The sequence below is a fragment of the Amycolatopsis sp. NPDC024027 genome, assembly GCF_040638975.1.
Classification (GTDB): domain Bacteria; phylum Actinomycetota; class Actinomycetes; order Mycobacteriales; family Pseudonocardiaceae; genus Amycolatopsis.
On the sequence record NZ_JBEZYY010000004.1, the window covers coordinates 318,910 to 375,059 of the forward strand.

56 protein-coding genes and 1 riboswitch (1 of these 57 running past the window's edge) are annotated in these 56,150 nt (G+C 71.8%); of the genes, 38 read left to right on the plus strand and 18 right to left on the minus strand.

What is annotated here, in order from left to right:
• Positions 1-141 precede the first annotated feature (141 nt).
• The 8 genes from AB0F52_RS13385 to AB0F52_RS13420 all read left to right on the plus strand — a co-directional run bounded on the left by AB0F52_RS13385 (position 142) and on the right by AB0F52_RS13420 (position 6,658).
• Positions 142-735: a YceD family protein gene (locus AB0F52_RS13385; RefSeq protein WP_360169078.1), complete on the plus strand. Its 594-nt coding sequence runs from the start codon at positions 142-144 to the stop codon at positions 733-735.
• Positions 736-815: 80 nt separating this feature from the next.
• Positions 816-998 (plus strand): 50S ribosomal protein L32, encoded by a 183-nt coding sequence (rpmF, locus tag AB0F52_RS13390; RefSeq protein ID WP_013223689.1) that lies wholly within the window; start codon positions 816-818, stop codon positions 996-998.
• A gap of 13 nt (positions 999-1,011) precedes the next feature.
• Positions 1,012-1,761 carry a ribonuclease III gene (gene rnc / locus AB0F52_RS13395; protein WP_199191749.1) on the plus strand — a complete coding sequence of 250 codons (750 nt, stop codon included), beginning with the start codon at positions 1,012-1,014 and terminating at the stop codon, positions 1,759-1,761.
• 87 nt (positions 1,762-1,848) lie between these two features.
• Positions 1,849-3,204, plus strand: coding sequence for a polysaccharide lyase 6 family protein (locus tag AB0F52_RS13400; RefSeq protein ID WP_360169082.1), 1,356 nt, complete (start codon positions 1,849-1,851; stop codon positions 3,202-3,204).
• A 42-nt stretch (positions 3,205-3,246) separates the two neighbouring features.
• Positions 3,247-4,119: a bifunctional DNA-formamidopyrimidine glycosylase/DNA-(apurinic or apyrimidinic site) lyase gene (gene mutM / locus AB0F52_RS13405; protein ID WP_360169085.1), complete on the plus strand. Its 873-nt coding sequence runs from the start codon at positions 3,247-3,249 to the stop codon at positions 4,117-4,119.
• A gap of 55 nt (positions 4,120-4,174) precedes the next feature.
• The gene (locus AB0F52_RS13410; RefSeq protein ID WP_013223693.1) at positions 4,175-4,609 is read left to right on the plus strand and encodes a helix-turn-helix domain-containing protein; all 435 of its coding nucleotides are present in this window, start codon (positions 4,175-4,177) and stop codon (positions 4,607-4,609) included.
• A gap of 316 nt (positions 4,610-4,925) precedes the next feature.
• The gene (locus AB0F52_RS13415) at positions 4,926-5,483 is read left to right on the plus strand and encodes a hypothetical protein (protein ID WP_360169088.1); all 558 of its coding nucleotides are present in this window, start codon (positions 4,926-4,928) and stop codon (positions 5,481-5,483) included.
• A complete protein-coding gene (locus AB0F52_RS13420; protein ID WP_360169091.1) occupies positions 5,480-6,658 on the plus strand; it encodes an MAB_1171c family putative transporter in 1,179 nt (392 codons plus the stop codon). The genes AB0F52_RS13415 and AB0F52_RS13420 overlap by 4 nt, the downstream gene beginning before the upstream one ends.
• 155 nt (positions 6,659-6,813) lie before the next feature.
• Here AB0F52_RS13420 and AB0F52_RS13425 read toward each other — a convergent pair whose 3' ends face one another.
• On the minus strand, positions 6,814-7,716 hold the full coding sequence (locus AB0F52_RS13425) for an SMP-30/gluconolactonase/LRE family protein (protein WP_360169094.1): 903 nt from the start codon (positions 7,714-7,716) through the stop codon (positions 6,814-6,816).
• Positions 7,717-7,827: 111 nt separating this feature from the next.
• On the opposite strand from AB0F52_RS13425, the gene AB0F52_RS13430 reads away from it, so the two are divergent.
• The 3 genes from AB0F52_RS13430 to AB0F52_RS13440 all read left to right on the plus strand — a co-directional run bounded on the left by AB0F52_RS13430 (position 7,828) and on the right by AB0F52_RS13440 (position 10,403).
• Positions 7,828-8,151: a PadR family transcriptional regulator gene (locus AB0F52_RS13430; RefSeq protein ID WP_360169097.1), complete on the plus strand. Its 324-nt coding sequence runs from the start codon at positions 7,828-7,830 to the stop codon at positions 8,149-8,151.
• On the plus strand, positions 8,148-9,359 hold the full coding sequence (locus AB0F52_RS13435; protein WP_360169100.1) for a hypothetical protein: 1,212 nt from the start codon (positions 8,148-8,150) through the stop codon (positions 9,357-9,359). Before AB0F52_RS13430 ends, AB0F52_RS13435 begins: the two co-directional genes overlap by 4 nt.
• Positions 9,360-9,440: 81 nt before the next feature.
• Positions 9,441-10,403, plus strand: coding sequence for an alpha/beta hydrolase (locus AB0F52_RS13440; RefSeq protein WP_360169103.1), 963 nt, complete (start codon positions 9,441-9,443; stop codon positions 10,401-10,403).
• A 353-nt stretch (positions 10,404-10,756) separates the two neighbouring features.
• On the opposite strand, the gene AB0F52_RS13445 is transcribed toward AB0F52_RS13440, so the two are convergent.
• A complete protein-coding gene (locus tag AB0F52_RS13445) occupies positions 10,757-11,281 on the minus strand; it encodes a general stress protein (protein WP_103343549.1) in 525 nt (174 codons plus the stop codon).
• A gap of 229 nt (positions 11,282-11,510) precedes the next feature.
• Between AB0F52_RS13445 and AB0F52_RS13450 the strand changes: the two genes are divergently transcribed.
• Genes AB0F52_RS13450 through AB0F52_RS13465 form a run of 4 tightly spaced genes read left to right on the plus strand, consistent with a single transcriptional unit; the run spans position 11,511 to position 15,679 of the window.
• Positions 11,511-12,857, plus strand: coding sequence for a glutamine synthetase family protein (locus AB0F52_RS13450; RefSeq protein WP_360169591.1), 1,347 nt, complete (start codon positions 11,511-11,513; stop codon positions 12,855-12,857).
• On the plus strand, positions 12,838-13,548 hold the full coding sequence (locus AB0F52_RS13455; RefSeq protein WP_360169106.1) for a gamma-glutamyl-gamma-aminobutyrate hydrolase family protein: 711 nt from the start codon (positions 12,838-12,840) through the stop codon (positions 13,546-13,548). The genes AB0F52_RS13450 and AB0F52_RS13455 overlap by 20 nt, the downstream gene beginning before the upstream one ends.
• A complete protein-coding gene (locus AB0F52_RS13460; protein WP_360169109.1) occupies positions 13,545-14,912 on the plus strand; it encodes an aldehyde dehydrogenase family protein in 1,368 nt (455 codons plus the stop codon). Before AB0F52_RS13455 ends, AB0F52_RS13460 begins: the two co-directional genes overlap by 4 nt.
• Positions 14,912-15,679, plus strand: coding sequence for a 3-oxoacyl-ACP reductase (locus AB0F52_RS13465; protein ID WP_360169112.1), 768 nt, complete (start codon positions 14,912-14,914; stop codon positions 15,677-15,679). The genes AB0F52_RS13460 and AB0F52_RS13465 overlap by 1 nt, the downstream gene beginning before the upstream one ends.
• Here AB0F52_RS13465 and AB0F52_RS13470 read toward each other — a convergent pair.
• A complete protein-coding gene (locus tag AB0F52_RS13470) occupies positions 15,676-15,873 on the minus strand; it encodes a hypothetical protein (RefSeq protein ID WP_360169115.1) in 198 nt (65 codons plus the stop codon). The genes AB0F52_RS13465 and AB0F52_RS13470 overlap by 4 nt on opposite strands.
• A 72-nt stretch (positions 15,874-15,945) precedes the next feature.
• Here AB0F52_RS13470 and AB0F52_RS13475 point away from each other — a divergent pair, with 72 nt between their 5' ends.
• The 7 genes from AB0F52_RS13475 (at position 15,946) to AB0F52_RS13505 (ending at position 25,619) form a co-directional block, all read left to right on the plus strand.
• Positions 15,946-17,238, plus strand: a complete 1,293-nt coding sequence (locus AB0F52_RS13475; protein ID WP_360169117.1) for a helix-turn-helix transcriptional regulator — start codon at positions 15,946-15,948, stop codon at positions 17,236-17,238.
• 159 nt (positions 17,239-17,397) lie between these two features.
• A riboswitch (glycine riboswitch) is annotated at positions 17,398-17,491 on the plus strand.
• 153 nt (positions 17,492-17,644) lie between these two features.
• Positions 17,645-20,476 (plus strand): aminomethyl-transferring glycine dehydrogenase, encoded by a 2,832-nt coding sequence (gene gcvP, locus AB0F52_RS13480; RefSeq protein ID WP_360169594.1) that lies wholly within the window; start codon positions 17,645-17,647, stop codon positions 20,474-20,476.
• A 6-nt stretch (positions 20,477-20,482) separates the two neighbouring features.
• Entirely contained in the window at positions 20,483-21,574 is a 1,092-nt protein-coding gene (gene gcvT, locus AB0F52_RS13485; protein ID WP_360169120.1) for a glycine cleavage system aminomethyltransferase GcvT, read from the plus strand.
• 13 nt (positions 21,575-21,587) lie between these two features.
• Positions 21,588-21,965: a glycine cleavage system protein GcvH gene (gene gcvH, locus AB0F52_RS13490; RefSeq protein WP_360169123.1), complete on the plus strand. Its 378-nt coding sequence runs from the start codon at positions 21,588-21,590 to the stop codon at positions 21,963-21,965.
• Positions 21,965-23,239 (plus strand): serine hydroxymethyltransferase, encoded by a 1,275-nt coding sequence (gene glyA / locus AB0F52_RS13495; RefSeq protein ID WP_360169126.1) that lies wholly within the window; start codon positions 21,965-21,967, stop codon positions 23,237-23,239. The genes gcvH and glyA overlap by 1 nt, the downstream gene beginning before the upstream one ends.
• Positions 23,236-24,237: a lipoyl synthase gene (lipA, locus tag AB0F52_RS13500; protein ID WP_360169129.1), complete on the plus strand. Its 1,002-nt coding sequence runs from the start codon at positions 23,236-23,238 to the stop codon at positions 24,235-24,237. Before glyA ends, lipA begins: the two co-directional genes overlap by 4 nt.
• Before the next feature lie 14 nt (positions 24,238-24,251).
• The gene (locus AB0F52_RS13505) at positions 24,252-25,619 is read left to right on the plus strand and encodes an L-serine ammonia-lyase (RefSeq protein WP_360169132.1); all 1,368 of its coding nucleotides are present in this window, start codon (positions 24,252-24,254) and stop codon (positions 25,617-25,619) included.
• A gap of 24 nt (positions 25,620-25,643) precedes the next feature.
• Here AB0F52_RS13505 and AB0F52_RS13510 read toward each other — a convergent pair whose 3' ends face one another.
• Positions 25,644-25,874: a hypothetical protein gene (locus AB0F52_RS13510; RefSeq protein ID WP_360169135.1), complete on the minus strand. Its 231-nt coding sequence runs from the start codon at positions 25,872-25,874 to the stop codon at positions 25,644-25,646.
• A gap of 116 nt (positions 25,875-25,990) precedes the next feature.
• On the opposite strand from AB0F52_RS13510, the gene AB0F52_RS13515 reads away from it, so the two are divergent.
• Together AB0F52_RS13515 and AB0F52_RS13520 are read left to right on the plus strand one after the other, a co-directional pair.
• A complete protein-coding gene (locus AB0F52_RS13515) occupies positions 25,991-26,710 on the plus strand; it encodes an FCD domain-containing protein (protein WP_360169138.1) in 720 nt (239 codons plus the stop codon).
• 72 nt (positions 26,711-26,782) lie between these two features.
• On the plus strand, positions 26,783-28,693 hold the full coding sequence (locus AB0F52_RS13520; protein ID WP_360169141.1) for a transglycosylase domain-containing protein: 1,911 nt from the start codon (positions 26,783-26,785) through the stop codon (positions 28,691-28,693).
• Between the two features lies 1 nt (position 28,694).
• Here AB0F52_RS13520 and AB0F52_RS13525 read toward each other — a convergent pair whose 3' ends face one another.
• Positions 28,695-29,351 carry an O-methyltransferase gene (locus AB0F52_RS13525; RefSeq protein WP_103337405.1) on the minus strand — a complete coding sequence of 219 codons (657 nt, stop codon included), beginning with the start codon at positions 29,349-29,351 and terminating at the stop codon, positions 28,695-28,697.
• Positions 29,352-29,422: 71 nt separating this feature from the next.
• Here AB0F52_RS13525 and AB0F52_RS13530 point away from each other — a divergent pair, with 71 nt between their 5' ends.
• Both AB0F52_RS13530 and AB0F52_RS13535 read left to right on the plus strand, forming a co-directional pair.
• Positions 29,423-30,745, plus strand: coding sequence for a PLP-dependent aminotransferase family protein (locus AB0F52_RS13530; RefSeq protein ID WP_360169597.1), 1,323 nt, complete (start codon positions 29,423-29,425; stop codon positions 30,743-30,745).
• Between the two features lie 95 nt (positions 30,746-30,840).
• Positions 30,841-31,974: an NAD(P)/FAD-dependent oxidoreductase gene (locus AB0F52_RS13535; protein ID WP_360169144.1), complete on the plus strand. Its 1,134-nt coding sequence runs from the start codon at positions 30,841-30,843 to the stop codon at positions 31,972-31,974.
• 1 nt (position 31,975) lies between these two features.
• Here the strand turns inward: AB0F52_RS13535 and AB0F52_RS13540 are convergent, their stop codons facing one another.
• The 3 genes from AB0F52_RS13540 to AB0F52_RS13550 all read right to left on the minus strand — a co-directional run bounded on the left by AB0F52_RS13540 (position 31,976) and on the right by AB0F52_RS13550 (position 36,554).
• A complete protein-coding gene (locus AB0F52_RS13540; protein ID WP_360169147.1) occupies positions 31,976-33,769 on the minus strand; it encodes a hypothetical protein in 1,794 nt (597 codons plus the stop codon).
• 517 nt (positions 33,770-34,286) lie between these two features.
• The gene (locus tag AB0F52_RS13545; protein WP_360169150.1) at positions 34,287-36,269 is read right to left on the minus strand and encodes an SDR family oxidoreductase; all 1,983 of its coding nucleotides are present in this window, start codon (positions 36,267-36,269) and stop codon (positions 34,287-34,289) included.
• 84 nt (positions 36,270-36,353) lie between these two features.
• Positions 36,354-36,554 (minus strand): hypothetical protein, encoded by a 201-nt coding sequence (locus AB0F52_RS13550; RefSeq protein ID WP_013223722.1) that lies wholly within the window; start codon positions 36,552-36,554, stop codon positions 36,354-36,356.
• Positions 36,555-36,759: 205 nt separating this feature from the next.
• On the opposite strand from AB0F52_RS13550, the gene AB0F52_RS13555 reads away from it, so the two are divergent.
• Positions 36,760-37,983 (plus strand): FAD-dependent oxidoreductase, encoded by a 1,224-nt coding sequence (locus AB0F52_RS13555; RefSeq protein ID WP_360169153.1) that lies wholly within the window; start codon positions 36,760-36,762, stop codon positions 37,981-37,983.
• On the opposite strand, the gene AB0F52_RS13560 is transcribed toward AB0F52_RS13555, so the two are convergent.
• A complete protein-coding gene (locus AB0F52_RS13560; RefSeq protein WP_360169156.1) occupies positions 37,976-38,695 on the minus strand; it encodes a MerR family transcriptional regulator in 720 nt (239 codons plus the stop codon). The two genes, AB0F52_RS13555 and AB0F52_RS13560, sit on opposite strands and share 8 nt — an antisense overlap.
• Positions 38,696-38,749: 54 nt before the next feature.
• Here AB0F52_RS13560 and AB0F52_RS13565 point away from each other — a divergent pair, with 54 nt between their 5' ends.
• Positions 38,750-39,004 (plus strand): hypothetical protein, encoded by a 255-nt coding sequence (locus tag AB0F52_RS13565; RefSeq protein ID WP_285989124.1) that lies wholly within the window; start codon positions 38,750-38,752, stop codon positions 39,002-39,004.
• Here AB0F52_RS13565 and AB0F52_RS13570 read toward each other — a convergent pair.
• The gene (locus tag AB0F52_RS13570) at positions 38,994-40,229 is read right to left on the minus strand and encodes a multidrug effflux MFS transporter (protein ID WP_360169159.1); all 1,236 of its coding nucleotides are present in this window, start codon (positions 40,227-40,229) and stop codon (positions 38,994-38,996) included. The two genes, AB0F52_RS13565 and AB0F52_RS13570, sit on opposite strands and share 11 nt — an antisense overlap.
• A 206-nt stretch (positions 40,230-40,435) precedes the next feature.
• Between AB0F52_RS13570 and AB0F52_RS13575 the strand changes: the two genes are divergently transcribed.
• From AB0F52_RS13575 to AB0F52_RS13600, 6 genes are all read left to right on the plus strand, one after another.
• A complete protein-coding gene (locus AB0F52_RS13575) occupies positions 40,436-41,287 on the plus strand; it encodes a fumarylacetoacetate hydrolase family protein (protein ID WP_360169162.1) in 852 nt (283 codons plus the stop codon).
• Between the two features lie 2 nt (positions 41,288-41,289).
• Positions 41,290-42,594 (plus strand): enolase C-terminal domain-like protein, encoded by a 1,305-nt coding sequence (locus AB0F52_RS13580; RefSeq protein WP_360169165.1) that lies wholly within the window; start codon positions 41,290-41,292, stop codon positions 42,592-42,594.
• Entirely contained in the window at positions 42,587-43,333 is a 747-nt protein-coding gene (locus AB0F52_RS13585) for an SDR family oxidoreductase (protein ID WP_360169168.1), read from the plus strand. The genes AB0F52_RS13580 and AB0F52_RS13585 overlap by 8 nt, the downstream gene beginning before the upstream one ends.
• A gap of 63 nt (positions 43,334-43,396) precedes the next feature.
• On the plus strand, positions 43,397-44,428 hold the full coding sequence (locus AB0F52_RS13590; RefSeq protein WP_360169600.1) for a sugar ABC transporter substrate-binding protein: 1,032 nt from the start codon (positions 43,397-43,399) through the stop codon (positions 44,426-44,428).
• Positions 44,425-45,948: a sugar ABC transporter ATP-binding protein gene (locus AB0F52_RS13595; RefSeq protein ID WP_360169171.1), complete on the plus strand. Its 1,524-nt coding sequence runs from the start codon at positions 44,425-44,427 to the stop codon at positions 45,946-45,948. The genes AB0F52_RS13590 and AB0F52_RS13595 overlap by 4 nt, the downstream gene beginning before the upstream one ends.
• Positions 45,945-46,958, plus strand: a complete 1,014-nt coding sequence (locus AB0F52_RS13600) for an ABC transporter permease (RefSeq protein WP_360169174.1) — start codon at positions 45,945-45,947, stop codon at positions 46,956-46,958. The genes AB0F52_RS13595 and AB0F52_RS13600 overlap by 4 nt, the downstream gene beginning before the upstream one ends.
• Positions 46,959-47,079: 121 nt before the next feature.
• Here AB0F52_RS13600 and AB0F52_RS13605 read toward each other — a convergent pair whose 3' ends face one another.
• On the minus strand, positions 47,080-47,802 hold the full coding sequence (locus AB0F52_RS13605; RefSeq protein WP_360169177.1) for a FadR/GntR family transcriptional regulator: 723 nt from the start codon (positions 47,800-47,802) through the stop codon (positions 47,080-47,082).
• Between the two features lie 251 nt (positions 47,803-48,053).
• Here AB0F52_RS13605 and AB0F52_RS13610 point away from each other — a divergent pair, with 251 nt between their 5' ends.
• Positions 48,054-49,022 (plus strand): aldo/keto reductase, encoded by a 969-nt coding sequence (locus AB0F52_RS13610; protein ID WP_360169180.1) that lies wholly within the window; start codon positions 48,054-48,056, stop codon positions 49,020-49,022.
• Positions 49,019-49,870, plus strand: coding sequence for an amidohydrolase family protein (locus AB0F52_RS13615; RefSeq protein WP_360169183.1), 852 nt, complete (start codon positions 49,019-49,021; stop codon positions 49,868-49,870). The genes AB0F52_RS13610 and AB0F52_RS13615 overlap by 4 nt, the downstream gene beginning before the upstream one ends.
• Positions 49,871-49,904: 34 nt before the next feature.
• On the opposite strand, the gene shbA is transcribed toward AB0F52_RS13615, so the two are convergent.
• The 4 genes from shbA to AB0F52_RS13635 all read right to left on the minus strand — a co-directional run bounded on the left by shbA (position 49,905) and on the right by AB0F52_RS13635 (position 52,128).
• Positions 49,905-50,492 carry an RNA polymerase sigma factor ShbA gene (gene shbA / locus AB0F52_RS13620; protein ID WP_360169186.1) on the minus strand — a complete coding sequence of 196 codons (588 nt, stop codon included), beginning with the start codon at positions 50,490-50,492 and terminating at the stop codon, positions 49,905-49,907.
• Positions 50,493-50,815: 323 nt separating this feature from the next.
• Positions 50,816-51,112, minus strand: coding sequence for a DUF202 domain-containing protein (locus tag AB0F52_RS13625; RefSeq protein ID WP_360169189.1), 297 nt, complete (start codon positions 51,110-51,112; stop codon positions 50,816-50,818).
• A 171-nt stretch (positions 51,113-51,283) separates the two neighbouring features.
• A complete protein-coding gene (locus tag AB0F52_RS13630) occupies positions 51,284-51,637 on the minus strand; it encodes a DUF202 domain-containing protein (RefSeq protein WP_360169192.1) in 354 nt (117 codons plus the stop codon).
• Positions 51,638-51,648: 11 nt separating this feature from the next.
• Positions 51,649-52,128 (minus strand): GtrA family protein, encoded by a 480-nt coding sequence (locus AB0F52_RS13635; protein WP_360169195.1) that lies wholly within the window; start codon positions 52,126-52,128, stop codon positions 51,649-51,651.
• A 148-nt stretch (positions 52,129-52,276) separates the two neighbouring features.
• Here AB0F52_RS13635 and AB0F52_RS13640 point away from each other — a divergent pair, with 148 nt between their 5' ends.
• Positions 52,277-52,687: a hypothetical protein gene (locus AB0F52_RS13640; protein WP_103337425.1), complete on the plus strand. Its 411-nt coding sequence runs from the start codon at positions 52,277-52,279 to the stop codon at positions 52,685-52,687.
• 81 nt (positions 52,688-52,768) lie between these two features.
• A complete protein-coding gene (locus tag AB0F52_RS13645; RefSeq protein ID WP_360169199.1) occupies positions 52,769-53,062 on the plus strand; it encodes an iron-sulfur cluster biosynthesis family protein in 294 nt (97 codons plus the stop codon).
• A 118-nt stretch (positions 53,063-53,180) separates the two neighbouring features.
• On the opposite strand, the gene AB0F52_RS13650 is transcribed toward AB0F52_RS13645, so the two are convergent.
• From AB0F52_RS13650 to AB0F52_RS13660, 3 genes are all read right to left on the minus strand, one after another.
• The gene (locus tag AB0F52_RS13650; RefSeq protein ID WP_360169202.1) at positions 53,181-54,302 is read right to left on the minus strand and encodes a glycerate kinase; all 1,122 of its coding nucleotides are present in this window, start codon (positions 54,300-54,302) and stop codon (positions 53,181-53,183) included.
• Positions 54,299-55,243 (minus strand): D-glycerate dehydrogenase, encoded by a 945-nt coding sequence (locus tag AB0F52_RS13655; RefSeq protein WP_360169205.1) that lies wholly within the window; start codon positions 55,241-55,243, stop codon positions 54,299-54,301. The genes AB0F52_RS13650 and AB0F52_RS13655 overlap by 4 nt, the downstream gene beginning before the upstream one ends.
• 92 nt (positions 55,244-55,335) lie before the next feature.
• Positions 55,336-56,150 carry the end of an alpha-galactosidase gene (locus tag AB0F52_RS13660; protein ID WP_360169208.1) on the minus strand. The gene runs 1,282 nt beyond the window's last position, so 815 of the gene's 2,097 nt are visible here — the last part of the coding sequence; the start codon falls outside the window, past its right edge; its stop codon occupies positions 55,336-55,338.

The following is a 56,150-nucleotide window of genomic DNA, read 5'->3' on the forward strand; positions in this document are numbered from 1 at the left end:
GCGAATGACTCATTCGGGACGTCCGAGGTCCCGAATGAGTCATTCGCGACCCTCCAGGGGCGACCCCCGGACCCGTCACCCGGCCTCGGGTACGCCGTCCCAGCTCAAAGGAGGTGGCGGCCCGTGCGTACCCTGGACTGGATGTCCGAGAACAAGACCCCCCAGCTCGACGACCGCAGCCCGTGGGTGATCGACACCCGTGAGCTCGGCCGTCACGCCGGCCTCAGCCGCGCTCTCACGCGCAGCGTGCCGGTGGAGACGCCGCTCGGCGTCCCCGATGTCATCACCATCGAAGCCGGCTCCGCGCTGGAACTCGACCTGCTCCTCGAGTCCGTCGTCGAAGGTGTCCTCGTCAGCGGCACCGCGAAAGCACTGGCGAAGGGCACCTGCGCCCGCTGCCTCGACCCGCTGACCGAAGAGGTCGAGGTCGAGGTCCAGGAGCTGTTCGCGTACCCGGGGTCGGCCACCGAGGAGACCACGGACGAGGACGAGATCCCCCGGCTGATCGACGACCGGATCGACCTCGAACCCATCGTCCGCGACGCCGTCGTGCTGGCCCTGCCGCTGGCACCGCTGTGCACGGAAGACTGCGCCGGGCTCTGCATCGAGTGCGGCGTCAAGTGGGCCGATCTCGAGCCCGGACACGGGCATGAGAAGATAGACCCTCGGTGGGCCGCACTGGTCGAGCGCTTCGACGAGAACGCGGGCGAAAAGCCTGCGCAAGGGCCCAGCTGAGCAAGCCTGACGAGCGTCCAGCTCGTTCCGGAGGAAAGTTCGCTCGCACCGCGAGCAGACCGTCATAAGGAGATCTACTCGTGGCCGTCCCGAAGCGGAAGATGTCGCGATCCAACACGCGCTCCCGCCGCAGCCAGTGGAAGGCGGCTCCGGTGCAGCTGGTGCCCTGCTCCAACCGCGCCTGCAAGCAGCCGAAGCTCCAGCACATCGCGTGCCCGTCGTGCGGCCAGCACAACGGCCGCCAGGTCGTCGAGCCCGCCTGATCGGGTAGCCGATATGGGGGGCAAGACGCCCGGGGGACCACCAGCCGATCCGGCGCCGTTGCTCGAAGCGCTCGGGGTCGTTCTCGACCCCGAGCTGCTCCGGCTGTCGCTGACCCACCGTTCGTACGCGTACGAAAACGGGGGGCTGCCGCCGAACGAGCGGCTGGAATTCCTCGGTGACGCCGTGCTCGGCCTCGTCGTCACCGATCACCTTTACAACACGCATCCCGATCTGCCCGAAGGTCAGCTCGCGAAGCTCCGCGCCAGCGTCGTCAACATGCACGCACTGGCGCGGGTGGCGCGCGGGCTCGGCGAGGGCGGGCTAGGGGCGCACCTGCTGCTCGGCAAGGGCGAAGAGCTCACCGGCGGACGGGACAAAGCGAGCATCCTCGCCGACGGGCTGGAAGCCGTGATCGGGGCCGTGTACCTCGAACACGGCATCGAGATCGCACGCAAGCTCGTCCACCACCTCTTCGACGGCCTGCTCGCCGAAGCGCCCTTGCGCGGGGCCGGGCTCGACTGGAAGACGAGCCTGCAGGAGCTGACCGCGTCGGCCGGCCTCGGCGTGCCCGAGTACAAGGTCGAGGACACCGGGCCGGACCACCGCAAGGAGTTCACGGCCACGGTGCTCGTCGCGGGCCGTCCCCTCGGCAACGGCGCCGGCTCGACGAAGAAGGAAGCCGAGCAGAAGGCCGCCGAGACGGCCTGGCGCTCGCTGTCCGCCGAACTCGAGGCGCAGAAGAAGGCCGAACCGGAGTCCTGATCAGCGGGAACTCCTGTTGACGCTTTCCCGGAACGCTCAGTAGCGTGTGGACATCCGCCGCCCGCAGCTCACTGAGAGGTTTGGCGGATGCGTCTGCTCTTCGTACCCTTGATCGCCGCGGCCCTCGTCGTCGTGCCCGGACCGGCGGCCTCGGCCGCGCAGGTCCGGGTCACCTCGCTGGCGGCGCTGCAGTCCGCAATGGACAAGGCGAACCCCGGCGACACGATCGCGCTCGCCGACGGGAGTTACCCGGCGGGCTCGACGCTGTCGATCAAGCGGTCCGGCACCGCCTCGGCACCCGTGACGATCGCCGCGGAGCACACCGGACAGGCCACCATCACCGGCTCGAAGACCTTCTCCTTCGCGAGCGGCGTCTCCAACGTGGTGCTCCGGGGGTTCAAGTTCCGGGGCAGCGCGAAGCTGGGCGTCCCGGCCGGCGCGTCGGGCAACCGCCTGACCCGCAACGACTTCCAGCTCACCACCGACGGCAACTGGGTGACGGTCAGCGGCGACGACACCGTCGTCGACCGCAACGTCTTCCAGAACCGCACCAGCCAAGGCGTGTTCCTGCAGATCCTCGGGCCGTCCGGCGCGATGGCGAAGCGCGTTCACGTGCACCACAACTACTTCTACAACCACCAGTTCAGCGGTTCGAACGGTGGTGAGTCGATCAGGCTGGGCCTCAGCGACCACCAGTCGTACACGGCCAACGCGCTGATCGAGAACAACCTGTTCGAGAAGGCCGACGGCGACAGCGAGGCGATCTCGGTCAAGTCGTCGGACAACGTGGTGCGGTACAACACGATCCGCGACAGCAAGGGCTACGTCGTCCTGCGCCACGGCAACCGCAGCACCGTCGAGGGCAATGTGCTCTTCGGTTCGGGTATCCGGTTCCACGGCAACGACCACAAGATCGTCGGCAACTACGTGGCGAATTCCGGCGGCCGGGCGATCGTGTTCGGCTCCGGCAACGAGGCCGACAGCGGGCCGACGAGCAAGCTCCACGACCGCCCGGACCGCGTGACGGTGGCGTACAACACGGTGCTGGGTTCGAACAGCGTCATCGACGGGGACGGCGGCGACTTCAAGCCGAAGGACTGCGTGGTCGCGAACAACATCGTCAAGGGCACGTCGGGGACGCTCGTGACGCTGCCGAGCGGATCGACGGTCAAGTACGAGGGCAACATCACCTTCGGTGGCACGGCAGGCGTTCCGTCGCGCAACGTCGACCCGAAGCTGGTCAAGGACGCGGCCGGGCTGTACCGGCTGGCTTCGGGCAGCCCGGCGATCGACGCGGGCACCGGCTCGTACCCGTACGCCGCGAAGGACTTCGACCTGCAGGCCCGCACGGGCGCGTTCGACGTCGGCGCAGACGAGTACTTCGCCTCCGGGACGACCCGGGTCCCGCTGACCAAGGCGGACGTCGGGCCCACCGCTCCGTAGCGCCGGGCAAAAACTGTCGTACCCGCCGGGCACAATGGCCGTATGCCCGAACTTCCCGAGGTCGAAGTCGTCCGCCTGGGCCTGCAGGCGCACGTCGCGGGGCGGACCATCCGCGAGGCGGAGGTCCTGCACCCGCGCGCCATCCGCCGGCACGCCCTGGGTGCGGAGGACTTCGCGCAGCGGCTCGCCGGCACCCGCGTCGAGGCGGCGCGGCGCCGGGGCAAGTACCTGTGGCTGGAGCTGTCCGACAAGGAGGCGCTGCTGGCCCACCTCGGCATGAGCGGGCAGATGCTCGTCCAGCCGGAGGGCACGCCGGACGAGAAGCACCTGCGGGTCCGCCTGCGCTTCGACGACGACGGGCCGGAGCTGCGGTTCGTCGACCAGCGGACGTTCGGTGGCCTGGCGCTCGACGACCTCAGTGACATCGGCAGCGACGTCCTGCTCCCGGACACGATCGCGCACATCGCCCGCGACCCGATGGACCCGGAGTTCGACCTCGACGCGGCGGTGCGCGCGCTGCGGTCGCGGCGCACCGAGGTCAAGCGGGCGCTGCTCGACCAGACGCTCGTGTCGGGCATCGGCAACATCTACGCGGACGAAGCCCTGTGGCGCGCTCGCCTGCACTGGGCTCGTCCGACCGAAAAGCTGACCCTCGCGAAGGGCCGGGAGCTGCTGTCCGCGGCGTCGGACGTGATGAACGCGGCGCTGGGTGCGGGCGGCACGTCGTTCGACGCGCTGTACGTGAACGTCAACGGGCAATCGGGGTACTTCGACCGGTCGCTGGACGCGTACGGCCAGGAGGGGATGCCGTGCCACCGGTGCGGCACGGCGATCCGGCGGGAGCCGTTCATGAACCGTTCGTCGTTCTCGTGCCCGCGGTGCCAGCCGCGGCCGAGGGCGAACTCGGGTAGATAAAGGGGGTTCGCCTTTCAGCTAGGATGAATGTGCCTGGTAGCTGAGGGAGTGCATCGTGGTCAAGGAGCCCGGAAAGTCGACGCTGGCCGACAAGATCGACCGGCTGTTCCACGTGGTCCGCAGGCCCGATCGGGAGCCGTACAGCAACGAAGAGGTCGCCAAGGCCTGCCGCGAAGCGACGGGCGAGAGCTTTTCGACCACGTACTTGTGGCAGCTGCGCACGGGCCGCCGCGACAACCCGACCAAGCGGCACCTCGAGGCCCTGGCGCAGTTCTTCGGAGTCCCCCCGGCGTACTTCTTCGACGACGAGCAGAGCAGGAAGATCGCGGAGGAGCTGGCCCTGCTGGGCGCCCTGCGTGACGCGGGGGTCCGGGATTTGGCGTTGCGGGCGGTGACGTTGTCTTCCGACGGCCTGGACACGATCAGCGACATGATCGACGCGATCGCCCGGCGGGAGGCCGGTCGCGGCGGCCCGAAGAAGGAGAGCTGAGGGGGAGGAACTCGCCATCGGGGGAGCTGCCGGGCGTTGTCGCGAAGCGCTGGTGCGGGTGGGGATTCGCCTGCGGAGAACCGCGCCGGCGTCTGCCCGTGGGTGCTTGCGGACCATCGCCGTGGGTTCGGGACTTGCCTCACCTCCGTGGGCCGTCGCCCGGTATCGTCGCGAATCGTCGTTCCGGCCGCCGAGCCGCCCGCGGGGCACCGTCTTCCGCGTCCGCGCGTCGGATTTTCGACGGCCGCGCAACCACGGGGGCTCTGCCGCGTTGATCCGGCTGGAACCGTCCGCGGCGTGGTGAAGGAGGGCTGAGGTGGCGCGACCATGGTGGCGGCGGCGACCGGCCCGTTCGCTGTGGCGGCGGGCCCGCCAGGTCGCCGACGGCGTCAGCCTGCCCGAACCGTTCGATGACGAGGACTTCGTCGCGGGCCTCGCCGCCGAGCGCGGGCGCCCCATCGAACTCATGCCGGTCAGCGCTCCCGAAGGCGCGCCGTGCGGGTTGCTGATGAGCACCGAACGCGCCGACTACATCCTCTACCCGACCAACACGACCGCGCTGCACCGGCGGCACATCCTGCTCCACGAGGTCGGGCACCTGCTGTGCGGTCACGTCGGCTCCGACGCAGGCGCCGACGGCGTCGCCATCGATGCCGCCGCCGGACGGCAGCTCATGCCGAACCTTTCGCCGGAGCTCGTCCGGCGCGTGCTCGGGCGCACCACCTACTCGGAGGTCGAGGAGCGCGAAGCGGAACTAGTCGCGAGCCTGCTCGCCCAGCGCGTCGTCCGGCCCGCGGAACCGCGCGAACCCGCGCCCGGCGTCCCGGAAGGCGTGCGGCGCTTCGATTCCTTGTTCGGCCGCCGCACGCCGTGATCGAAACCCTCGCCTACTACCTCTGCACGGCGGGCTTCGCCGGGTTCGGGTACAAGCTGATCGAGGCACGCCGCAGCCAGCCGGTGCGCACGATGTGGTTCCTCGCCGGCTTCGGCACCTGCATCGCCGCCGGCATCCTCGTGCTGACGCCGGCGATGTCGGCCCTCGCCGGCCCGGGCCCGGTGGCCGAGTGGGTGCTGAGCCTGGCCGGCGACGAGCTGAAGCTGGGCGCGATCGGGTTCGCGGTCGCCTTCACACAGTCGGTGTGGCGCGGCGACGGCGCCCGGCTCACCCCGCACGCGCTGTTCACCGCGGCGACGATGGTGCTGCTCGCGGCGTGCTTCGCGCTTTCCGAACCGCGGCGCGTGGGCGACGACACGATCTTTTCGGACGCCGCCCGGCCGTTCGCCATCGGCGACAAGGTGCTGTTCCTGGTGTACAGCCTGATCAGCCTCGGCCTGCTGTTCGCGGTGTTCGTCCGCAGCGCGTGGCACGCGGAGCCGGGACCGCTGCGCGCCGGCCTGTGGCTGCTGGTCGTCGGCGTGGGCGCGGCGGCGGCGTGGACGTTCTGGGATGTGGACGATGTCGTGCAGCTGGCGCGGACGGGGCGGATCGGCGCCCGCGAGGACGTCCCGTCTTCGGTGCTCGCGGCCGTGACGATCGGTTTCGTGACGGCGGGAGCAACGCTCAGCGCGTGGTCACCGGCGGTGTCGTCGCTGGTCGGCCGGGTCCGCGCGTACCGGGCGTACCGCCGCATCGAGCCGCTGTGGACGGCGTTGCGCACGGCGGTCCCGGGCATCGCCCTGGACCCGGGCCGCAAACTGGCGGGTGGCGCGGAGTTCGCGCTGTACCGCAGGGTCATCGAAATCCGCGACGGCCACCTGGCGCTCCGGGCCCACTTCGACCCGGACCTCCCGGCCCGCGCGGAGGCGGCGGCGCGCCGGGCGGGAGTCCGCGAGGCGGAGGTGGCGGCAACGGTGGAAGCGGTAACCCTGGCGGCGGCGATCGAGGCGGGCCGCGCGGGTCGCCGCTTCGCCCGCGAACCCGACCACCCGCCCGAACCGGACACGGAAGCGGACGTGGCCACCGAGGCGGCTTGGCTGGTCCAGGTGAGCCGGGCTTGGCGCCGCCTCGACGCGGTGGTGGAGCGGGTGGAGGAGGCCACGCCCGCCTAGCCACCCCGAACGGCTCGCCGCGGCGCCGGACCACTGCGGCGCCCGGCTCGCTGCGGCGCCCGGACCCACTGCCTGCGGGCGCCCGGACCGCCGCGGCGCCCGGACTGCCGCCGACGGCGCGCCCCGCTGGATGCGTTCCCGACCGCCTCCAGCGCTCAGCGCGGGTAGCGCGCGCCGTTCACCGTCACCCTCAGGGTGTATACCGAGCTCGAAGCCGTGATGAACAGCTCGTTTCCCCGTGCGCCGCCGAACGTGAAGTTCGAACACACCTCCGGGATCCGCAGCTTGCCGATTCTCGTGCCGTCCGAAGCGAAACAGTGCAGGCCGTCGTGCGCCGCCGCCCAGACCTGGCCTTCGCTGTCCACCCTCACTCCGTCGAAGCCGCCGCTGTCGCTCGTCGCGAAGATCTCGCCGCCGGTCAGCCTTCCGTTTTCCGCCACGGAAAACACCCTGATGTGGCTCGGGTCCTGGCGCGTGTCCGCGATGAACAACCGCGACTCGTCCGCCGAAAACGCCAGGCCGTTCGGCCGGCTGAAGTCGTCCGCGGCGATCGTCACCGAGCCGTCCGGGGCCGCGCGGTACACGTGGCAGGCGCCGATCTCGCTCTCGGCTCGGTACCCCTCGTAATCGCTGTCGATTCCGTAACTCGGGTCGGTGAACCAGATTGACCCGTCCGAGTGCTCGACCACGTCGTTCGGGCTGTTCAGGCGCTTCCCCTGGTACTCCGACGCCAGCACCGTGATCGAGCCGTCGTGCTCGGTGCGCGTCACGCGACGGGGACCCTGCTCGCAGCTGATCAGCCGGCCCTGGCGGTCCACCGTGTGGCCGTTCGCGTACCCGGACGGCTGACGGAACACGCCGACCTGGCCCGTTGTCTCGTCCCAGCGCAGCGTTCGGTCGTTCGGGATGTCGCTGAACACCAGGTAGCGGCCGGCCGGGAAGTACGCCGGCCCCTCCGTCCAGCGGCAGCCCGTGTGCAGGCGCTGCGTCCACTCGTCGCCGTTGACGCGCGCGAACCGCTCGTCCAGCAGCTGGAAGTCCGTCTTGATCAGGTCCACCGCTCACTCCTCCTGAAGTTCTGTCAGAAGCATGATGGCCGAACCACCCTCCGCCGTGCACACTACTGTGCAATGCGTGGTACCTTCCCAAGCGTAAGACTGGAGGGTGCAGTGGAGATCAGTCAGCTGCTCAAGGGCGTACTCGATCTCGCCGTTCTCGCGGTGCTCCGCGACGAAGACGGCTACGGGTACGACGTACTGAGAAGACTCCGGGCCGCCGGCCTGGACGAGGTGGGGGACGCGTCGGTGTACGGAACGTTGCGCAGGCTCTACAAGGCCGGCTTGCTGACTTCGTACGTAGTACCCAGCGAAGAAGGACCGCACCGCAAGTACTACAGCCTGAACGAACCGGGCCGGGTCCGGCTGGCGGAGTCCGGCAAGACGTGGCAGAGCTTCGCATCGACGATGAACGTGCTTTTGGGAGAGGCAGCATGAGCGACAAGCCGACGGCCGTGCGGGTGTATCTGGCGCGGGTCCGGACCGCGCTCGCCGACCTGCCCGCGAGCGAGATCGAAGAGATCCTCGAGGACGTCCGCCCGCACCTGGCCGAATTGGAGGCCGAGCTGGGGGAGGGTGCCCGCGTCGAGGCCCTGATCGAACGGCTCGGCTCGCCGGAGAGCTACGCCGCCGAACTGCGCGCGTCCGGTGGGTACCCGGCGCCGGGGGAGGGCGGCACGCAGGTGCTCGTGACGGCCGCGCCCAGTCTGGTGAAGCCGCGGATCGCGTTGTGGGGCCTGGTGTTCTGCTCGCTGGGACTCGCCCTGCTCGCGTTCGGCGCCACCGTCTCGCGCAGCCTGGACGCCTTCAGCGGCCTGCTCCTGTTCGCGCCGGTCTTCTTCGTCAGCCTGGCGCTGCTGCTGCGCGGCGGGATCGAGCCGGTGCTGGCGCTGCCCGAGGTGAGGTGGCTGCGTGCCGCGGTGGCGAAGGGACGCGAGCAGGAGGACGCCGGCAAGTTCCTGCGTTATGCCGGTTCGCTCAAGCCGGCGTGGTGGGTGGTGTGCGCTGTCGTGCTGGTCGCGTTCGGGCTGCTGCTCATGCTGCGGCACCGGAGTGCGGTGCTGCTCCTGCCGCTGCTGATCCTCGCGGCCGTCGGGGCGCTGTGGGCGGGCCCGCGGGTCCGCACCGACCGGCGGCTGCTGTGGATGGCGGTGCCGATCTCGGCGTTCGTCATCGGGGGTGCCCTCGGCGGGTTCGGCATCGCGATCGACCTGTTCGCCCACGGGAGCAGCTACTCGGGTCCGACGTCGTACTCCCCGTCTTCGGTCGACCACTACGGCAACGACCAGCTGACCTACGGCGGCCGCGACGTCGAGAACGTCTACGCCTTCGACGCGGAAGGCAAGCCGCTGACCGAGGTCTACCTCTACGACGAAGAGGGCAGGCCGCTCACCGTGACCCGCTACGCCTGCGAACCCGCGACCGGCGGCACGCGCAAGCTCGGCGAGGACAACCGGTTCCCCCGGCCGAAGATCGAGCAGGGCCTCACCGACGACCAGGGCAACTACAACGGCTACAACGGCCACCGCGGCGCCTGCCGCGAGCTCGCCGGCGTGCCGTTCAGCGCGGCGATCCCGAAGGTGACGGTGCCGGCCGCGACCACCACACCGCCGCCGACGTCACCGACGCCCATGCCGACCAGGTAAGGGGAGGGCCGCTCGGGCGCGTTCACCCGTTCCGAACGCGCCCGAAACGCCGGGCGAACGTGCGCGTGCTGAGCTGGGCCGGTGACGCCATCCACGGACAGTTTCGCCCCGCGCACCCGGGTCGTCCACGGGTACGAGCGCGCCTACCGGATGGCCGGGCGCGGGCCGGCCCTGCTCTTCCTGCACGGCATCGGCGACGACTCGTCGACCTGGCTGGAGCTGCTGGCGTCGCTGTCGGCCGACTTCACGGTGATCGCGCCCGACCTGCTCGGCCACGGCTCTTCGGCCAAGCCGCGCGCGGACTACTCGGTCGCGGCCTACGCGTGCGGCATGCGCGACCTGCTGACCACCCTCGACATCGACCGGGTGACGGTGGTCGGGCACTCGCTCGGCGGCGGTGTGGCGATGCAGTTCGCCTACCAGTTCCCGGAACGGTGCGAACGGCTCGTGCTGGTCGGCTCGGGCGGGGTCGGGGCGGGTGTCCACCCGCTGCTGCGCCTGGCCGCGGCGCCGGGGGCGGGGCTGGTGCTGCCGCTGCTGGGGACACCGCCCGCGGTGGCGGCGCTGCGCGGGTTCGCGGGGCTGCTGCGGCTCTTCGACGACGCGGACCTCGACTACGTGCTGACCCGGTACGCGCGGCTGGTCGAGCCGGGCACGCGCTCGGCGTTCCTGCGGACGCTACGCTCGGTCGTCGACTGGCGCGGGCAGGTGGTCAACATGCTGGACCGGTGCTACCTGACCGAGGGCATCCCGACGCTGCTGGTGTGGGGCACGGAGGACAGGGTGGTGCCGAGCGGCCACGCGCTGCGGGCGCACCGGGCGATGCCGGGCAGCAGGCTGGTGCTCTTCGAAGGCGCGGGCCACTTCCCGCACCGGTCGGATCCGGAGCGGTTTCTCGAGATCTTGCGGGAGTTCTTGGCGGAGACGCCGGCGGCGCGGTACGACCGCGGGCGGTGGGGGAAGCTGCTGCGGGCGGGCCGTCCGGTGGGAGCTTCCGAGACGGCGGGGGCCCTGGACGTGCCGACGGTTTCGTCCGGGACTTGAGCGGGGGCCCGCGCGGGGATTGCCGGGGTGGTTGAGCGAGCCCGGAGGCGGCCTCCTCGGTGATTCCCGGAGGCTGCGTCTTCGGTGAAGAGTCCGTCAGTGGCCGGGAGGTGTCGCCGGCGCGGTACGAACGCGCGCGTTGGGGGAAGCCGCTGCGCGCGGGCCGTCCGAAGCGGTTGTTGGACCCAGCGGGGATCCCGGACGTGCCCGATGGTGTCGCCGGGCACCTGAGCAGCCCCCGTTTTCCACGCTACCGGCGGTCACCGACAGTTTCCCGGGGTTGCCGGGGTAGTTGTCCACAGGCACGACGAAGGCCGCCTCCCGGGGGAGGCGGCCTTCTCGGTCGGGAACCGTCAGTGGCCGAACGCGCTGCGGGCCGCGAGGTCCGCCAGCAGGGCGCGGCCCTTCTCGGCGTTGCGTGGCTGGGACAGGACGTCGTAGCGGCGGGCCACCAGCTGGCTCTGGGAGATGAACCCGCGCTTGTTCCGGTTCGCCGCGTAGCCCAGCGCGCCGAAGAGCAGGTTGAACCCGAGACCGGCGACGAGGCCGATCACGATCGGGACCAGGCCGGCGCCCGGGTTGAGCAGGCTGAGCATCAGGCCGAGGAACAGGCCGAACAGCGCGCCGGACGTCGCCGCGCTGCCGAGCACCTTGCCCCACGTCATCTTGCCCGCGACCCGCTCGACGAGCAGCGGCTCCACGCCCACGATCGTGACGTCGGTGACGGGGAAGTCGGTGCCCGCGAGGTGGTCGACCGCCCGCTGTGCCTGCTCGTAGGACTCGTACGAACCGATCGGCCAGCCGGTGGGCAGGGTCGGCAGCTGGGGCCGCGCCTGCTGCTGTCCGATCGTGGTCTGCTGCGTGAATGCTGTGGTCATCGATCTCACCTCTCTTGTCCCGTTCAACGTGCGGGGACCCCGGTTTCCTCCCGGACGAGCGAATTCACAGGCTCTTCTCAGCCGGGCAACCCGGACAATCCGGCCACGATCGCAATGGCTCAGAAAAATACCTTTTCTCGGGTTGACCCAGCCTACCTCACCGGGTAGGAAGGACCGGCAAAGGATTCGTATCAAACCTTTGGGGCGACGGATGGCACGCAGGCGAGGCATGCTCACGCTCGACGAACTCCGGGCGCGCGTGGACGCGGGCACGATCGACACGGTGCTCGTCGCGCTCACCGACATGCAGGGCAGGCTGCAGGGCAAGCGCTGCTCGGCCGAGTACTTCCTGGACGAGGTCGTCGGCCACGCCACCGAAGCCTGCAACTACCTGCTCGCCGTCGACGTCGACATGAACACCGTCGGCGGGTACGCGCTCTCCTCCTGGGACAGCGGGTACGGCGACTTCGTGCTGCGCCCCGACCTCGAGACGCTGCGAGAGGTCCCGTGGCAGGAGGGCACCGCGCTCGTCCTCGCCGACGTCGAGCGCGTGCAGGGCGGCCCGGTCTCGGTGTCGCCGCGCCAGATCCTGCGCGGCCAGCTCGACCGCCTCGCCGAACGCGGGCTCGCCGCCTTCGTCGGCACCGAGCTCGAGTTCATCGTCTTCGAAGACACCTACGAGGCCGCCTGGGACAAGCGCTACCACGGCCTCAAGCCCGCCAACCAGTACAACGTCGACTACTCGATGCTCGGCACCGCGCGGCTGGAGCCGCTGCTGCGCCGCATCCGCAACGACATGGCCGGCGCCGGGCTCTACCCGGAGTCGGCCAAGGGCGAGTGCAACCCGGGCCAGCAGGAGATCGCCTTCCGCTACACCGATGCCCTGAGCACGTGCGACAACCACAGCGTCTACAAGAACGGCGCCAAGGAGATCGCCGCGCAGGAGGGCAAGAGCCTCACCTTCATGGCGAAGTACAACGAGCGCGAGGGCAACTCCTGCCACATCCACATCAGCCTGCGCTCCACCGAGGGGTGCGCGGTGCTGGCCGGGGACGGCGAGCACGGCTTCTCGAAGCTGATGGAGCACTTCCTCGCCGGCCAGCTCGCCGGGCTGCACGAGCTGACCTACTTCTTCGCGCCGAACGTCAACTCCTACAAGCGGTTCGTGCCCGGCAGCTTCGCCCCGACCGCGATCGCCTGGGGCACCGACAACCGCACCTGCGCGCTGCGCGTCGTCGGGCACGGCGAGTCGCTGCGCGTCGAGAACCGGGTGCCGGGCGGGGACGTCAACCCGTACCTCGCCGTGGCCGCGCTCATCGCCGCCGGGCTCCACGGCATCGAGAACGAGCTGGAGCTCGAAGAGCCCTTCACCGGCAACGCCTACCACTCCGGCCTCGGTACCGTCCCGACCACGCTCCCCGAAGCCGCCGCCGCCCTCGCGGAGAGCGAGCTGGCGCGCGAGGCGTTCGGCGAAGACGTCGTCGACCACTACCTGAACGCGGCGAAGATCGAAATCGACGCCTACAACGCCGCCGTCACCGACTGGGAGCTCGTCCGTGGCTTCGAGCGACTGTAGGCCCGTCATCGGCCTCACCGGCTACCTCGAACCGGCCAAGTTCGGCGTCTGGGAAACCGAAGCCGTGCTGCTGCACCGGGTCTACGTCGACTGCGTCGTCGCGGCGGGCGGCATTCCGGTGCTGCTCCCGCCGGTGTCCGGCGCGTACGACCGGTTGATGTCCACTGTGGACGGCCTGGTGCTCACCGGCGGCGCCGACGTCGAGCCCGGGCGCTACGGCCACGAGCCGCACCCGGCCACCTACGTCCGGCCGGAGCGGGACGCCTTCGAGTTCGGCCTGTTCGAAGCCGCGCGCAAGGGGAGCAAGCCGGTGCTCGGCGTGTGCCGCGGCCTGCAGGTGATGAGCGTCGCCCTCGGCGGCACCCTGGCCCAGCACCTGCCCGAAAGCGCGGGCACCACCGAGCACCAGCCCGCGCCCGCGACCTTCGGCCGGGGCACGGTCACGCTCGCCGAAGGCAGCCGGGCGGCGGCGATCCTCGGCCCCGAAACCAAGACGCTGTGCCACCACCACCAGGCGATCGACCGGCTCGGCGCCGGGATGGAGGCCGTCGGCTGGGCGGCCGACGGCACCATCGAGGCCGCCGAGGTGCCCGGCGAGTTCGTCCTGGGCGTGCAGTGGCACCCCGAGCAGGACACCGACGACGTCCGGCTGTTCCAGGCTCTCGTCGAAGCGAGCAAGGAGAGGAAATGACCACCAGTTTCGACGTGCTCAACCCCGCCACCGAAGAGGTGGTGCGGACGATTCCGCTGATCAGCGCCGAAGAGACCGACGCGGCGATTGCCCGCGCGCAAGCGGCGTTCCCGGCCTGGCGCGACGTCACCCCCGGCGACCGCGCGCGGCTGCTGCGCCGCTTCGCCGACGCCGTCGAGGCCGACATCGAGCACCTCGCGCGGCTGGAGGTCGAGAACTCCGGGCACACCATCGGCAACGCCCGCTGGGAGGCCGGCAACGTCCGGGACGTCCTCGACTACTACTCGGCCGCGCCGGAACGCCTGCTCGGCAAGCAGATCCCGGTCCCGGGCGGCATCAACGTCACCTTCCAGGAGCCCCTGGGCGTGGTCGGCGTGATCGTGCCGTGGAACTTCCCGATGCCGATCGCCGGCTGGGGGTTCGCGCCCGCGCTCGCCGCCGGGAACACCGTCGTCCTCAAGCCCGCCGAGCTGACGCCGCTGACCGCGATCCGGCTGGCCGAGCTGGCGCGCGAGGCGGGCATCCCGGAGGACGTCTTCCAGGTGCTGCCCGGCAAGGGGTCCGTGGTCGGGCAGCGGTTCGTCGAGCACCCGGCCGTGCGCAAGGTCGTGTTCACCGGCTCGACCGAGGTCGGCAAGCAGATCATGGCGGGCTGCGCGGCGCAGGTGAAGCGCGTGACGCTGGAGCTGGGCGGCAAGAACGCCAACATCGTCTTCGCCGACTCCGACCTGGAGAAAGCCGCGGCGACCGCGCCCTACGGCGTCTTCGACAACGCCGGCCAGGACTGCTGCGCCCGCTCGCTGATCCTCGTTCAGGCGAGTGCCTACGACCGGTTCATGGAACTGCTCGAACCCGCGGTGCACGGCGTCGTCGTCGGCGACCCCGGCGACGAGAAGACCGAAATGGGGCCGCTGATCTCGGCCGCGCACCGGGAGAAGGTCGCCGCCTACGTGCCGGACGACGCGCCCGTCGCGATCCGCGGCACCGCCCCCGCGGGCCGCGGTTTCTGGTTCCCGCCGACCGTCCTCACCCCGCCGGACCTGCGTCACCCGGTCGCCGCGGAGGAGGTCTTCGGCCCGGTCGTCGCCGTCGTGCCGTTCGCCGAGGAGGCCGACGCGATCCGGATGGCCAACGCGACCGAGTACGGCCTGTCCGGGTCGATCTGGACCCGCGACGCCGGCCGCGCGTTCCGGGTCGCGCGCGGCGTCGAAGCCGGCAACCTCTCGGTCAACTCGCACTCGTCGGTGCGCTACTGGACGCCATTCGGCGGCTTCAAGCAGTCCGGCCTCGGCCGCGAGCTCGGCCCGGACGCCGCCGCGGCGTTCACCGAAACCAAGAACGTCTTTCTGAGCACGGAGGAGTAATGGTCCAGCGTTTCGAAGGGCGCGTCGCGGTGATCACCGGCGGCGCCAGCGGCATCGGGCTCGCCTCGGCCCGGCGCCTGGCGAGCGAAGGCGCGAAGGTCGTCATCGGGGACCTGACGCCGGATTCGGGCAAGGCCGCGGCCGACGAGATCGGCGGCGCGTTCATCCAGACCGACGTCACCGACGCCGAGCAGGTCGAGAACCTGTTCCACAGCACGGTCGAGCAGTTCGGCTCGGTCGACGTCGCCTTCAACAACGCCGGCATCTCGCCGCCGGAGGACGACTCGATCCTCACCACCGGCATCGAGGCGTGGGACCGCGTGCAGCGCGTCAACCTGACGTCGGTGTACCACTGCTGCAAGGCCGTCCTGCCGCACATGCAGCGCCAGGGTCGCGGTTCGATCATCAACACGGCGTCGTTCGTGGCGGTGATGGGCGCGGCGACGTCGCAGATCTCCTACACCGCGTCCAAGGGCGGGGTGCTCGCGATGAGCCGCGAGCTCGGGGTGCAGTTCGCGCGCGAGAACATCCGCGTCAACGCGCTGTGCCCGGGGCCGGTCAACACGCCGCTGCTCAAGGAGCTGTTCGCGAAGGACCCGGAACGCGCGGCGCGGCGCCTGGTGCACGTGCCGGTCGGCCGGTTCGCCGAGCCGGAGGAGATCGCGGCCGCGGTCGCCTTCCTGGCCAGCGACGACGCCAGCTTCATCACGGCGTCGCAGTTCCTGGTCGACGGCGGCATCTCCGGCGCGTACGTCACCCCGATCTAACGCTTGGTCGGTTTCTTGACGCCGTAGACCTCCCGCAGGTGGCGCCAGGCGGCGTTGAGCTTCTTGCGCTCTTCGGACAGCAGCCTTTCGCGGCGGCGCAGCACGCGGACGGCGATCTCGGAGGCGAGGAAGGCGCCGGCGGCGAAGGTCAGCCCGCCGACGATCAGGGTCAGGGCGATGATGGTGGTGGTCATGGTGACCAGCGTCGGAGCGCCCCGGGCGGGTTGTCCCTGCGCAAAGCTAGCGGGTTTCGTTAGTTTTGTGAGGTGACGCACTGGCGCGCCGACGAGTGGGCGGAAGCGGTCCGGGCCGGCATCCGCTCCCGCGGTCTCTCCCTGGACGAGGCCGCGCGGCGCATCGGCGTCCCGACGTCGACGCTGCGCAGCTGGATCGAGCACCGGCACGCGCCGAAGGTGACGGTGTTCGACCACTGGGCTCAGCTCGCCGAGGTCACCGGCCTGACCGAAGCAGAGCTCCTGCGCGTCGCCGGCGTCCTGCCCGAGTCGCTCGCTTCGCCGGTGCACGTCGCGCAGGCGGCGAAGGCCCTGCGGGAGGGCATCGACCGGGCCGGGCAGTTCCTCCGGCAGGCCACCGCGCTCGTCTACTCCTCGCCCGGCACGCAGGTGGCGAACGCGATCGCGGCGTCGCCGATCGACTGGGAGATGCGGATCCGCTCGGCCACCCGCGGCGACGAGGTCCGCGTCACCTACCACCACTACGTCGGGATCGTGCCGCCGCGGGACTTCCCGTACTCCGACGCCGAGGTGCGGCGGATCCTCGAGCACGACGTCCTCGGCGAGCTGTGGCGGCCGCTCGGGCTGTACTGGCGGGTCGCCGAGGTGCACGACTGGCACGAGCCGCCGCGGCTGGTCATCCAGGTGCCCGAGCAGGAGGCGACCCGGCCGCCCGTGCCGTCGCCGGTCGTCACCGCGCCGCCGGTGGTCGTGCTGTCGCCGATCTGGGGGTACGGCGAGCTGCTGGCGTCCCTGGTCGCCGACGGCCTCGGGTTCGGCAACGTCGACTTCCGCTACTTCGGCCTCCCGGACGCGATGGCCGACCGCGTCCGGATCACCGCCCGCGAGCTGGCCGAGCCCGCGCCGCGGCTGGTGCACTCGGTGCCGCCGATCATGCTGCTGCACGGACTGGCCGTGCCGGACCTGACCGGACGGCTCCCGGTGGTGGTCCGCTACGGCCCCCGCATGCGCGCCCGCGCGGCGCGTATCTACCGCGAGCCGCTGCTCGAAGCGGGGTTCGACGACCCTGAAGAAGGCGCCCGCGCGATCGAAGAGGCGATTGCGGTCCCGCCGGGCTGCGCGTACTTCGAGGTCACCCTGGCCGATGAGGACGTCTTCGACGGCGACCGCCCCTCGCTGGACCGGCTCAACGACTCGGTGGCGTGGCACGCCGAGCAGCTCGTCGAGCAGGTCCTGCTGGGCGCGGGCCTGCCCCCGGTGCCGCTCGGCGGCCCGCTGAAACGCCTGGTCCTGCCCTCGGGCCGGGTCCGCCGCCCGCCCGCGCTGGCCGGCCGGGTGGTCCGCCGGATCGCCGGGACGCAGTGAATGACTCATTCCTGACCTCCGGCGCGAGGAATGAGTCATTCACTGCACCGAGGCGGCGGTCGAAGCGGGGTCGAGGATCACTGTGGTGTTGGCCGGATGAAGTAGACGCCCGCGGGAAGCGCCGGGTACCGTAGCCGCCACAACTGCAGATCGGGCCGTCGAGCCGAGGCGGGAGAGCCCTCACGAAGTCGGTGGGGCACCGAAGGAGCAAACTCCCCGGAATCTCTCAGGTACCTGCTACCGCTTCGTGCGAGGCCACTCTGGAAAGCAGGCGCACCCGCGCCTCACCCAAGGTGAAAGCCGTGCTGTGTCCTCGAAAGCAGCACGGTGAAACTCTCAGGTGCCATGACAGAGGGGGAGTTCCCAGCGCACCGTTCTGCCCGGTGCCCGGCCCGAGGAGCTCCCCATCACGTCTACGCAGTTCGACGCCCGCCACATCGGCCCGTCCGAGGCCGAACGCGCGAAGATGCTGGCCGAGTGCGGCTACGGCAGCCTGGACGCCCTCGTCGGTGCCGCCGTCCCGAGCGCCATCCGCGCCACCCGTGACCTGCGGCTCCCGCCCGCCGCGTCCGAAGAGGAGGCCACCGCGGAGCTGCGCGCCCTCGCCGCGCGCAACCGGCCGATGACGCAGATGATCGGCCTGGGCTACTCCGACACCGTCACCCCCGGCGTGATCCGCCGCAACGTCCTGGAGAACCCGGCCTGGTACACCGCGTACACGCCCTACCAGCCGGAAATCTCCCAGGGCCGCCTCGAAGCCCTCCTCAACTTCCAGACCATGGTCGCCGACCTGACCGGCCTGGCCACCGCGAACGCCTCGCTGCTGGACGAGTCGACCGCCGTCGCCGAAGCCGTCACGCTGATGCGCCGCGCGTCGAAGGCCAAGTCGAACAAGGTCGTCCTCGACGCCGAGTGCCTGCCGCAGACCATCGCCGTCGTGCGCACCCGCGTCGAAGCGCTGGGCATCGAGGTCGAGGTCCGCGACCTGCTCACCGGCCTGCCGGAGGAGTTCTTCGGCGTCGTCGTCCAGTACCCGGGCGCGTCCGGCGTGCTGCGCGGCCGCGGCTTCTACCACGCGATTTCCGAGTCGGCGAAGGCCGCGGGCGCGCTGTTCACCGTCGCCGCCGACCTCCTCGCGCTCACCCTGGTCACCGCGCCCGGCGAGTTCGGCGCCGACGTCGCCGCCGGCTCGACCCAGCGCTTCGGCGTCCCGCTCGGCTACGGCGGCCCGCACGCCGGGTACATGTCGGTCCGCGCCGGCCTCGAGCGTTCGCTGCCCGGGCGCCTGGTCGGCGTCTCGGTCGACGCCGACGGCAACTCCGCCTACCGGCTCGCGCTGCAGACGCGGGAGCAGCACATCCGCCGCGAGAAGGCGACGTCCAACATCTGCACCGCGCAGGTCCTCCCGGCCGTGCTGGCCGCGATGTACGCGGTCTACCACGGTCCGGACGGCCTGAAGAAGATCGCCCAGCGCGTCCACGGCCTCGCCGCGGGCTTCGCCGACGCCCTCCGCAAGACCGGCGTCGAGATCGTGCACGAGTCCTTCTTCGACACCGTCGTCGCGCGCGTCCCGGGCCGGGCCGCCGAGGTCCACGCGGCCGCTCGCGAGGCCGGGATCAACCTCGGGCACGTCGACGCCGACCACGTCCGGGTCGCCTTCGACGAGGTCAGCACCCCCGCGATCACGGCGAAGGTCCTGCGCGCGTTCGGGGTCGGCGGGGACGTCCAAGACGGCGTCGCCCTGCCCAGCGGCCTGGCCCGCGAGAGCGGCTTCATGGGGCACGAGGTCTTCGGCACCCACCGCTCGGAGACGGCGATGCTGCGTTACCTGCGTCGCCTGGCCGACCAGGACTACGCGCTCGACCGCGGCATGATCCCGCTCGGCTCCTGCACGATGAAGCTCAACGCCACCACCGAGATGGAGCCGATCAGCTGGCGGGAGTTCGCGGGCATCCACCCCTTCGCCCCGGCCGAGGACGCTGCCGGCTACCACACGCTGGTCGCCCAGCTGGCCGAGTGGCTGGCCGAGGTCACCGGCTACGACCAGGTGTCGCTCCAGCCGAACGCGGGCAGCCAGGGCGAGCTCGCCGGCCTCCTCGCGATCCGCGCCTACCACCGCGCGAACGGCGACGAAGCCCGGGACGTCTGCCTGATCCCGTCGTCCGCGCACGGCACGAACGCCGCTTCCGCGGTGCTCGCCGGCATGCGCGTGGTCGTCGTGAAGTGCACCGACGAGGGCAACGTCGACCTGGCCGACCTGCGGGCCAAGGTGGACGCGCACCAGGACACGCTCGCCGCGATCATGGTCACCTACCCGTCGACGCACGGCGTGTACGAGCACGACATCGACGAGCTGGCCAAGATCGTCCACGACGGCGGCGGCCAGGTGTACGTCGACGGCGCGAACCTCAACGCCCTGCTCGGGCTGGCCAAGCCGGGCGAGTTCGGCGGCGACGTCTCGCACCTGAACCTGCACAAGACCTTCTGCATCCCGCACGGCGGTGGCGGCCCGGGCGTCGGCCCGGTCGCGGTGCGCGCGCACCTCGCGCCCTACCTGCCGAACCACCCGCTGCTCGACGCCGCCGGCCCGGAAACCGGCGTCGGCCCGATCAGCGGCGCGCCCTACGGCTCGGCGTCGATCCTGCCGATCTCCTGGGCCTACGTCCGGATGATGGGCGCGCCCGGCCTGACCGCGGCCACCAAGGTCGCCGTGCTGGCCGCGAACTACGTCGCCTCGCGCCTGGCGCCGCACTACCCGGTGCTCTACACGGGCCAGGACGGCCTGGTCGCGCACGAGTGCATCCTCGACCTGCGCCAGATCACCAAGGAGACCGGCGTGACGGTCGACGACGTCGCCAAGCGGCTCATCGACTACGGCTTCCACGCGCCGACGATGTCGTTCCCGGTGGCGGGCACGCTGATGGTCGAGCCGACCGAGTCCGAGGACCTGGGCGAGATCGACCGCTTCATCGCCGCGATGATCGCCATCCGCGGGGAGATCGACGAGGTCGCGAACGGCAAGTGGAGCGCCGAGGAGTCGCCGTTGCGGGGTGCCCCGCACACCGCCGAAACGCTGGTCGGCGAGTGGGACAAGCGCTACGACCGCGAGCTTGCCGTGTACCCGGCGGGTGTTTCGCGGAAGAACAAGTACTGGCCCCCGGTGCGTCGCATCGACGGCGCCCGCGGCGACCGTAACCTCGTGTGCTCCTGCCCGCCCCTCAACGCTTACGAAGGCTGAGCCCAAGTGTCTCGCGAAACTTCCCTGCACGGAGTCCACAAGGGACTCGGTGCGCTGTTCACCGACTTCGCCGGCTGGTCCATGCCGGTCCGCTACGCCAGCGAGCTGGCCGAGCACAAGGCCGTCCGCGAGGCGGCCGGGCTGTTCGACCTGTCGCACATGGCCGAAATCCACGTCACCGGCAAGCAGGCGGCCGACGTCCTGGACTTCGCGCTGGTCGGCAACCTGACCGGGGTCAAGCCGGGCCGGGCGCGGTACACGATGATCTGCAACGCCGAGGGCGGCGTGCTCGACGACCTGGTCGTCTACCGGCTGGCCGACGAGCACTACCTGGTCGTCGCGAACGCGGGCAACGCGCAGGTCGTCGCGGACGCGCTGCAAGAGCGGGTCGCGGGCTTCGACGCGGTCGTGGACGACCGGTCCGAGACGACCGCGCTGATCGCCGTCCAGGGCCCGAAGGCCGTCGAGATTCTGGGCGCCGTGACCGACGCCGACCTGGACGCGCTGAAGTACTACGCCAGCGTCCCGGCGTCGGTGAAGGGCCACGACGTCTTGCTGGCCCGTACCGGCTACACCGGCGAAGACGGCTTCGAGCTGTTCGTCGACGCCGACGAGGCACCGGCGCTGTGGCGGCTGCTGCTGGAGGCCGGCGAGCCCCACGGCCTGGTCCCGGCCGGCCTCGCCTGCCGCGACACGCTGCGGCTCGAAGCCGGGATGCCGTTGTACGGCAACGAACTCACCGTCGGGCAGAGCCCGTTCGAAGCCGGCCTCGGCCGTGTCGTCAAGTTCGAGAAGCCGGGTGACTTCGTCGGTCGCGCGGCCCTGGAGGAGCGGGCCAAGGCGGACGTTCCGCGCGTGCGGGTGGGGCTGAAGGGCGCCGGTCGCCGCGCTCCCCGCCACGGTTACGCGGTGCTGGCCGACGGCACCGAAATCGGCGAGGTCACCAGCGGCGCGCTGTCGCCGACGCTGGGTTACCCGATCGCCATGGCGTACGTCGATCGGGCGTACGCCGAGCCCGGCACCGAGCTCTCCGTCGACATCCGGGGCAGGATCGAGCCCGTCGAGGTCGTCGCCCTGCCCTTCTACTCCCGCGCGTAAAGGACTGCCAGCTGTGAGCATCCCCGAGAACCTGAAGTACACCAAGGAACACGAGTGGCTGTCCGTCGAGGACGGTGTCGCCACCGTCGGCATCACCGCCTTCGCCGCCGAATCGCTCGGTGACATCGTGTTCGTCCAGCTGCCCGAGGCCGGCTCGAACATCACCGCGGGCGAGGTCTTCGGCGAGGTCGAGTCGACCAAGTCGGTCAGCGAGCTGTACGCGCCGGTCTCCGGCGAGGTCGTCGAGGTGAACGGCACCACATCGGACACCCCCGAGGTCATCAACTCCGACCCGTACACCGAAGGATGGCTCCTGAAGGTGCGTCTGACCGGGGACGTGCCGGACCTGCTCGACGCGGCCGCGTACGCCCAGCTCACCCAGGAGAACTGATGACGACTTTCGACGCTCACCTCGCCGACGTCGACCCCGAGGTCGCCGCGGCGGTCGCGGACGAGCTGACCCGTCAGCAGTCCACCCTGGAGATGATCGCCTCCGAGAACTTCGCCCCGGTGGGCGTGCTCGAGGCGCAGGGTTCGGTGCTGACCAACAAGTACGCCGAGGGCTACCCCGGCCGCCGCTACTACGGCGGCTGCGAGCACGTCGACGTCGTCGAGCAGCTCGCCATCGACCGCGCCAAGGCGCTCTTCGGCGCCGAGCACGCCAACGTCCAGCCGCACTCGGGCGCGCAGGCCAACGCGGCCGCGATGTTCGCCGTGCTCAAGCCGGGCGACACGATCCTCGGCCTCGACCTGGCCCACGGCGGGCACCTGACGCACGGGATGAAGATCAATTTCTCGGGCAAGCTTTACAACGTCGTCGCCTACCACGTCGACAAAGAGACCGGGATCGTCGACCTGGCCGAGATCGAGCGCCTCGCCGTCGAGCACCGGCCGAAGCTGATCATCGCCGGCTGGTCCGCGTACCCGCGTCAGCTCGACTTCGCCGAGTTCCGCCGCATCGCCGACCTCGTCGACGCGCGTCTCATGGTGGACATGGCGCACTTCGCCGGGCTGGTCGCGGCCGGGCTGCACCCGTCGCCGGTGCCGCACGCCGACATCGTCACCACGACCACGCACAAGACCCTCGGCGGCCCGCGCGGCGGTTTGATCCTGTGCCGCCAGGAGCTGGCGAAGAAGATCAACTCGGCGGTGTTCCCGGGCCAGCAGGGCGGCCCGCTGGAACACGTCATCGCGGCCAAGGCCGTCGCGCTGAAGATCGCCGCGAGCGAGGAGTTCAAGGAGCGCCAGCAGCGCACCCTGGAGGGCTCGCGGATCCTGGCGTCCCGGCTGTCGCAGGAGGACTGCGCTTCGGCGGGCGTACGGGTGCTGACCGGCGGCACCGACGTCCACCTGGTGCTGGTCGACCTGGTCCGGTCCGCGCTCGACGGCCAGCAGGCCGAGGACCGGCTGCACGAGGTCGGCATCACGGTCAACCGCAACGCCGTCCCGTTCGACCCGCGCCCGCCGATGATCACGTCGGGCCTGCGGATCGGCACGCCGGCGCTGGCCACCCGCGGTTTCCAGGCGGACGACTTCGCCGAGGTCGCCGACGTCATCGCGGAAGCGCTGAAGCCGGACTTCGACGACGCCGTGCGGTCGAAGCTCCGCGACCGCGTCGAGACGCTGGCGAAGAAGCACCCGCTGTACGCGGACCTCGCGCGATGAGCGCGCTGCCCGAGGGCCGGAAGCTGCTGCGTCTCGAGGTTCGCAACAGTGAGACGCCGATCGAGAAGAAGCCGCCGTGGATCAAGACGCGGGTGCGGATGGGGCCGGAGTTCACCGAGCTCAAGGGTCTGGTTCGCCGCGAAGGTCTCCACACCGTCTGTGAAGAGGCCGGTTGTCCCAACATCTACGAGTGCTGGGAAGACCGCGAAGCGACGTTCCTGATCGGCGGGGACCAGTGCACGCGGCGGTGTGATTTCTGTCAGATCGATACCGGGAAGCCTGCGGAGCTGGATCGTACTGAGCCGCGGAAGGTCGCGGAGTCGGTGCAGGCGATGGGTTTGCGGTATTCGACGGTCACCGGCGTTGCCCGGGATGACCTGGAAGACGGTGGTGCCTGGCTGTACGCGGAGACCGTGCGGCAGATTCACGACCTGAACCCGGGTACGGGTGTCGAGTTGCTGATCCCGGATTTCAACGCCGACCCGGCGCAGCTGGCTGAGGTGTTCGGTTCGCGGCCGGAGGTGTTGGCGCACAATGTGGAGACAGTGCCGCGGATCTTCAAGCGGATCCGTCCCGGTTTCCGCTATGCGCGATCCCTCGAGGTCATCACTGCCGCACGTGAAGCGGGTCTGGTGACGAAGTCGAACCTGATCCTGGGCATGGGTGAGACGCCGGACGAGGTCGCTCCGGCGATGCAGGACCTGGTCGACGCCGGGTGCGAGATCCTGACGATCACGCAGTACCTGCGTCCGTCGCCGCGGCATCACCCGGTGGACCGGTGGGTCAAGCCGGAGGAGTTCGTGGAGCACTCTCGCGCCGCGGAAGCGATGGGCTTCGCCGGTGTCATGGCCGGGCCGCTGGTGCGCTCTTCGTACCGCGCGGGACGGCTCTACGCGCAGACCAAGGGTTACCGTGGGGAGGAGCTGCCGGAGAACCTGCGGCACCTCGCCGACCAGGGCCCGGCCGCGCAAGAAGCCAGCTCCCTGCTGGCCCGATAGGAAGGGGCGGATCAATGGCGATCAGCGTCTTCGACCTGTTTTCCATCGGCATCGGCCCGTCGAGCTCCCACACCGTCGGGCCGATGCGGGCGGCACTGACCTTTGTGGACGGACTCGGCGCCGACCTGGACCGCACCGCGCGCGTCCAGGCCGAGCTGTTCGGCTCGCTCGGCGCGACCGGCTTCGGCCACGGCAGTGACAAAGCCGTCCTGCTCGGGCTCTCGGGCGAGCGTCCCGAAGAGATCGACACCGACACCGTGCCGGTGCGCGTCACGGAGATCCGCGAGTCCGGCCGGCTGCTTTTGGCCGGGACGCACGAGATCGCGTTCGACGAGGACACCGACCTCACGATGCACCGGCGCAAGTCGTTGCCCGCGCACCCGAACGGCATGGTCTTCCGCGCGTTCGACGCGGCCGGTGAGCTGCTGCGCGAGCGGACGTACTACTCGGTCGGCGGCGGCTTCGTCCGCGACGAGTCCTACGAGACGGACGCGGTGTTCGTCGAGGACTCGACACCGGTGCCGTACCCGTTCCGCACGGGCGCGGACCTGCTCGGGCACTGCGCGTCGACCGGGCTGCCGATCAGCGAGATCATGCTGGCGAACGAGCTGTCCTGGCGCACGCGCGAGGAAGTCCGGGACGGGCTGCTGGCGATCTGGGCGGTCATGGCGGAGTGCGTCCGCAACGGCTGCACGCACGAAGGTGTCCTGCCGGGCGGCCTGAAGGTGCCACGCCGCGCGAAGGCGCTGCACGAGAAGCTGCTGGCCGAGGACGGCTTGGACGACCCGCTGTACGCGATGGACTGGGTCAGCCTGTACGCCCTCGCGGTCAACGAAGAGAACGCCGCGGGCGGCCGCGTGGTCACCGCGCCGACCAACGGCGCCGCCGGGATCATCCCGGCCGTGCTGCACTACTACCAGCGCTTCATCCGGCACTCGACCGACGACGGCATCGTCAAGTTCATGCTCACGGCGGGCGCGATCGGCTCCATCCTCAAGCAGACGGGCTCGATCTCCGGCGCCGAGGTCGGCTGCCAGGGCGAAGTCGGTTCGGCCTCGGCGATGGCGGCGGCGGGCCTCACGGAGGTGCTGGGCGGCAGCCCGGCCCAGGTGGAGAACGCGGCCGAGATCGGCGTGGAGCACCACCTCGGCCTGACGTGCGACCCGGTGGGCGGCCTGGTCCAGATCCCGTGCATCGAGCGCAACGCGGTGGGCGCCTCGAAGGCGATCCACGCGGCCCGCATGGCCATGCGCGGCGACGGCAGTCACGTGGTGACGCTGGACAAGGCGATCAAGACCATGCGCGAGACGGGCGCGGACATGAGCGTGAAGTACAAGGAGACGGCCCGCGGCGGCCTGGCGGTGAACGTCATCGAGTGCTGACCGCTCGCGGCGGCCGGCGCGCCCTCACTCCGGCCCGTCCTCCGGCTCCACCGCCAGCTTCAGCCCCACCTCCACGAGCGTCCAGCCGAACTGCTGTCTCTTCGTCCCCGCTCGTCGGCGGGGTGTCGCGCGGCCGGGTGGGCGGTTGCGCACGCCGTGGCGCAACTCGTTCTCCCGTTCGTGGACCAGGTCCTCGGCCATCAGAAAGTGCACCGGATCGCCCCCTGCGTCGATGTTCGGTGTCGGTCGCTCCATCGTCGCTCACCGTGGCCGTCCGGATCCACCGGTTTTCCGCGCGGCGAACACCGGCGCGAACGGCCGGCAAGAACACAGTGTGACCGCCGCTTCCGCACGGCGCCTAGACTCGCGGGATGGAGTCGACCTCGGTGGTGAATGCCGGCGAAGCGCTGTTCCGGCCGGTCCGCACCGGCAACGCTTTCGAGGAGACCGTCGAGCGGCTGCTGCAGGCGATCCGGCTGGGCGTGGTCGGCGCGGGGGAGCGGCTCCCGTCCGAACGCGAACTCGCCGAACGGCTCGGCGTCAGCCGCGTCACGTTGCGCGAGGCCATCCGGGCGCTCTCCGACGCCGGTTACGTGGAGTCACGGCGGGGCCGCTACGGCGGCACGTTCGTGCACGACACCCTGCCCGCCCCGCCCGAGCCCGGCGGGACGGTCGACACCGTTTCGCTGGAAGACGCGCTGAGCCTCCGCTACGTCCTCGAGACCGGCGCCGCCGAGATGGCCGCCGCGCGGTCGCTGAGCCCGGCCGACCGGCAGCACCTCACCGGCACCCTCGCCGAGGCCGCCGGCGCGGACCTCGGCGACTACCGCCGCAAGGACTCCCGGCTGCACCTGGCCATCGCCGAGGTGACCGCGTCCGGCTCGCTGACCACGGCGATGGCCGACGCCCGGACCCGCGTCAACCAGCTGCTCGACCGGATTCCACTGCTCCCGCCCAACCTCGAGCACTCGAACGCCCAGCACGAGGCGATCGTGGACGCGATCCTCGCCGGCGACGCGGCCGCCGCGCGCCGGGCGATGGCGGAGCACATCGAAGGCACGGCCTCGCTGCTGCGCGCCTTCCTTTCCTGAGCTTCACAGGATTCGAACAACCTCGGCCGGGTTGTCCCAGAACTTTGTCACCCGTCCGGCCGTCATCCGTTCGTGACCTTGTCGACGGAGGAAGACCCCGAAACCACCGCGAAGCCGGACACCCCTCGCGGGCGGAGATGGCGCCGCGTCCGGCGGATCGCCGGCTGGACGTTCGGCGTCCTCGTCGGCGGCCCGCTGATCGCCTTCTGGGTCGCCTACCTCGTGCTCGACGTCCGCAGCCCCCAGGACGTCCTGGCCGGGCTCGGCAAGACCGTCGTCTTGAAGTACGCGGACGGGTCCGAGCTGCTCAAGGTGATCCCGGCCGACGGCGACCGGAGTTTCGTCCCCTACACGCAGGTGCCCGCGAAGCTGCGCGACGCCATCATCGCCACCGAGGACCCGACCTTCTGGGACAACCAGGGGTTCGACCCGACCGGCATCGGCCGCGCGTTCCTCACCGGCGTCGGCGGCGGGTCCGGGATCACCCAGCAGTACATCAAGAAGTCCACCGGCGAGGACGACGCGACGCTCGGGCGCAAGTTCGCCGAGCTCGTGCTGGCCACGAAGATCACCCAGGAACAGGGCAAGGAACAGATCTTCGAGAGCTACGTCAACATCATCTCCTTCGGCCGCGGCACGTTCGGCCCCGCGGCGGCGATGAACGCCTACTTCGGCAAGAAGCTCGACGGCTCGATCACCTGGAGCGAAGCCGCCTTCCTCGCCGGGATGATCCAGTCGCCGTCGGTCCACGACCCCGCCGCCTCGGGCGACCTCCACGCCGCCCGGCGCTGGCAGTACGTGCGCGACAAGCTCGTGAGCCGGGGGTACGTCAAGGACGGCGAAGCGATGGCCTACCCCGGCGGCGAGATCCAGCCGCCGTCGGAGACCCGCGCCGGCCGCGTCACCTACGACGAGTTCCACGTCAAGCAGCAGGTCCTCGCCGAGCTGGAGCGCGACGGCTTCCCGCTCGGCCGGCTCCAGCAGGGGAACATGACCGTCGAGACGACGCTGGACCGCAGCCGGCAGGACGCGGCGAAGAAAGCCCTGCGCGAGAGGCTGGACGGCGAGCCGAAGGAGTTCCGCGGGGCCGTCGTCGCGATCGACCCGGCGAACGGGGCCGTGCGCGCCTACTACGGCGGTGACCAGGGTGTCCGCGACTACGCGGGCAGCCCGCACGCGCTCGGCACGGCGTTCCACCCGTTCACGCTCGCCGCGGCGCTGGACCACGGCTACGGCCCGGACCGGCCGATCCCGTCGCCGTCGAAGGTGGAGTTCCTCGGCGAGAACTTCCAGTACCCGGACGTCTGCGGCCCGAAGTGCACCCCGCGTTCGGCGATGGCGGCGCACGCCGACGGCCCGTTCATCGCGCTGGCGAAGAAGCTCGGCCCGGACGCGCTGAGCGAAGCCGCGCGGCAGGCCGGCATCCCGGAGGCCGTCGACGGTGTCCCGACCCTGCGCGAAAAGGACGGCTTCCTGATCGGGGCGGGCATCGTCATCGGCCGGTACCCGCTGCGGCCGCTGGACGTCGCGGGCGCCTACGGGACCTTCGCCGCCGATGGCCGGCGCGCTGCTCCGCACCTGGTCGCGAAGGTGCGTGACGGAAGCGGCTCGGTCGTCTGGGAAAGCCCGGACACCGCGCGCCCGGCGTTCGGCGACGGCGACGCGAGCCGCCGCGTCGCCGCGGAGGTCACCGGCACGCTGGGCTCGGTGCTGCCCGGCGGCCGCCCGGCCGCGCTGCGCACCGGCGAGGCCGAGCACGGCAACAGCCCCGACAACCAGGACGCCTGGGCCGTCGGCTACACCCCGCAGCTGGTGACGGCGGTCTGGGTCGGCTCCGACGACGAGCGGCGGCTGAAGGACGCGAGCGGCCGGAAGCTGACCGGTGACGTCGTCCCGGCCGACATCTGGCGCGCGTTCATGACGGGCGCGCACCGGGGACTGCCGGCCCGGCCGCTGCCGGGCAGCGCGCGGCCCGCGCGGTGAGTCAGCGGACCAGGGCGAGCACGAACCCGTCGTACCCCTTGCCGCCGACGGTCTGGACCGCGGTCGCGTCGATCCGGTCCTCGGTGGCCAGCAGGTCGAACATCTCGCGCGCGCCGCGGACGTTCGGGTCGTCGCTGCTCGCGTCGGCCACCCGGCCCTGCCGGACGACGTTGTCGACGACGATCGCCGTGCCCGGCCGCGCCAGCGCCAGCGAGGCGCGCACGTAGTTGGCGAGGTTGACCTTGTCGGCGTCGATGAACACGAAGTCGAACGGCCCGGTCAGCGTCGGCAGCGTGTCGAGCGCGGCGCCGACGCGGATGTCCACGACGTCCTCGCCGAAGCCCGCCCGCGCCAGGTTGGCCCGCGCGACCTCGGCGTGCTTCGGCTCGTACTCGCAGGTCACGAGCTTGCCGCCGGCCGGCAGCGCGCGGGCGAGCCAGACGGTGCTGTACCCGCCGAGCGTGCCGATCTCCAGGATCGTGCGCGCCCCGGCGAGCCGGGCCAGCAGGTGGAGCAGCTTGCCCTGGTTGGGCGCGACGGCGATGTGCGGCAGCCCGGCGGCGTCGGCATCGGCCGATGCGGCGTCGAGCACCGGGTCGGGGGCGAGCAGCGCGCCGGCGAGGTAGTCGTCGACTTCGGTCCAGATCTGGTCGGTCATGGCACCTCCACCCTCAATCTAGCCCGGGTGGGATCATGCTCGCCGGGAGCGTTTCCGGCGGGAAGGGGATCATGGACGACTACCGCGTCGTCGCGGACGCCCTCGCCGCCGACATCGAGGCGGGCCGCCTCCGCCCCGGCGACCGGCTCCCGCCCCAGCGCCGCTTCGCACGGCAGCGCGGCATCGCCGGCTCCACCGCCGCGCGCGTCTACGGCGAGCTCGTCCGGCGTGGCCTGGCCGTCGGCGAGGTCGGGCGCGGCACGTTCGTCCGCGCGGCGAAGCCACCGCCCGAACCCGCGCTCGCCGAACCCGGTGGCGCCCGCGTCGACCTCGAGCTCAACTTCGCCGTCCTGCCGGAGGAGTCGGCGCGGCTGGCCCGCGCGCTCGAACCGCTGCTGCGCGCCGACGTCCTGACCGCGGCCCTGCACCCGATCGGCGCCGCCGGCACCCCGGTGGCCCGGGAGGCGGTGGCCGGCCTGCTCGCCCGCGGCGACTGGCGCCCGGACCCGGCAGCGCTGCTGTTCACCGGCAACGGCAGGCAGGCCCTGGCGGCCTCGATCGCCGCGTTCGTGCCGGTGGGGGAGCGGCTCGCCGTGGAGTCGCTGACGTACCCGGTGGTGAAGGCCCTCGCGTCGCGCCTCGGCGTGGAACTCGTGCCGATCGAAACCGACGAGTCCGGGCTGGTGCCGGCGGCGCTCGCCGCGGCCGGGCCGGTCCGCGCGCTCTACGTCCAGCCGACGCTGCACAACCCGCTCGGCACGACGATGCCGCCGCAGCGCCGCGCCGAGCTCGCCGACGTCGTGGGCCGCCTGGACCTGCCGGTGATCGAGGACGGCATCTACACGTTCCTGCGCAACGAGGTACGTCCGTTCGCCGCGTACGCGCCGGAGCGCACGGTGTTCGTCGACAGCCTGTCCAAGCGGGTCGCACCGGGCCTGACGGCGGGGTTTTTGGTGCCGCCCCCGGCGTGGACGGCCCGGCTGGCGTCGTCGGTGCGCTCGGGGGCCTGGGCCGCGTCGCGCTTCGCCGTCGAGGCGGCGACGCAGTGGATCGTGACGGGCGCCCTGGCGGAGATCGAGGCGGCGAAACGCCGTGACGCGGCCGCGCGGGCATCGGTGGTGGCGGCGAAGCTGCCGGGCCTGCGCGGCGATCCGGCGTCGTACCACCGCTGGTGGGAGCTGCCGGACCAGTGGCGGGCGGAGACGTTCGTCGCGGCGGCGGCCCGCCGGGGGATCGCCCTGTCCCCGGCGGCGGCGTTCGCGGTCCTGCCGGGCCACGCGCCGAACGCGGTCCGGATCGCGGTGTCGGCCCCACCGGTGGAGACGCTCGCCTCGGCACTCGGCGTCCTGGCGGGGCTGGCGAGCGGCAGCCCGGACGACCTGCTGGCCGACTGACAGCGGCTGCCAGCGGCGTGCCAGCTCCGTGTGCGGTCCGCGCCAGTGATCTTCGCCAGCCTTCGGGGTGTCACACCGACCCCGAAGGAGCACCCATGCACGTCACGATCATCGGCGCCGGCCTCGGCGGCCTCACCCTCGCCCGCGTCCTGCACGTCCACGGCATCCCGGCCGAGGTCTACGAAGCCGAGTCCTCCCCGACGGCCCGGATGCAGGGCGGGATGCTCGACATCCACGACTACAACGGGCAGCTCGCCGTCGAGGCGGCCGGGCTCACGGCCGAGTTCCGCGGCCTGGTCCTCGAGGGCCGCCAGGCGATGCGGATCCTCGACCGCAACGGCAGCCTCCTGTTCGAGAAGCCCGACGACGGCTCCGGCGGCCGCCCGGAGGTGCTGCGCGCGGACCTGCGGCGGATGCTGCTCGACGCGCTCCCGGACGGCACTGTCCACTGGGGACGGAAGGTCACCGCGGCCCGCACCCTCGGCGACGGCCGCCACGAGGTCGCCTTCGCCGACGGGAGCACCGTCGGCACGGACCTCCTGGTCGGCGCCGACGGTGCCTGGTCGAAGATCCGGCCCCTGCTCACCGGCGCCACTCCCGAGTACGTCGGCGAGGCGTGCGTCGAGACCTACCTGTTCGACGCCGACACCCGGCACCCGGCCACCGCGGCCGCGGTCGGCGGCGGCTCCATGGCCGCCAACGGCGGAACACCGGACGAGGCGATCAACGCGCACCGGGAGAGCGGTGACACCCTGCACGCCTACGTGGCGCTCACCCGCCCGCTCGATTGGTTCGCCGCCATCGACTTCACCGATCCCGCCGCGGCCGCGGCACGGATCGCGGCGGAGTTCGACGGCTGGGCCCCGGAGCTGACCGCGCTGATCACCGCCGCCGACACCGCCCCGGTCCTGCGGCCGTACCACGCCCTCCCGATCGGGCTCCGCTGGGACCGCGTGCCGGGCGCGACCCTCGTCGGCGACGCCGCCCACCTCACGGCGCCGAACGGTGAAGGCGCGAACCTGGCCATGCTCGACGGCGCCGAACTCGGCCAGGCCTTCGCCGCGCACCCCGGCGATGTCGAGGCGGCGCTCGCCGAGTACGAGGCGGCCATGTTCACCCGCAGCGCGAACCCGGTCGACGAAGCGGTCCTGCTCGAGAGCTTGTTCGGGGACGGCGAGGTCCCCCGGGCGATGTTCGACCTGATGCGGGGCCGCGAGCAGGCTTCCTGAGTCAGGGGGCGTACTTGCCGACGAAGCTGCCGCAGGTCACGGCCCGGCCGGTGAGCCGGGCCTGGATCGCCTTTTCCAGGCCGAGGTAGTCGAACACCGGTGTGTCGGGCGGGATCGACTCCGGTACCGGGCCGCCCGTCGCGAGCATCCGGATCGAGTCCGTCTCGAACAGGACCAGGTAGCCGCCTTCGCGGTTCAGCTCGTCCGCCCTCGCGAGCATGCGCTCGGGCGCGGTGCCGACGATCTCCAGCGGCAGCGGCCATTCGAGGGGGAACGGGTTGCGCAGGCCGAACGCGGGGTAGGCGAACGGGCTGTCCGGCAGGATCGCCGTCCGCGCGGCCGGGAAGCGGTCCAGGCAGTCGCGGATCTGCCGGACGAAGGTGAAGGTCGAGGGGTTGGTGCGGATGCCGGCCATCGCCGGGGTGACCGCCCCGAGGTCTTCGGTCAGCCGGTCGTGCCCGAGGTCGAGGTACGCGGCCTGGTCGTGGCGGGCGACGACGACCCACCCGCAGACCGCCACCGCCACACACCCGGCCGTCGCCGTCACCGCCCGGGTCCAGCCCGGCCGCGGGCGGGGCGGGACCAGGTGGCCCAGCAGCAGCAACGCCGTCAGGGCCAGGGTGCCGGTGAGCAGCGTCGGGGTGTCGTTGCCCCAGGACAGGCTGGTCATGAACCCGGTGGCGAGCACGAGCAGGCCGGCCCAGGGCACCTTCCGCCGCACGGCCGCGTTCACCGGCACGCTGACCGCGACGATCCACCACAGGACGTCCGCCCAGCGCGAGGAGCCGGTGAACCGGCCGTCGACGACGGTCCAGACCACCGCCGCGGCGCCCGCCAGCACCAGCACCCAGGACGCGATCCGCCCGGCCACGCCCAGCCGGTCACCCGGCAGCCGGACGGCCAGGAGCACGACGGCGATCGCGGCGAAGAAGGTCAGCTCCCGCACGGGTGCCCTGGTCAGCACCTCCGGGTCGTCGAGCCACAGCCCGAGCAGCCGCTCGCCGTAGGCGGGCACGCCGCCGGTGAGCTGCTCGACCATCTCCGCGAAGCCGCCGCCGAGGCTCACCCACGCCACGTACGCCAGCCCGGGCGCGCCGAGCGCGAGGAGGTCGAGGACCAGCCGGCGCCACCAGCTCGCCGTGCGCAGCGCCCCCGCCCGCGTGGCCGGGTGCAGCAGCAGCCACAGCACGCCGATCACGGCGGCCAGCGCGAAGCTCTGCTTGACGAACGCCGCGCAGCCGAGCAGCACCAGCCCGCCGCGGCGGGCGAGCGCGCGGCCGCTGCCCAGCCCCGCGTCGAGGGCCCACGCGCCGCACGCGGTGAGCGCGATGCCGTCCACGGTGTGCCACGCCATCAGCGGGAACGCGTTGAGGTTGATCAGCGACGCGGCCGCGACCAGCGCCGTCATCCCGGGGCCCCAGTCGAGCACCCGGCGCCGCGTGACCAGCGTGGCGAACGCGATCGTGGCCACGATGATCTCGATCATGGACAGGAAGCTGGAGCCGAAGAACAGCGGCATCGGCAGCGCGAAGTCGGCGACGTGCAGCACCGCGGACCCCAGCGGGCGGGCGGAGATGATGTCGGCGTGCGGGACTTCGCCGTGCAGCACGCGCCACGCCTGGGCGAGGATGAAGCCCTGGTCGGAGGGGTGGAAGCCGAAGCGGCCGACGCGGAGTTCGGTGGCCAGCGCGAGCAGCAGCACCCAGCCGGCGTGGACGCTCCAGCGCAGCAGCGGCCGGCGCTGCCTGCCGGGCGCCGGCGTCGTGGCGATGTGCGCAGGACTCGCCACGGCCACGCCCCGCCCGCCTTCCGCTCCTGATCACACCCCGGGAAGCGATGGTAGCGGCCGGTCCACCGCACCCGGCGGACCGCACCCGGATGCCCGCCGGAAGGTCGCGAATGACTCATTCGGGACCTCCGGCGCCGCGAATGAGTCATTCGCGGCACCGGGTGCGGCGGAAACCGCCCGCGAAGGCCCCGAACCGGGGCCGGGCACGTGCCCGGCCCCGGCCGGACTCACCCGAGGGTGCGCCGCGCGGTGCCGATCACGGCCGTCTTGTCGGTCGCGGCGCTGCGTTGCCCTGAGCTGTCTACGCTGAATACCGGCATTTCGAACTCCCCAGTTGAAGCCCGCACGGGTGTACGGGACTCGCGCGAGGGTAGAAGTACCGTCGGTCGCGTGCCACCGTTTCGGCGGAATTCGCGGGAATCAGGCACGGTGTCGCCAGATGAGTCGGGGCATCGACGCGGGGGAGGCCGCCTGTCTCGGGCGCGGACTCCGGCATGGCCGGGGAGACCAGGGTTCGTGGGTATCAGGCGCGGCGGCGCCAGATGAGCCGGGTCACCGCCGCGGCGACCGATGCCGGGGCGGACCGGTGGGGAAGGCCGCGTGCCTCGGGTGCGGACTCCGGCATCGCCCGGTAGGCCAGGTGCGCGGCGAACCGGGCGAGCTTCGGCGCGGCGAGCGTCGCCAGTTCGGCGGCGCGGCCTTCGGGGAGGCTGAGGATCTCCGGCCGCTCCTCGCACGCCCGCACCACCAGCGCCGCGGCGCGTTCCGGGCTGCTGGACGGGATCCCGCGGTAGCCGGTCGGCGCGATCATCGGCGTCCGGACCAGCGGCATCCGCACCGACGTGAACGTGACGCCGTCCGAAAGCGTCTCGCGCCCGGCCGTCAGCCCGAACTCCTCCAGGGCCGCCTTCGACGCCAGGTAGGCCGAAAAGCGCGGGGTGTCGGTCTGCAGGCCCTGGGTCGTGACGTTGACGACGTGGCCGAACCGGCGCTCGGCCATCGACGGCAGGAAGCCGAGGATCAGCCGGACCGGGCCGAAGTAGTTGATCGCCATCGTGCGCTCGAAGTCGTGGAACCGCTGCGTGGACAGCGCGACCGAGCGCCGGATCGAGCGGCCGGCGTTGTTCACCAGCACGTCCACCGCGCCGTGGTCGCCGAGCACGTCCTTGACCAGCGCGTCGACGGCGTCGCCGTCGGTGAGGTCGCACGGGTACGCCGCGGCGGTGCCGCCGGCCGCGAGGATTTCCGCCCGCACCTCTTCGAGCTCCGAAGCGCGGCGCGCCACGAGGATCACTTTCGCGCCCTTGCGGGCCACGGCGAGCGCCGACGCGCGGCCGATCCCGGACGACGCGCCGGTGATCAGCACCGTCCGCCCGGCCAGGCCGTGGGTGCGGCGCGCGCGGTCGGGGTCGAGGTGGGCCTGCCAGTACCGGTAGAGCGGCGCCGCGTAGTCCCGCAGCTCGGGGAGCTCGAGGCCGCTGCCGAACAGCGCTGTCGTGGTGCGTGCGGTGTCGAAGACGACGTCCATGGTCAGGTGCGGCAGCACGGCCAAGGGGACGCCGAGCTCGTCCAGGACGGCCGCGCGGGCGCCGCAGCGCCCCCACGGCACGCGGTCGAGCCCGGCCGCGGCCGCGTGCGCCAGGCGGCCACCCGCACGCCGCAGCGCGCCCGAGGGCCCGGCGGGCAGCACGGCCCGGATCACCGGCCCGCCCGCGGCGCGCGCGAAGGCGTTGTAGACGGAGTTGAGCGGCTGCGGGCGCGCGGCGGCGAGGTGGTAGGTCGTCCCCGAGGGGGCGTCCCGGTGCATCAGGAAGTCCATCGCCTCGACGACGTAGTCGACCGGCACCAGGTTCGTCGCGCCCAGGTCGGGTGCGGCCAGCGGGAGCCGCCGGGGCAGGGCGGCCAGCCGCGAAATCGCCGGGAGGAAGTAGTAGGGCCCGTCGACCTTGTCCATCTCGCCGGTGCGCGAGTCGCCGACGACGGCCGAGGGCCGGTAGACGCGGAAGGGCAGCGACTGCTCGCGGACGAGCTTTTCGGCCTGGAACTTCGTCGCGTGGTACGGCGAGCCGAAGCGCTGGCCGAGGTCGAAGTCGGTCTCGGTGAACCGCCCGGCGTGGTCGCCGGCGACGGCGATCGACGACACGTGGTGCACGAGCCCGGCCCGCGCCGCGGCGGCGAAGGCGAGCAGGTGCCGGGTGCCCTCGACGTTGGCGTGCCGGTTGGCGTCCTCGCCGGCGGTGAGGTCGTAGATCGCGCCGAGGTGGACGACGTGGTCGAGGTGGGGCAGATCGGCGGGGTCGGCACCGAGCCGGGGTTCGGCGAGGTCGCCGAGCACCGGGTGCAGCTTGTCCGCGGCCGGCCAGTCGCGCGCCGAGGTGGCCAGGCGCTCGCGGGAGGTCTCCCGCACCAGCGCGTACACCGCGGACGTCTCGGGCCGCTTCAGCAGCCGCGCGACCAGGCGTTTTCCGATGAAGCCCGTCGCGCCCGTCACGAAGTAGGTCGTCATGGCCGGTCCCTTCAGTCGGGACGGACTCTAACCTACTGCAAAGTAGGAACGGTAGTTGTCAGTATTGCCGGGGTCGACCCCCGGCTAGCTTTCTTCTTCGTCGGCCGTCGCGACGACCGCGTCCCGCAGGGCGGCCCGCAGCCGTCCGACGTCGAGCGGCCCGAGTACCGCCGCTTCGCCCGGCGGCGCGACCAGCACCACCTTGTCGTTGCTGACGAACACCGTCACGTCCCTGCGCCTGCCGGCCAGATCTCGGCAGCCGATCGACCACTCGCCCCGACTCATGGTCGCCGCCCTCCGCTTCCCTTGTCGTGGTCGTGCTTCGTGCGAGGGTGGGAGCGGCCCCCGGCGGAGCTATGACGCGGGTTCACCCGATCTGCCTACTCGCGGGTTTTGTCTTGCGCTTCGCGGGTTTTCGGCGTAGCTCCGGTCGTGGCGCGGCCGGTTCGGGAGTAGCGTCCCGGGGCACGAGCCGTCCCGGGAGGTCTGGATGTCGGAACCGCGGAAGATCGTCATCGTCGGTGCGGGCCTGGGTGGGGCATCCGCGGCGGCCGCGGTGCGCGAACGCGGGTACACCGGCGAAATCCTGCTGATGGGCTCGGATCCGCACCGCCCGTACGAGCTGCCGCCGCTGTCGAAGGGCGTGCTGCTGGGCAACGCCGACGAGCCCGACTGGGTGCACGAAGAGAAGTTCTACGCCGAGAAGGACATCCGCTTCAGCGCCGGCGTCACGGCGACCCGGCTCGAGCTCGGCGCCCGGCTGGTGCTCGACGACGCGGGCGGCGAACACCGCTACGACCGGCTGGTGCTGGCGACCGGCTCCCGGCCGCGCCCGCTGCCGGTGCCCGGCGGCGACCTGCCCGGGCTGTACACGCTGCGCACCCTCGACGACGCGCTCAAGCTGCGTTCGGCGTTCGCCGCGGCCGAGCGCGTGGTGATCGTCGGCGCCGGCTGGATCGGCTCCGAAGCGGCCGCGGCGGCCAGGAAGCACGACGCGGAGGTGACGGTCGTCGACCCGGTGCCGGTGCCCCTGGCGAACGTGGTCGGCGAGACGGTCGGCGGGGTGTTCCGGGACCTGCACGTCTCGAACGGCGTGCACTACCGCTTGGGCGAGCAGGTCGCGGAGATCACGGGCGGCCCGGACGGCGTCCGCGGCGTGCGGTTGACCGGCGGCGAAGAGCTGACGGCGGACGTGGTCCTGATCGCGGTCGGCGCGGCCCCGAGGGTGGAGCTGGCCCACGCGGCGGGCCTGGAGCTGGCGGACGACGGCGGGGTGGCCGTGGACGCGGGCCTGCGCACATCGGCGCCGGACGTCTACGCGGTGGGCGACATCGCGGCCCACTTCCACCCGCGCTTCGGGCGCCGCGTCCGCGTGGAGCACTGGGCGAACGCGAAGGACCAGGGCGCGCACGTGGCGCAGAACCTGCTGGGCGGCAACGAGCCGTTCCTGGCCTCGCCGTACTTCTTCACCGACCAGTACGACCTGGGCTGCGAGTACCGCGGCCTGGCGGACCCGGCCTCGGACGAACTGGTGATCCGCGGCGACCTGGCCTCCCGCGAGTTCACGGCGTTTTGGCTGCGCGAGGGCGAAGTGGCGGCGGCGATGAACGTGAACATGTGGGACGACGGCGACGCGCTCTCGGCGTTGGTCGACGGCCACACGAAGGTGACGGCGGAGCAGCTGAAGACGGCGGACCTGGCGTCGCTCACCTGAGGCGTTCCCGCAGGAGGGCGTCGAGCCGTCGCCAGGCCGGGGACGACGCGTTCACCGCACCCTGCACCAGCGCCGGAATCGCCGAACCCCGCTCGTACGCGGGCAGTTCCGCGCCGTAGCGGGCCCGGGTCGCGGCAACGAGCCGGTCGGCCAGTGCGTCGACGCGCGGGTCGTGGGGGTCGAGGTCGTGCACCTGGTCGTACTCGAGGACCAGGGACAGCAGTTCCGGGTTGTCGAGCATCGCCGACTGGTCCCGGAAGTTCGTGCGAGCCGTTTCCGGCTGGGTGGCGAACACCAGCAGCCAGAGGTCGCTCTGCAGCGTCACCCACCGCTCGCTGAACCCGAGGCCCGGCAGCCGGGCGAGGTACGCCACCACCTCGTCCGGCAGGGGTGACAACCGGCCGGAAGCCAGGCGCCGCAGCCGGGAGCGGGTGGCCTGCAGGGCCTCGATCCGGGCGGCCAGGTCGTCGTCGATGCGCCGGAGCGCCGCGGCGAGCCCGTCGCCGGAGCGGAGTTCGCGGATGCGGGCCAGCGGGACGCCGGCCTCGGCGAGCGTGCGGACCTTGATCAGCTCGACCGCGTCGGACGCGCGGTACCGGCGGTACCCGGAACTGTCGCGCTCCGGCTCGGGGAGCAGGCCCTTCGCGTGGTAGACGCGGATCGTCTTGGCCGTGACCCCGACGTACCCGGCGAGCTGTCCGATGGTGAGCACCCGGCCATCCTCGCACTTGACCTTGCCCCAGGGGCAAGGTTGCATGCTGACCGCATGACCGACCACGAAACCCTGCGCGCGCTGGCCGACGAAGGCAACGAGACCGCGCTCGACCGGCTGGCCGACCTCGCCGACGCCCGCGGGGACGTCGAGGAGCTGAGCGAGCTGCTGGACGAAGGCTGCGAGCGGGCCGGGGCCCTGCTCACCCGGCGCGCGGTCGCCGCGGGCGACCTGCTGGAGCTGCAGCGGATCGCCGACGCCGGCCACGAACCGGCGGGCGACGAGCTGGAGCGCCTGCTCAGGAAGTAGGAGGTCCGGCCGGCGAAGCGGTCACGGCGTGATCGCGGGTCAGTGCCAGGTACGCCACCAGGGCCAGCACCGCGAACCCGGCCATGGTCGCGGCCATCGGCACCGCCGTTCCCGGTCCGCCCAGGCCGACCAGCGGCGTCGCCACCGCGCCCACCACGAACTGCAGCACTCCCAGCAGCGCCGAAGCCGCCCCGGCCGAGCGTGCGTGTGAAGCCAGCGCCAGGGAACTCGCGTTCGGCATCACCAGGCCGATGCTCGACACCAGCAGGAACAGCGACACCAGGAGCAGCGCCAGCGGCGCCCGGAACAGCACCGAAGCGAGCACGAAGGCGCCGCCCGTCACGCCGAGCAGCAGGCCGGACCGCAGCAACGCCCGCTCCCGGATCCGGCCGACCAGCCGGCCGTTGAGCTGGCCCGCCAGCACGATCCCGACGCCGTTCGCCCCGAACACCACGCTGTACGCCTGCGGGCTGAGCCCGTACACGCCCTGCAGCGCGAACGACGAGCCCGAGATGTAGGCGAACATCGAGGCGAACAACAGCCCGGACGCCAGCGCGTAGCCGGCGAACGACCGGTCCAGCGCCAGCCGCCCGTACGTCCGCAGCACCGGGCCGAGCCGGAGCGGGGACCGCGCGGCCGACGGCTCCGGCAGGAAGAACACCACCACGGCCAGCAGCAGCGCGCCGAACGCCGTCAGCACGACGAACACCCCGCGCCACGACGTCCAGTTCAGCAGCTGCCCGCCGATCAGTGGCGCCAGGATCGGCGCCAGCCCGCTGACCAGCATCAACGTCGAGAAGAACTTCGTCATCGCGGTGCCTTCGAAGAGGTCCCGCACGGTGGCGCGGGCGATCACGATGCCCGCCGCGGCGCCGAGGGACTGCACGAACCGCGCCGCGACCAGCAGCCAGGCATCCGGGCTCACCGCGCACAGCACCGAGCCCACGACGTACAGCGCCAGCCCCGCGAGCAGCGGGCGGCGGCGGCCCAACGCGTCCGACAGCGGGCCGAGCACCAGCTGGCCCAGGGCCAGTCCGACGATGAACGCGCTGAGCGTCAGCTGCACCGTGCTGTCCGTCGCGTGCAGGTCGGCCGCCATCCGGGGCAGCGCGGGCAGGTACATGTCGATCGACAGGGGCCCGAACGCGGTGAGGCCACCCAGCACGAGGACGAACTTCAGCTGCGCCCGCCGGCTCGGCGCGGTACGTTCCGCCGTGGTGGTCATGCACGTCCCTTCGTTCCCTCTCCGGGACCAGCGGGGAGCGCTCCGGCGCTATTCCGGCTGTGACCGGTGACACCCCGTGCTCACCCGACCATGCCCCGACACTGATCCGATCAATTTTGCGACCGATTCGGCGACGGCTCTGGATTGACGGTCTCGACTGCGATATACATCGGATGTCTGGTCGGTGTGGGTGAAGGGAAACATCCGTGCAGCTGCTGCGTCTCGGGGAGCCGGGGAGTGAACGTCCGTTCGTGCGCGCCGGCGACGGCACGACCTACGAACTGGGCGGCCTCACCGCCGACATCGACGGCGGCTTCCTCGCCGCGGACGGGATCGCGCGCGCCGCCGCCGCGCTCGCCGCGGGAGAGCTGCCGGCCGCTTCGGAGACCGGGCTGCGCGTCGGCTCGCCGATCGCCCAGCCCGGCAAGGTCGTCTGCATCGGCATGAACTACCGCCGCCACGCCGAGGAAACCGGCGCGACGCCGCCCACCGAGCCGGTCGTCTTCATGAAGGCGCCGGACGTCGTGGTCGGCCCCGGCGACGACGTCCTCATCCCGCGCGGGTCGGTCAGCACCGACTGGGAGGTCGAGCTCGGCGTCGTCATCGGCAAGACCGCGCGCTACCTCGAGAGCGTCGAAGAAGCCTTGGAGTACGTCGCCGGTTACGTCGTCTCGAACGACGTCTCCGAGCGCGCGCTGCAGTTCCGCACCGCCCAGTGGGACAAGGGCAAGTCCTGCGAGAACTTCAACCCGCTCGGCCCGGCGCTGATCCCCGCGAGCGAGGTGCCCGACCCGCAGGACCTCGGCCTGCGGCTGTGGGTCAACGGCGAGAAGAAGCAGGACTCGTCCACCAAGGACATGATCTTCGGCGTGGCCGAGATCGTCCACCACCTGAGCCAGGTGATGGTGCTGCGGCCGGGTGACCTGATCAACACCGGCACCCCGGAGGGCGTCGCGCTCGGGCAGCCCGACCCGAAGCCGTACCTGCGCGACGGCGACGTCGTCGAACTCGAGATCGACGGTCTCGGACGGCAGCGCCAGACCGCGAGGCAGGCCTGACCATGGCGAAGATCATCGGCATGGAGGTCCTCGACGTCCGGTTCCCGACGTCAAAGGAGCTCGACGGCTCGGACGCGATGAATCCCGACCCGGACTACTCCGCCGCGTACGTGGTGCTGCACGCCGACGGCGGCCCGGACGGCTACGGCCTCGCGTTCACCATCGGCCGCGGCAACGACGTCCAGGCCGCCGCGATCCGCGCGCTGGCCCCGCACGTCGTCGGCCGTGCGGTCCCGGAGGACGCGGCCGCGCTCGGCGACCTGTCCCGCACGCTCGTCGGCGACTCGCAGTTCCGCTGGCTGGGTCCGGAAAAGGGGGTCGCGCACATGGCCGTCGGGGCGGTGGTCAACGCCGCCTGGGACCTCGCCGCGCGCCGCGCCGGCCTGCCGGTCTGGCAGTTCGCGGCCCAGATGTCCCCCGAAGAGCTCGTGTCGCTCGTCGACTTCCGGTACCTGAGCGACGCACTCACCGAGGCCGAGGCCCTGGAGATCCTGCGTGCGGCCGAACCCGGCCGCGCCGAACGCACGAAGCACCTGGAGACCAGGGGCTACCGCGCCTACAGCACGTCGCCCGGCTGGCTCGGGTACGCGGACGCCAAACTCGTGCGGCTGGCCGAGCAGGCCGTCGCCGACGGCTTCGAGATGATCAAGCTGAAGGTCGGCGGCAACCTCGAGGACGACGTCCGCCGGATGAAGCTGGCGCGCGAGACGGTCGGCGACGGCATCCGGATCGCCGTCGACGCCAACCAGCGCTGGGACGTCCAGGCCGCGGTCGACTGGATGACCGAGCTGGCGCCGTTCGACCCGTACTGGATCGAGGAGCCGACCTCGCCCGACGACGTCCTCGGGCACGCGGCGATCGCGAAGGCCCTCGCGCCGATCAAGGTCGCCACCGGCGAGCACGTCCAGAACCGCGTGGTGTTCAAGCAGCTGCTGCAGGCGGACGCCATTTCGGTGCTGCAGCTGGACGCCGCCCGCGTCGGCGGCTTCAACGAAAACCTCGCGATCCTGCTGCTGGCCGCCAAGTTCGGCGTCCCGGTGTGCCCGCACGCCGGCGGCGTCGGGCTCTGCGAGCTCGTGCGGCACCTGTCGATGTTCGACTTCGTGGCGGTGTCCGGCACCGACGCGGACCGCTCCATCGAGTGGGTCGACCACCTGCACGAGCACTTCACCGATCCGGCCGTCGTCGAGCGCGGCCACTACCTCGCCCCGACCGCTCCCGGGTTTTCCGCGCGCATGCACGACGCCACGCTGCGCCGGTTCCGCTTCCCGGACGGTCCCGAGTGGACGGAGACCGCAAGTGAGTGAATTCGAGGGCCTGGTGGCCGCCGTCACCGGAGGCGCCTCGGGCATCGGCCAGGCGGTCGCGACCTTGCTGGCCGAACGCGGCGCCCAGGTGGCGGCCCTCGACCTCAAACCCGGAGAAGACGGCATCCGCTGTGACGTCTCCTCCGATGACGAAGTCCGCTCGGCGATCGACGCCGTCATCGAACGCTTCGGGCGCCTCGACATCCTCGTCAACAACGCGGGCATCGGCGCGCAGGGCGACGTCACGGCCAACGACGACGACGAGTGGCACCGCGTGTTCGACGTCAACGTCGTCGGCATGGTCCGGCTGGCCCGGGCCGCGCTGCCGCACCTCAAGAACTCGCCGTCCGCGGCGATCGTCAACACCTGCTCCATCGCGGCCTGGGCGGGCCTGCCCAACCGCGCGCTCTACTCGGCCAGCAAGGGCGCGGTGCTCTCGCTGACCCTGGCCATGGCGACCGACCACCTGCCCGACCGGATCCGCGTCAACTGCGTGTGCCCCGGGACGGCGGACACCCCCTGGGTGGGCCGGCTGCTCGACGCCGCCGACGACCCGGCGGCCGAACGCGCGGCCCTCGCGGCCCGCCAGCCGATGGGCCGGCTGGTCACCGCCGACGAGGTCGCGAACGCCATCGCCTACCTCGCCAGTCCCCGCTCCGCCTCGACCACCGGCACCGCGCTCGCGGTCGACGGCGGCATGTACGGCCTGCGTCCTCGCGGTCCCGTTCACCACGACTAACAAGACTTGATTTCCGCTGTCATCAAGGAGGATGCGGTGCGCGCTGTGCTCTTTCACAACAGGGTGATCCAGGTGGCCGCCACGGCCGCCGTCTGCGGCCTGGTACTGGCCGCGTGCGGGTCCACGAAGGACAATGCGGCCGCCCCGGCGGCAGGCGGCGGCGCCGGCGGCAAGGTCGGGGCCACGCTGCCCCTGCTGACCTCGCCGTTCTGGCAGGCCTACAACAACTACGTGCCGAAGATGGCCAAGGAAGAGGGCGTCGACGTCCTCCCGACGGTCAACGCCGACAGCGACCCCGCGAAGCTGATCACCGACATCGGCACCTTCCTCAACCAGGGCGTCAAGGGCCTGGTCGTGACGCCGCTGGACTCGGCGGCCATCGTCGCCGGGCTCAAGCAGGCGGAGAACAAGGGCGTGCCGGTCGTCGCGGTCGACGTCGCCCCCGAGAGCGGCAAGGTCGCCATGGTGGTGCGGGCCGACAACAAGGCCTACGGCACCAAGGCCTGCGAAGCGATCGGCGAGAAGGTCAAGTCCGGCAAGGTCGTGCAGATCATGGGTGACCTCGCGTCAGTCAACGGCCGCGACCGCTCGGAAGCCTTCCGCGACTGCATGAAGTCCAAGTACCCCGGCGTCCAGGTGCTGGAGATCCCGGCCGAGTGGAAGGCCGACAAGGCGTCCTCCGGCCTGGACAGCATGCTGACCGCGAACCCGGACATCAAGGGCGTCTACATGCAGGCCGGCGGCGTCTACCTGGCCCCGACCGAGCAGGCGCTCAAGCGCAAGAACCTGTTCTTCCCGGTCGGCGACCCCAAGCACATCGTGCTCGTCTCCAACGACGGCATCCCGCAGGAGCTGGCCGCGATCCGCGCCGGCGAGCTGGACGCCACCGTGTCCCAGCCGGCCGACGCCTACGCGAAGTACGGCCTGTACTGGCTGAAGAAGGCCATGGCGGGCGAGACGTTCAAGCCCGGGCCGACCGACCATGACAGCACCATCGTCGAGATCAGCCCCGGCATCCTCGAGGACCAGCTGCCCGCGCCCGTCATCACCAAGGCCAACGTGGACGACAAGGCTCTCTGGGGGAACAACCTGTGACCGCGCTGCCCGCCGGCGAATCCGCCGTCCCGGTGGTCAGCGCCGTAGGAGTCGGAAAGCGCTACGGCCCGACCGTGGCGCTGCACGACGTCAGTCTCACCGTGCACCCCGGCGAGTCGCACGCGCTCGTCGGGCGCAACGGGGCCGGCAAGTCGACGCTCGTCACCATCCTCACCGGCCTGTCCGCCACGGACACCGGGCACGTCGAGTTCGGCGGCGAGCCGGCCCCACCACTGTCCAAACAGGACGAGTGGAAGGCGCGCATCGCCTGCGTGTACCAGCACGCGATGGTCGTCCCGCAGCTCACCGTCGCCGAGAACCTGTTCCTCAACCGGCAGGCGGGCGGCGGGTTCTCGATCGGCTGGAAGTCGTTGCGGCGCAAGGCCCGCGAGCTGCTCGACTCGTGGGACGTGCACGTCGACGTCGACACCCCCGCCGGGGACCTCTCGGTGGAGGACCGGCAGTTCGTCGAGATCGCCCGCGCGCTGTCCTACGGCGCCCGGTTCATCGTCCTCGACGAGCCGACCGCGCAGCTGGACAGCCAGGCCATCGAGCGGCTCTTCGAGCGGATGCGCCAGATGCAGGCGGGCGGGGTGACGTTCCTGTTCATCTCGCACCACCTGCACGAGGTCTACGAGGTCTGCCAGGCGGTGACCGTGCTGCGCGACGCGAAGCACGTGCTCACCGCCCCGGTGGCCGAGGTCGGCAAGGCCGAGCTGGTCGACGCGATGACGGGCGAGCCGGGCGGCCTGTCGGTGCGCGACGCGGCTTCCCGGGAGTCGTTGGAAGCGGACGCCGCGGAGATCCTGAGCGTCGACGGGCTCTCCGGCGACGGCTTCCGGGACGTCTCGTTCCGGCTCCGCCGCGGCGAGGTCGTCGGGCTCGCGGGCAGCAACGCCAGCGGCAAGCACCAGGTCGCCGAGACGGTCTACGGCCTGCGGACGCCGTCCGCGGGCACGATCCGCGTCGACGGCTCGCCGCTGCGGCCGGGCGACATCCCGGCGGCGCTGCGGGCCGGGATCGGGTGCGTGCCCCGCGACCGGCACCACGAAGGCCTGGTGCTGACGCACTCGATCGCCGACAACGCCACCATGTCCATCCTGGACAAGCTGGGCCGCGGCGGGATCGCGTCCCCGGCCACGCGGCACGCGAAGGCGTCGCAGGCCCTGAAGGACTACGACATCGTGGCCGCGGGTGCCGAACAGCCGGTTTCCGACCTGTCCGGCGGCAACCAGCAGAAGGTCGTGCTGGCGCGGGCGTTGCTGAGCGACCCGCGGGTGGTCGTGCTGATCAACCCGACCGCCGGGGTGGACGTGAAGTCGAAAGAGGCGCTGCTCGCGGTCGTCGACCGGGTGCGCGCCGAGGGCAAGGCGGTGCTGATCGTCAGCGACGAGCTCGACGACCTGCGCCTGAGCGACCGGGTCCTGGTGCTGCGCGCCGGGGCCGTGGTCGCCGAACACCAGGCCGGGTGGTCCGACGGCGACCTCGTGGCCGACATCGAAGGAGTCGAGCTTTCGTGACCGACGTGATGACCTCTCCGCAGACGGAGCTGCCCGCCCCACCCCGTCGCCGCAAAGCCGTCTGGCTGCGTGAGCTCGCGCTGCTGCCGGCGCTGGTCGTGGTGTTCGTCATCGGCGGCCTGGTCGACGACACCTTCGTCGGCTGGAGCAACATCGTCAGCATCCTGACCGCGTCGGCCGCGCTGTCGCTGGTCGTGCTGGGCGAGTCGCTGGTGCTGATCACCGGGAAGTTCGACCTGTCGCTGGAATCCACGATGGGCCTGGCGCCCGCGCTGGGCGCGATGGTCGTGATCCCGGCGGCGTCGGCGGGCTTCGGCGCCGAACTGCCCGCCGCGATCGGGCTGCTGGTGATCCCGCTGTGCGGGGCGCTGGTCGGGTTCGTCAACGGCTTCCTGATCGTGAAGCTGAAGCTGAACGCCTTCATCGTCACGCTCGCCATGCTCACCGTGCTGCGCGGGGTGCAGGTCGGTTCGACCAAGGGCAAGACGCTGTTCAACCTGCCGGACTCGTTCACCGACCTGGCGACGACGACGTTCCTCGGGCTGCCGATGTCGGTGTGGCTGGCGGCGCTGCTGTTCGCGGTCGCCGGCTGGGTGCTGCGCTACCACCGCGTCGGCCGCGCGCTGTACGCGATCGGCGGCAACCGCGAAGCCGCGCGGGCGGCGGGCGTGCGCGTCGACCGGATCGCGTGGGCGGTGTTCGTCGTCGCCGGGATCCTCGCCGCGATCGGCGGCCTCGCCTACACCGGTTACGTCGGGGCCTTGGGCGCGAACCAGGGATCCGGCATGATCCTGCAGGTGTTCGCGGCGGCGGTGATCGGCGGCGTCTCGCTCGACGGCGGCAAGGGCACCCTGGTCGGTGCCCTCACCGGCGTCCTGCTGCTGTCGTCGGTGTCCAGCCTGCTCAACTACGCGCACGTCACGGCGGAGTGGCAGGGGGCGATCTACGGCGCCATCATCCTGGTCGCGCTGATCATCGCCCGGTACGCGGGCGGAAAGCCCCAGACCTGACGCTCACCCCGTGAAGATCCGACGTTCCAAGTCTGCCGCGGCTGGTCGTGAGTGGTAACGCGGGTTCTCACCCGCGTTACCACTCACGACAAGTCCGGGAGGGGGAGGTGCTGCGAGCGTGTCAGGAAGCCTCGGCGGCGGGTTCGTCCGTGGTGGTCGGGTCGTCCGCGGTGCCCAGGGCGTTGCGCAGCCACTGCTCCACGCCGGCGACGTGCACGGTCGCCCACGAGCGGGCCAGTTCCGGCTCGCGCGCGGCGATGGCCTCGTAGATCGCCGTGTGCTGCTCGCGGGTCTTCGCGACCGCGCCCTCCTGGGTGAGGCCGCGCCAGATCCGGGCCCGGGCGGTCGGCCCGGAGAGGCTGTCGAGCAGCGAGCAGAGCACCGGGTTGCCGGAGCCGTCGGCGATCTTGCGGTGGAACTGCAGGTCGTTGGCGACCAGCGCTTCCACGGTCGGCGAGTCCTCCAGCTCGCTGAGCAGCGTGCCCAGCTCCGCGATGTCGGCGTCGCTCATGTGCAGCGCGGCCAGCGCGGTCGCGGCGGGCTCCAGGATCCGGCGCACGGCCAGGAAGTCGAGCACGGTGTCGTCGCGGTGGAAGTCGACCACGAACGTCATGGCGTCGAGCAGCAGGTTGGGCTCGAGGCTGGTGACGTACGTGCCGTCACCCTGGCGGACGTCGAGCACCCTGATCAGGCACAACGCCTTGACCGCCTCCCGCAGGGAGCTGCGCGACAGCCCGAGCCGCTGGGCCAGCTCGGCCTCCTTCGGCAGCCGGTCGCCCGGCGCCAGCTCGCCGGTGATGATCATGTCCTTGATCTTGTCGATCGCGACATCGGTGACGGGCATCGCGTCCGCCCTCCCTGCAACAGACCTCGGATGTTTCGGTGGTGCTCCCCAGCGTGCCATGTCCCGGCCGGGGAAGGGGCGATGACCCACCAGCGCGCACCACAACGGGTGGCTCCGCGCGCAGCCGGTGCCCGCTCCCGGCGGACCCGGCGTAACGGACCCGCCCTGTTCCACGTCCTCGAAGACGACTGCTCCGGCGACGACACCGGCCGCGGACCGGTCCGGAAACCGCCGGTGAAGGAGTGACCGCGTTGGAACTCTCCCTGTCCCCGCTGGGGCTCGGCTGCGCGCAGCTGGGCAACCTGTACCACGCGATCAGCGACGAGACGGCGGCCGCGACCGTCCGGCGCGCGTGGGACGAAGGTGTCCGCTACTTCGACACCGCGCCGCACTACGGCCTCAGCCTGTCGGAGGCCCGGCTGGGTGCGGCGCTGAGCTCGTACCCGCGGGACGAGTACGTGCTCTCGACGAAGGTCGGCCGCGTGCTGGAGCCGAACCCGGACGGCGCCGGCGCCCAGGACGACCAGGGCTTCGCCGTGCCGGCGGCGTACAAGCGCCGGTGGGACTTCAGCCGCGACGGCGTCCTGCGCTCGATCGACGACAGCCTGACCCGGCTGGGACTGGACCGCGTCGACATCGTCTACGTCCACGACCCCGACGACCACTTCGAGGACGCCCTGCGCGGTGCCTTTCCCGCGCTGCGGGACCTGCGGGAGCAGGGCGTGATCGGGGCGTTCGGGGCCGGGATGAACCAGGCGCCGATGCTGGCCGAGTTCGTCCGCCGCACCGACCTGGACGTCCTGCTGGTGGCCGGCCGCTACACGCTGCTCGACCAGCCCGCGCTGGACGAGCTGTTCCCCCTGTGCGCCGAACGGGACGTCCGCGTGGTGGTCGGGGGCGCGTTCAACGGCGGGATCCTGGCGACCGCGGAACCGGGCCGGGTCTACGACTACGCCGAAGCGCCGGCGGAGCTGGTCGAGCGGGCCGGGCGGATCGCCCGGATCTGCGCGCGGCACGGCGTCGAGCTGCCGGAAGCGGCGCTGGCGCTGCCGATGGCGCATCCCGTGGTGGCGTCGGTGGTCGTCGGCGCGCATGATCCGGAGCAGGTCAGCGTGAACGCGCGGCGGGCGCGGGCGGTCGTGCCGCCGGCCCTGTGGACCGAGCTGGCCGACGCGGGACTGCTGCGCGCCGACGTCGTCATCGCCGAAGGAGTCTCATGATCGACGCGCACCACCACCTGTGGGACCCCTCGCGGCGCGAGTACCCGTGGATGGCGGGGGAGGCCATGGACCCGATCCGCCGCCCGTACACGGTCGACGACCTGCGCACGGTGACGAAGGCCGCGGGCGTGCACGCGACCGTCCTGGTCCAGACGGTGCCGTCGGAAGAGGAGACGGCGGAGTTCCTCGCCACCGCGGCGGCGGAGCCGGTGATCGCGGGCGTGGTCGGCTGGGTGGACCTCACCGCTCCGGACGTCGCCGACCGGCTGGCCGCGCTCGACGGCCCGCTGGCCGGGATCCGGCACCAGGTGGAGGGCGAGCCGGACGACGACTGGCTGCTGCGCCCGGAGGTGGTCGCCGGGCTGAGCACCGTGGCGGCGGCGGGGTTGGCGTTCGACCTGCTGGTCCGCCCCGCGCAACTGCCGGCCGCGACCGAGGTGGCGTTGCGGCTGCCGGAGCTGCGCCTGGTCCTCGACCACGCGGCGAAGCCCCCGATCGCGGCGGGGGACTGGGAGCCGTGGGCGTCCGGGGTGGCCGCGCTGGCGGCGCGCGAGAACGTCGTGTGCAAGCTGTCCGGCCTGGTCACCGAGGCCGACTGGTCGGGCTGGGAGGTCGGGCACCTGCGCCGGTACGTCGACCATGTCCTCGACGTGTTCGGCCCGGAGCGCCTGCTGTTCGGCTCGGACTGGCCGGTCTGCGAACTGGCGGCGTCCTACGAGCTGGTCCTCGACGCGGCGATCGCCCTGACGAGCTCGCTGTCGGACGCCGAGCGCCTGGCCGTGTTCGAACACAACGCCCGCACGGTCTACGGGCTGGATGCGGGCGGGGCCACCTCCTCCAGGGGGTAAACGAGGTTTCCCCGCCCGCCGCTGAAGTGGCCTGTCAGAACTCGTCGTCGTGGATCATGCCGCGCAGCCGGGTCAGGGCCCGGTGCTGCGTCACGCGGACGTTGCCCGCGGAGATCCCGAGGGCTTCGGCGGTTTCGGTCGCCGAGAAACCGACGGCGATGCGCAGGGTCAGGATCTCCTGCTGCACGCGGGGCAGGGAGGCGAGCAGCCGGCCGAGGCGGGCGCCCAGGTCGAGGTGCAGCGCGTGGCTCTCGGGCTCGTTGCCGGCGACCAGCGGGCGCTCCGGGAGTTCGGGGACGGGCTCGGAGCGGTCCCGGGCGACGGCGCGGTAGGCGTCGGCGACCTTGTTGGCCGCGATCGCGTGGACCAGGTAGAGGAAGGAGCCGCCGCGGTCCTGGTAGTCGGGCAGGGCTTTGAGCACGGCGAGGCAGACCTCCTGGGCGACGTCGTCGGCCGAGAGGTAGGAGAGGTCGCGGCCGCCCATGCGCGCTCGGCAGTAGCGGACCACCACCGGCTCGATCATCTGCAGCAGCGAGTGGATCGCGGCCGGGTTGCCCTCGCCGGCGTCCTTGACGAGGGGGTCGAGGTCCTCCTTGGTGAGCCGTCCGCCCGGGCGGGGCATCGACTCCGGGGTGCGATAATCGCGAAGGCTCGAAGCGGATTGTTCAGTGGTCCTCGGCGGTGCTGTCATGGTCGTCTCCCCGGCCGACCCTCGACCGTCGCTGCCGGGGGTTCAACACTCCGTAACTGATCCATCGCAGATGCTCGGGTAGATCAAGGTGCATTCTGCGGTCCGTGCGACGCAGGGTAATCGTAAGCACCTCCGGGTGGGTCAGTCCAGATTTCAACGACCAATACCCCGTTAGCAGTATCGACCGTGATGTTCCCGCGACCCTGCCGCGCACATTGCGATTAATCGGTTTCAGGATGTGCCGAGTTCACTCGTCAGTGGAAGACGACCACGGAAGTGGCGGTGGCGGTCACGGCCAGCGACGCGATCGCGGGCAGTACGCGGCTCGGCGGCCCCGGTTCGGCGGTGCGCAGGGCTCGTTCGCGGTGCATCCCGATGGCTGCTAGCAGGACCGATGTCCCGGCAGCCAGCAACGCGGGGACCAGCGAGCCACCCCAATGGCGCTGGGCGGCGGCGTGCAGGAGCAGTACCGTGCAGGCGGCGGACGAGAGTGCGGTCCGCCGCCAGGCGAGCCCGGTGCGCTCGGCCTGGGCGCCGGCAGGGGTGGTCACGGCCGGCTCTCGAGCCGCTTGTCGGCAATTTTGACGTCACGATAATCGCGAACCGGCGGTATTCGCTTCCGGCGAGGCCCGGCGTCCGGGCCGGGGCGTCCGGCTCGGCGGGAAGAGCGGGCGGCCGGACCGGTTTTCGTGGCCGTCACCGTCCGCAGCCTTCCGTGTCACTCACGAGACCACCAGCAGCACGGCCGCGGTGACGATGAGGGCCAGCAGGCCGCCCGTCAGGCCCAGGATCATCCGGCTGGGCGGCAGGGGTTCCCCGGCCCGCATCGCGATCTGCACCCGCCGCCACCGCGGGTACGCGGATGCGGCGAGGGCGGCGGCCAGCACGACGCACAGCCCGGCGAGCACCGCGCTCGCCGCGGCCGGCGACGGCACCAGCTGGTGCACGGCCACCCCGCCCGCGAGCAGGCCGAGGGCCGTGCGGAGCCAGGCGAGGAAGGTGCGTTCGTTGGCCAGCGTGAAGCGGTAGTCCGGTTCGGTGCCGCCCGAGTGGGGCTTGATGTCGTCCGACGCCACGCCCGCAGACGCTAGCCGGTGTGGGCGGCCGCGGCCGGTCCGGTGCGGTGCGCGAAGACCCACCAGCGCAGCACGGCGAACCGCACGAACCCGCCGACCAGGCTGGCCAGCAGCAGCGTGCCGGTTTCCTCCCACGACGTCGGCCGGTCGACGAAGGCGTCGAGGACGGCCAGCACGGCCGAGCCGTACAGGGCGTAGAAGGCGAAGGTGAGCACGTCCTGCAAGTGCCGCTTTCCGGCGTTGCTGGGGCGTCCGGCGAAGGTGACGCGGCGGTGGAACTCGGTGTTCCCGACCGTGGTGAGCGCGATCGCGACCAGGTTCGCCACCTGGGAGCCGAGCTCGTCGCGCAGCAGGAGGAACAGGCCGGCCTGCAGGCCGGTGGTCACCACGCCGGCCACGACGTACCACGCCGCGTGCGTGCCGAGCTCGTGGTGGCGGTCCGGATCGGTGGCGAGCAGCCGGTGCTCCGGTGCGCACCTGGTGGTGGCCATGATCCCAACCTACCTCGCGTTCACAAACTTGTGAATGTGTTAAACCGGTTGAAGAAATGTGATCCCGGTGACACCGCGGGGTTTCGCCGCCCCACCGGCCGGGGTAGGTCACCGGCGACGGGAAATTTCCGACGCGCCAGGAGGGCCAGTGAGTGACCGTGACTCGGCCGAACCGCAGAGCTTGAGCCCCAGCGAGGCGCTGGACGAGGACGAACTGCGCGTCGACTCGCTCGAAGAGGGGATCGAGCCGCCCGAGCACTGGAGCGCCGCGAACCGCTACGGCACCACGCCCCGGGAGATGCGCGAAGGCGAGCCGATGGACCAGCGCCTGGCCGAAGAGGTCCCGGACGCCGAGCCAGAGCCGGTCCCGGAGCGCCCGCTGGCGGCGACACCGGCGGCGGAACTCGACGAGACGATCGAGGACGCGCCGCCGGACTTCGAGCCGGTGGCCCCGGAGGAGACCGTGGCGCGCCGCCATTCCAGCCCGGGGGTGGACGCCCGGCCGGATTACGCCGGCGAGTCGGTGGCGGACGCCATTCGCGCCGCCCGCCAGGGCTGATCCGCTCAGACTGCACGTCCGTTCGGGCGCCCCTAGCGTGGGGCACCAGTGCATCGGACCGCGACGAAGGGAAGGCCGAAGATGCTGACCGTGACCGAAGCCGCCGCCGAGGCGATCGCCGCCCTGACGAGCCAGGGGGAGGGTGACGCCGGGCTCCGCCTGGCGGTCCAGAACGCCGACGGCGAAAGCGCCCAGCTGGCGCTGTCGGTGGCCCCCGAGCCGGCAGAAGGCGACAGCGTGCTGGGAGAGGAGCAGGGACCGAAGGTGTTCCTGGAGCCCCAGGCAGCCGCGCTGCTGGACGACAAGGTGCTCGACGTCCAAGAGGACGACGCGGGCGGCGTGGCGTTCGCCGTGCTGCCCCAGCACACGAGCTGACCGCGGCGGGCGGGCCTTTCGCCCCTCGGGTGCGGAAGGTCCGTTCGCTCGCGCGGCGGCGCCCGCGGGTGGAGCACCTTCGCCGTTCTCCTGTCCCGGGGCGAATCGTGGGCGGTGCTCAGCTCGCCCGCCACGCCCGGACCAGCTCCGCCGCCCGGACCCGCAGCAGTTCCGCCGCATGACGGCGAGCGTGGTCCAGCGAAGGCGCGTGATCGATCAACGCGCTGCTCCCCACCACGCCCAGCCGCGCCAGCCCCGCCGCGTCGAGCTGGATCCGGCCCGCCAGCGCCAGCAGCGGCACCCCGCGCGGCCGCGCCCGGTCGGCGATGCCCGCCGGGGCCTTGCCGTTCAAGCTCTGCTCGTCCAGCGATCCCTCGCCGGTGATCACGAGGTCCGCGCCGTCCAGCGCCTGGTCGACCCCGGTCAGCCCGGCGATGAGATCGAACCCGGACTCGACTTTCGCCCCGAGCGCGATCGCCGCCGCCGCCACTCCGCCGCCGGCGCCCGAGCCCGGCACCCGCGAGACGTCCGGCGCGCCGCCCACCTGCAGGGCGTGGGCCCACCGGCCCAGTCCCTCGTCGAGCAGCGCCACCTCCGAAGGTCCGGCTCCCTTCTGCGGCCCGAACACCGCCGCCGCGCCCTCCGGGCCCAGCAGCGGGTTCGTCACGTCGGTCGCGACCGCCACGCGCACGCCCGCCAGCCGCTCCCGCACCGGCGTCAGCTCCGTCGACGCCACTCTCGTCAGCGTGCCGCCGCCCAGGCCGACCGGCGCACCGAACGCGTCGAGCACGCCGGCGCCCAGCGCTCCCAGCATCCCGGCACCGCCGTCGGTGCTGGCCGTGCCGCCGACCGTGAGCACGAGCCGCCGTGCGCCGTGGATCAGCGCGTCCGCCAGCAGCTCGCCGACGCCCCAGGTGTGCGCGGCCAGCGCTATCGCCGGCGAGGGTTCGACGAATTCGATGCCGCACGCGCGCGCGGATTCGATGTACGCCGTGCCGTCCAGCACCGCGTACCGCGCCTGAACCGGCTCCTCGAGCGGCCCGCGGACCGCCATCCGCACGATTCGCGCGCCCGCGGCTTCCAGCACATCCAGGGTGCCTTCGCCGCCGTCGGCGACCGGGCAGGTGACGATTTCCGCGTCCGGCAGGGCATCGCGCACGCCGAGCGCGATCGCCTCCGCGGCCTCGACCGCGGTGAGGCTGCCCTTGAACTTGTCGGGCGCGATGACGACACGGGTCACGGCTTCACCTCCGTCAGTGGGGGACGCCCGGCGAGCACCGCCGCGACGTTGCGCGCGGCCAGCACGGCCATCGCGGTGCGGGTCTCGACCGTCGCCGAGCCCAGGTGCGGGCTGAGCACGACGTCGTCGCGGCCGAGCAGCCGCGGTTCGACCTCGGGTTCCTTCTCGAACACGTCGAGCGCGGCGCCGGCGATCTCCCCGGCTTCCAGCGCGTCGGCCAGCGCGGCTTCGTCGACGACCGGGCCGCGGGTCGTGTTCACCAGGTACGCGCCGGGTTTCATGGCGCGCAACGCGGCGGCGTCGACGAGGTGCCGCGTCTCGGGCGTCAGCGGGCAGTGCAGCGAGACGACGTCCGAGCGCGCCAGCAGCTCCTCGAACGAAACGAATTCGGCGTCGGTGTCCTTTTTGGACCGTCCGGAGTAGGCGACGGACATCCCGAACGCCGACGCCCGGTTCGCCATCGCCCGCCCGATCTGCCCGAACCCGACGATGCCGAGCGTCTTGCCCTGCAGCCCGGAGCCGAGCAGGAAGCCGAGGTGGAACGACCACGGCGTGCGGGAGCGCAGTAGCCGTTCGCCCTCGCCGAGGCGCCGCGTGACGGCGAGCAGCAGCCCGAAGGCGAGGTCGGCGGTGGCGTCGGTGAGCACGCCCGGCGTGTTGGTGACGACGATCCCGCGCTCGGCCAGCGCCGGGACGTCGACGTTGTCGTACCCGACGGCGACGTTCGCGACCACCTTCAGCCCGGGACCGGCGGCGTCGGCCAGCGCGCCGTCGAGCCGGTCGTGCAGCATCCCGACCACGGCCGACGCGCCGCCGACGAACTCGTGCAGCTCGGCAGGCGTCAGTGGACGATCGGCGGGGGAGACCTCCACCTCGCCTGCCTCGGCGAGGAGCTTCACCGCGTCGTCGGGAATCCATCGGGTCACCGCGATCTTGGCCACCCCGACAGCCTAGGTCACGGCACCGACGGTTTTCGGGGGTTCGGGTGGCGGAGCCCCCGACCTGGGGCGAAGCCCCAGATGTCACCGACATTTCAGCCGACGCGCGTCAGCCGCACCACCGCGCTCGCGTACCCGCTGCCGGGAAGATCGACGTCCAATCCGTGGCTCAGCAACACCGCGCCGTGGTGCACGACGCCGTCCTGGTCGCGGTAGCGCCCGGCCGGATCCAGCCCCGCGAGCCGCGGCGGGGTGAACGGCCGCGCGAACTCCGTGGGCCGCCGCCAGAAGATGACGACCACGGAGTCGCCGAGCACGTACTGGACCGCCGTCAGCGCCGAGACCACAGGGTCCGCCAGCCGGTACAGCGAGCCGTGTTGCACCACCGGCCGGATCTCCTTGTACAGCGCCACGAGGGAGGCCACTTCGGCGAGTTCGTCCGGCGTCCAGCGCGGCAGGTCGCCGCCCAGGCCGAGCACGCCCGCCATCGCCACGTGGAACCGGAACCTCAGCGGCGCTTCCCGCTTCGTGGCCGGGTTCGGGCTGTCGGTCACCCAGGCCGACATCGTGCCGGCGGGGTAGATCTGGCCGTAGCCGTGCTGGATGGTGATCCGGTCGGCGGCGTCGGTGTTGTCCGAGGCCCAGATCTCGTCCGTGCGCGCGAGGATCCCCAGGTCGGTGCGGCCGCCGCCGCCCGCGCACCCCTGGATCCGCAGGTCCGGGTGGTCGGCGCGCAGCCGGTCGAGGATCGCGTACACCGCCCGCACGTGGCCGACCCACAGCCGCTGCGCGTCCGGGCCCGCCGCCGGCCAGCCCGCCTCGGTGAACGCGCGGTTCATGTCCCACTTGAGGTAGTCGATGCCGTGCTCGCCGACCAGGCGCTCGAGCCACTGGTGGGCCCAGTCCGCGA

Bases quoted from the DNA above. Each gene is read 5' to 3' on its own strand.
- AB0F52_RS13385 (WP_360169078.1), top strand. From the start codon at position 142: ATGTCCGAGAACAAGACCCCCCAGCTCGACGACCGCAGCCCGTGGGTG.
- rnc (WP_199191749.1), top strand. From the start codon at position 1,012: ATGGGGGGCAAGACGCCCGGGGGACCACCAGCCGATCCGGCGCCGTTG.
- AB0F52_RS13400 (WP_360169082.1), top strand. From the start codon at position 1,849: ATGCGTCTGCTCTTCGTACCCTTGATCGCCGCGGCCCTCGTCGTCGTG.
- mutM (WP_360169085.1), top strand. From the start codon at position 3,247: ATGCCCGAACTTCCCGAGGTCGAAGTCGTCCGCCTGGGCCTGCAGGCG.
- AB0F52_RS13435 (WP_360169100.1), top strand. From the start codon at position 8,148: ATGAGCGACAAGCCGACGGCCGTGCGGGTGTATCTGGCGCGGGTCCGG.
- AB0F52_RS13445 (WP_103343549.1), bottom strand. From the start codon at position 11,281: ATGACCACAGCATTCACGCAGCAGACCACGATCGGACAGCAGCAGGCG.
- AB0F52_RS13450 (WP_360169591.1), top strand. From the start codon at position 11,511: ATGCTCACGCTCGACGAACTCCGGGCGCGCGTGGACGCGGGCACGATC.
- AB0F52_RS13460 (WP_360169109.1), top strand. From the start codon at position 13,545: ATGACCACCAGTTTCGACGTGCTCAACCCCGCCACCGAAGAGGTGGTG.
- AB0F52_RS13465 (WP_360169112.1), top strand. From the start codon at position 14,912: ATGGTCCAGCGTTTCGAAGGGCGCGTCGCGGTGATCACCGGCGGCGCC.
- AB0F52_RS13470 (WP_360169115.1), bottom strand. From the start codon at position 15,873: ATGACCACCACCATCATCGCCCTGACCCTGATCGTCGGCGGGCTGACC.
- glyA (WP_360169126.1), top strand. From the start codon at position 21,965: ATGACGACTTTCGACGCTCACCTCGCCGACGTCGACCCCGAGGTCGCC.
- lipA (WP_360169129.1), top strand. From the start codon at position 23,236: ATGAGCGCGCTGCCCGAGGGCCGGAAGCTGCTGCGTCTCGAGGTTCGC.
- AB0F52_RS13505 (WP_360169132.1), top strand. From the start codon at position 24,252: ATGGCGATCAGCGTCTTCGACCTGTTTTCCATCGGCATCGGCCCGTCG.
- AB0F52_RS13510 (WP_360169135.1), bottom strand. From the start codon at position 25,874: ATGGAGCGACCGACACCGAACATCGACGCAGGGGGCGATCCGGTGCAC.
- AB0F52_RS13515 (WP_360169138.1), top strand. From the start codon at position 25,991: ATGGAGTCGACCTCGGTGGTGAATGCCGGCGAAGCGCTGTTCCGGCCG.
- AB0F52_RS13525 (WP_103337405.1), bottom strand. From the start codon at position 29,351: ATGACCGACCAGATCTGGACCGAAGTCGACGACTACCTCGCCGGCGCG.
- AB0F52_RS13530 (WP_360169597.1), top strand. From the start codon at position 29,423: ATGGACGACTACCGCGTCGTCGCGGACGCCCTCGCCGCCGACATCGAG.
- AB0F52_RS13535 (WP_360169144.1), top strand. From the start codon at position 30,841: ATGCACGTCACGATCATCGGCGCCGGCCTCGGCGGCCTCACCCTCGCC.
- AB0F52_RS13545 (WP_360169150.1), bottom strand. From the start codon at position 36,269: ATGACGACCTACTTCGTGACGGGCGCGACGGGCTTCATCGGAAAACGC.
- AB0F52_RS13550 (WP_013223722.1), bottom strand. From the start codon at position 36,554: ATGAGTCGGGGCGAGTGGTCGATCGGCTGCCGAGATCTGGCCGGCAGG.
- AB0F52_RS13555 (WP_360169153.1), top strand. From the start codon at position 36,760: ATGTCGGAACCGCGGAAGATCGTCATCGTCGGTGCGGGCCTGGGTGGG.
- AB0F52_RS13565 (WP_285989124.1), top strand. From the start codon at position 38,750: ATGACCGACCACGAAACCCTGCGCGCGCTGGCCGACGAAGGCAACGAG.
- AB0F52_RS13570 (WP_360169159.1), bottom strand. From the start codon at position 40,229: ATGACCACCACGGCGGAACGTACCGCGCCGAGCCGGCGGGCGCAGCTG.
- AB0F52_RS13580 (WP_360169165.1), top strand. From the start codon at position 41,290: ATGGCGAAGATCATCGGCATGGAGGTCCTCGACGTCCGGTTCCCGACG.
- AB0F52_RS13605 (WP_360169177.1), bottom strand. From the start codon at position 47,802: ATGCCCGTCACCGATGTCGCGATCGACAAGATCAAGGACATGATCATC.
- AB0F52_RS13615 (WP_360169183.1), top strand. From the start codon at position 49,019: ATGATCGACGCGCACCACCACCTGTGGGACCCCTCGCGGCGCGAGTAC.
- shbA (WP_360169186.1), bottom strand. From the start codon at position 50,492: ATGCCCCGCCCGGGCGGACGGCTCACCAAGGAGGACCTCGACCCCCTC.
- AB0F52_RS13635 (WP_360169195.1), bottom strand. From the start codon at position 52,128: ATGGCCACCACCAGGTGCGCACCGGAGCACCGGCTGCTCGCCACCGAT.
- AB0F52_RS13645 (WP_360169199.1), top strand. From the start codon at position 52,769: ATGCTGACCGTGACCGAAGCCGCCGCCGAGGCGATCGCCGCCCTGACG.